The sequence below is a fragment of the uncultured Modestobacter sp. genome, from assembly GCF_947486615.1.
Classification (GTDB): domain Bacteria; phylum Actinomycetota; class Actinomycetes; order Mycobacteriales; family Geodermatophilaceae; genus Modestobacter.
In genome coordinates, this window is the sequence record NZ_CANKUD010000009.1 from 1 (window position 1) to 57,671 (window position 57,671).

The following is a 57,671-nucleotide window of genomic DNA, read 5'->3' on the forward strand; positions in this document are numbered from 1 at the left end:
GTCAGACCACCAGCCCACCCAACGCCATCACCTTCAAGATCACCGCACCAAACTTCAACGCTGCCTGACGCTACCGACCGGTCAGTGCACCGGCTCGGCCGTCGCCTCCCGACTCGCCAGCCGCTCGCGCAGACCGGCCAGTCGGCGTTGCTTCGCGGCGCCCAGGCCCCAGCCCAGCAGCGTGAACTGCGCGTAGACCATCGCCGAGGTCAGGATGGAGTACACCCGCACGTCCAGCCGCCCCAGCGCCGTGGCCAGCACGACCCCACCGAGCAGGACGACGCCGAGCGCGGCGGCACCAGCCGCCAGCAGCACCATCCGCCGCCGGTGCAGGGCCTGCACCCGGGCCAGCAGCGGCAGCCACTCCCCCGCGTCCGCCTCCGCCGGCAGCCGCCCGGTGCGCGTCGCCGTCCAGAACGGCCGCATCCGCTCCCGCTCGGCCTCGCCCGCGACGCGCCGCTGCCACCACCGCACGAGCGCGGGCCCGGCCAGTGCGCCGCCAGTCGCACCCACGGCCGTGCCCACCGTCAGCCCCCAGTCGATCGGCTCGTCACCGGTCAGCCTCTGCCCCAGCGCCACGAGCGCAGCGACCAGCACGAAGGTCAGCGCAGCCTGGACGGCCAGCACGCCCCGTCTGCGCCGACGGGCCGAGCGGTCGTCCGGCGACGCCGGCGAGCCCGCGCGCATCACCAACCGGCACCTCCTCCATGATCCGACCGCTGGTGATCATGGCGGTGGACCGGCCGGTCCGCGACCTCGACCCCGACAGCCAGTGAGCGACCGGGTCCGGCACGGCAGCGGCGCTACTCCTCGAAGAGCTCGACCAGCTCGTCGGCCGTCCCGGCGGCGTGCAGCGGCACGACCGCGATCGTCCAGTCCGGCTGCCGGTCGTCGAGCTCGACCGCGAGGTCCCAGGCGGCGCGGGCGGTGAGCGGGCCGAAGCAGGCGTCGTCGCCGTCCTCGCTCACCGCGATCTCGACCAGCCAGTTGTCCGACAGGTCCGCGGCCAGCTCGGCGAAGTCCGGCTCGGCGTCCTCGTCGGGCTCGGGAGCATCGGCCAGGACCGGGTAGACGAGTGCCATGCCCGCACGCTAGACCCCGCGGGCGCTCAGTACGCGGGGTCGAGGTACAGCAGCGCGTAGGCGGCCAGCCAGTGCTCGACCATGTAGTCGCTGCCGCTGACGTGCGGCATCGCCGCGTCGGCGTGCTCGGCGGCCGAGGCCAGCAGGACGTCGGCGGCGCCGGGCAGCGCCGCGGCCAGCCGGCGCAGGCACCAGGCCCGGCTGAGGTTGAGCCCGTGCAGGTGGGCCGTCTGCCCGTCGCCGGCGTCGCTGACCACCGCGGGGGCGAACAGCGGCCCCTCGGCGAGCCCGGGCAGGAAGCGGGCCAGCCACGGTCCGGGCTCGGGCAGCACCTCGGTCATCAGCACCGCCTCGACCAGGGACGGGGAGAGGAAGTCCGAGCCGGAGGGCTCCCAGCGCACGGGGGCGTCGGCGTCCGCGCTGAAGAACCGGCGGGCTGCGTCGCTCAGCCTCCCGTCCACCCCGGCGCGGCGGGCGGCCGGCAGCGACATGAGCAGCCCGAAGGCACTGCTGGGGTGCAGGCCGGTGCGCACCGGGTAGGTCGCCGCCGGCAGCCACCGGTCGAAGGCCCCGAGGAAGTGGTCGGCCAGCGGCTGCAGGGTCGCGGCCCACCGGCGGACGTCGTCCGGCGCGTCGGGCTCGGCCGCCCAGGACGCCGCCTCCTCGACCAGGGTCAGCGCCCAGGCCCAGCCGTACGGCCGCTCCCAGCCGGGGTTCGCGACCGCGTGCGCCACCTCGGCGGCGATCGAGGGCGCCGTCCAGTGCTCGTCGAACACGGCCCGGACCTCGTCGGCCGGCACGTCGTCGGGAGCCACCCGGAGCAAGCGGAGCAGCACCCAGTGCATCTCCACGGCGGAGTGCCAGTCGTTCTATCGGGTGTTCGGCACTGTTCATGAGGCTGGCTGCTGGTCACCGCGGCACGGGCTTCCGGGGTCCCCGACCGCCTCCTACACCGCGCTTAGTGGCGGCGCATGTTCAGCCGCGCGAGTAGTTCTGGACGAGGATCCGGAACGGCGGAGGCTCGGGGGTGGCAGCCTGACACTCGGTGCGTCGCACCTTCACCTCGACCTGGACCTCGTGGTGAGGCCCCGCGATCGCCGTCCACCCGATCTGTCCGTCCTCGACCTCGAAGGGGCGGCGGAGCGCGTGCGCGACCGACTTCAGGATCGCGACTGGGTCTGGAGCGACGAGCGGGGTGATAGAGACCACCTCGGAGAGTGGGATCGAGAACTCCGAGCCGTCGTCCAACTCGACATCGAACCCCGGCAGTCGTGCCTCACGGTAGAGGTCTGTCTGGCCGTCCCCATCGGCGTCATCTCTGAACCAGACGGGTCCTGCGGGACAGCCCTCAACTCGTTGCCCATCGCGCAGGACCACGAGGATGCGCTCATGCATCCCTAGCCAAGTCGACGTGTGGCTCTCGCCCGTCTCCGACGGCGCTTGCCAGCACGTGCAGCGATCAGGTGCGTGGGGCATGGGTCTCCTCGCGGTCGCAGCGGTGACTCCTGCTGGTGTGCCTACGGCGACGATAGTGGCCGACCGGTTGGTGACCACTACTACAGCGGTCCAGCAGCCACTGCGCTCCGGAGGCCGCCTCTCGCAACCGTTGACTTGCGGGCGCGCGGCCGACCTCGCATGGCCAGCATGAAGGACTGTGAACCCCTCAGACGGGTTCGAGACGGCCGGTCCTCAGCGCAACTGGCCCTGCGCCGTTGCGGGATCAAGTAGGGCTGCCCGCCACTGCGAGGGCGGGGTGCGCCCGTGCGCGCCCAGGAGGACTGGGCCGAGGTCCGCGACTGCGGCGAAGCCTTCGTCGCGGTAGTGCATCCACAGCATGAAGGTGTGTCCGTCAACGTCGATGGTGCTCGGCTGCCAGACCGCCGGGTCTCCGAGCGCTGCGACCACCTTGTCGGCGCCTTCCTGCGCGGCTTCGGTGAGTTGCTGCAACTCGTCGTGCGGCAGCCCGTTGGGCACATGAGCGAGCAGCAACGTGCCGACTGTGGCTGTGGTCGCGCTGTGTATGCCCATGTCGAGTGTCCAGCCGCCGTTCCCGCCGGGGCGGCATCCACGACGGGCGAAGGTTGTAAGCCGCCAGGGCGGGTCCTGATCGCCCGGCGCCGGAGCCACCTCGACTGACTCCCAGTACGCGCCACCGGGGTCGCCACCGGCCCGGCTGCGGCCAGTGCCGGATACCCACAACTCTGGGACGCCGGTCGGGACTGCTACGGGCATGTCTAGACCGGCCAAGGACAAGGTGTCGCTCATCTGCGCTTCCTACCTGATAGCGATCGGGTTGGACAGCGCCCCGCGGATGACGATCTGTCGAGGCCGACCAGGTGGTGCTCCGGTGCCGCGCCGGGCACTGCCCTCCGACACCACACGCGGTCGAGAGCGACGGCGTGGCCCCGCTCCGGCCCGTAGAGCCACGAGGACGGAGCGGGGTGGCTAAGCCCGATCGCGCCACTGGCTCGGACAACTTCTTGAACCGCCTCCTACCCGGTCCACGAGGTCCGTGCGCCCAGGGCGCGACCATTCGCCCTTGGCGCGGGCCGGACGGTAGTTCCGACCTATGACAGTCGACCAGGAGTGCTCCCGATCGTTGACGACCCGGCAGCGGTATCGAAAGGCCGGAGCACGTGCCGACGGGATGTCATCGCGCCCGCAGCCGCCCTCAGGCTGCGGTGCCCCGGCGAAGCCAGCGCGCTACGCCAGCGAAGCGTCGGGCTGACCATCCAGCCCGACAGAGCATGTTCGCGGACCAGGTGGGCCGCCCGACGCAGCGGCTCACTAGGGAACGGATCAACGCGTAGGCGACGCGGGCAACCCCTTCATTCGACGCCAAAGGATCACAGGGACACCGGCTCCCGACGCACCGCCGCCAACCAGGGCCTGCATGTCGGTGGACCAGCCCGTCAACGCGACGACGAGGAGTGCGACGACAACGGCCAAGCCGAGCCCCAGCGCCGCGGTGAAAACAGCCCAGGTAGTCCGCTCGTTCACACCGCCAAGATGACCTCCGCGCCGCCCCCGAGACGCACGGGGCTGCCAGGGTCCCCTGAACGAGTGATTACCGGCGTAGCGACGGATTCATCCCTGAGGCCGCTCTCGCGGACAGGGGTGCCAACACATGAAGGCCGCAGGCCAGCCTCAAGGGCCTCACCGCTGTGCAGGACCATCCCCTCACCCGGCGCACGCGCCCTCTCGAACTCGTGCTGGACCTACCCGAAGAACCCGTTGACGGGTCTAGACAATGAGGTCGTGACCCAGCCCCCCGTCTCGGACGAGATCGCCGGTGCCCTTGGGCACTTCTTCTTCGGAGGCATCGGCCCTAGTCACACCTCTCTGACTGGCGTCTTCTTGCGAGCGGGACTGAGTGATGCGGACCCTTACGTGCCCTCCGAAGGGACGCCCAGCAAGGAAGTACGTGTCCAGCACGTGGTGCGCGCAGCGATGCGCCAGCCTGCATCGGCTCGCAAGTTGATCGACGGGCTCCTGACACAACTGAGGTTGAAGGGCTCGTTCGGACCAGACGGACCGAACTTCGACCCCAAAACCGTGCACACCGCACAGACGGCGTTCCGCCGAAGCGGCTGGGGCCTCTCAGCCGACGGCACGCTAGCCCCTCTCGGACACATCGACTTGGTAACTGGCGGCAGGGAGGCGCTGGACGAGCAACTCGATCGCCTTCGTCGCTCCACCGACGACCCCGGCCAACTCCTCGGCAGTGCGAAAGACCTCTTGGAGGCCATAGCCAAGTTCGTCCTGGAAGAGTGGGGCACGCCTCAGGACGCCGACTTCAACCACCTTTGGTTCTTGGCACGCGATCGTTTGGGGACGCATCCAAAGCAGGTAGTCAAAGACGGCCCGGCCGCAGAACAAATCCGGAAGATTCTCCAGGCGTCGTGGACGATCGCCGAACAGGTGAATGAGTTGCGGAACATTCAGGGCTCTGGCCACGGGCGCACGCTGCCAACTGGCGTGACACCGGAGATGGCGCTTCTGGTCGTTAGAGAGGCGTGCTCGGTCGCCCAGTTCACCCTGTCGACGCTCGACCGGTCACTGGGTCGATGAACGGTCCCCTGGCGGACGATGCATGTCAGGAGGACCTCGTCGAGGGTCTGGTCTTCGCGCTACAGAGCGTCGACGCGATCGGGCTGAGCCCACTGCCGCTCTCCGCACTGGTCGCCGAGATCGAAGAATGGGCTGTATCGGCGCGAGACGATCCGTGGAGACGCGCCCGCGCGTCCCTACGAGAAGAGGTGAACGCCACCCTCCGGGTCGTTGGCTCCACCCTTCGCGCCAGCGTGGCTGAGCCGCTGTCGCGCTACGTAGAAGCCTTCGAAGCAATAGCCTCCGCGAAGCCCCGCGACGCCGAGACCGTGGCGGACATCCGGCGATCCGCCAGCGCCCTCGTCGAGGCGCTTTCGACGCCTGTATCGCTTGAGGCTTCGTGGCGCGACATGGAGAAAGCCGTCGCCTCCGACGACCTGTTCGCTGCTGTCGCCGCCGCCTCTCAACTCAAGGGTCAACTCTCATTAGGCGGCCGGGACAGCAAGGAGGTATTAGCCGATCTGCTGCGCATCCTCCGTCGGGACGCATGGTCGGTTGACCTGGCGATGCGTCGACTCGACGGTGGGACAGCGCGGCCATGGCGAGAGTTGGCCGAGGCGGCAACAGCCGACGTAGCGGCCGAGGACCTCCGCAACCTGGCATGTCGCACTCTTATTGAACCGGGGCGAGAAGGCCACGTGGTTGTGTGGTCGCTCTACGACCACGCGATCACGCTTCAAGGCATTACCTCTCTCGGGCCGCTCACGATCTTGCTACCGCAATGGATTGTCGAAGTAGCCTTCGGTGGCTCTGGGCACGAGTTGCCTCTGGCCGAAGAAGTTCGCAAGTTGTCCGAAGAAGTTCGCAAGTTGTGGCGCGCCGAGTCAGACCGTGACGAAGGCTACGACTACACGCAGCACGTATTGATTCGGGTCGACCTTGGAGTCCGCTCCCCAGTGGGCGGGCTGGATGCTGCGGCCGACCTCATCGAAACCCTCATGGACGCCCTTCTTAGCATTGGCAGCGACAGTCGGTGGGGTAAGGCCGTCTGGTCGACCATGTTGGTAGACGGCGAAGAGCAAGCCTCGCGTTTTGGGCGCGGCAGCAGGCGCTCGGACTTCGCTGACTCTATGGGCATGGAGGCGACATGGGACGCCCTGAATGTAGACGCCGAAGGATTCGCACGCGCCCTAGTTGCACGTCCCGTGCCGTGGCACCTGAGGGAGGCGCTGCGCATCTCCGCCGAGGCGTCGCACGCCACGTCAAGAGCCGTCGCCCTCTACGACGAGTGGCACAACGACGACCGAACAGTGCTTCTGCTGTTGGACTCAGCCTTTGAGCACGTCGCCGCACTTGCCGGAACTGAGGCGAGCCTCCTCAGTAAGAAACTCAGTGACTTATGGCCAGCCGCACGTGGACGTCGCCTAATCCTCTGGGCCATCGATTCCTGCCTACATCGACGACAGACTGGGAAAAGCCGCCCAGAAGACGCGGTCGCACTGGAACGGATGATCAAGGCGAAGACGGGTCATCGCCGAGGAACGTCGTTGCTAGTGGCCTACCGCAGCATCGACCGGCTCACAGCGTTGGCTGGGTCTCGACTTCAGCGGGCGGTCGTGCACCGCGTCGTGGGCCAACTTGGCGACGCCCGCCTTCATGCATTGGAGAGTGACCGCCTCAGCGAAGACGCCCAGCTTGCGATCAGCAGACAACGTCGGGTCCGGAACGCACTCACCCACGGAAACCCAGTGACCCGCTTCGTGCTCGCATCCGTTGTGGACTACTCCCGCTTTCGTACCGGCGTGGCTGTCCGGGCAGCGCTCGACTCGTACGCGGACGGAGTGGCTATGAACGACTATCTTCGAGACAAAGAGCAAGAACGTGCGACGGACACCGAGGAGATGCGTCGTGGCAGGTCGCAGATTGACATCTGGGAGGCGGAGATGCCCGAGGCCATCGGCGAGTAGCAGACTAGGCGCTCGTTTTCGGCCAGTGACGGCACTACCTATCGGCTGCCTCGGGGTCGCCAAGGGGTCACTGTTGCATTCGCCTCTTGCAGCGTCTGATTCTCCTGCTTGAGTTGTTCGATCTGAGCCAACAGTCGCTGCTCTTTCAGGTTGGCGATTCGCACCTTCTCTTCAACATTGGCCCGCTTCACTTGCTCGACCTGCACTACGCGGGCCAGCGCCTCAGCGGCCGACTTCCACTCCGCCCTTTCTTCGCGCATCGTGTCGTACTTTGATTGGAGCGCGTCCCGCTCTTCTCGCACCTTCCAGTTCTTGGCGATGAGCGCCGCTTCCCGAGGATTGGGTGTGTCGTAGTCCCTTTTGAGGCGTTCGAAGAGATCGCGCAGGTCGGCATAGGCACGGTAGAGATCGTTTCTGGTTACTCCTGCTTCTTCCGCGAGCGCACCGACTGATCGATTGCCCGGCTCCACGCGCGACGGAGTTCCGGCGAGCATCCGCCGGATCGCGTCAACAATGTTCCGACGGATCGGGTCAGTCTCCTGAGGCAAGACCGGCTTTGGTAAGTCGTCAACGACTTCACTCACGGCGCATCCCCTGTCTCGCCCGGCAGCATGACGATGCGGCGCGACCGCTCATGTTCGGCGATGGTGGCCCTGGCCTCTGCGGCGTGTTGCTCAAGTCGAATCGCCAGCGGTTCCGGCAGCAAAGGACTTTGCGCTTCGAGCATGTGCCTCCGCTCTTCCTCGCGTAGGCGGCTGATCTGAATGTCTGTTCGCGCGTGGTTGGCGCATGACTTCTTGCAGTCAGCGCGGTCAGGGGTGTCTGTGCCATGGCACATCGCAGTCGAACGGTTGAAGACACAAAGGCTGTATGCGTGTGGGTTGTCGTACACCTGGAACGCCGGGTCTGTGAGGATCCGGCGTTCATCCTTGTCGCTCTGGAACGTCGCCAGTAGTGGACGCACCGCCTGAGCCTTCGCGACCAATCGATCCGCAGCGGGTCCTGAGACGCCCAGACCCGTGGTGAGCGCATCGCTAACCGTTTCAAGCAACTGGAGGAACGCTTCGGCGCGCTCCCGACCCATCATCTTCTGGAGCCCGACGCCAGAGGCCGAGGCGTAGCCGTTCCGACCGAGAGCCGTGGCAGCGTGCTCGTACTGGAACGCCAAGGCAATGTCACCGCCCGGCTGATTCTCGATGTGCCACGCGATCGTGCGCCGGAATGCGCTTACGTCGACACCTCCTGACGCGTTTTCCTGGATCCGGTAAGCGTCGGGCAGCCCGAGATCAGCGACCATCCCGTTCGCGTACTCGATGAACTCAGCGATGCGGTCGCCTGCGACTTGAGTTCCCATGGCTTCGCGTCGCTCACTAGCGAACACGAAACGAGTCTCCTCGTCCAGCGCTTCCAAGACCGCGATGGCATCGGCGGCAGGCTTCACCGTTCCCCAGCGCTTCTCATTGCCTTCAGGCACACGTTCGCCATCAGCGAGGACGCCCTTGTGGACTCGACCTCGAAGGTAGTAGCGGATCGGGCCCTCTGGTTGGTCCGCCGGAGGGGGTACGACCTCGACACAACCCCGCTCCAGCAAGAGCATTTCGTGCGGACGCATGCCTGACAGGTAGCCAACCACCACCAGTGCCGCCGCCTGGAGCAGTTTAACCATGATCGGGGGCCCACCGCCGGATACCTTCGCCACATCATGGAAGTCGATACCGGTAGTCCATTGACGGTCGTGGATTCGCCCCGTGATCGGCACGCTGACCGTCGTATCGGCGTTCACGTTGACCGCGAACTGGCCCTTCCAGTCGGTTGCCGCGCCGCTTATTGCCGCCCTGCTGATCCCGTAGCGCGCAGCCAGGTAGAGGGAGGCAATGCGGGGGCCGCTTGGTCCTTGCCTCGCGGGCAAGTAGCCGTGTTCTGCGAGGTACTGGCGGAGTACGGGACGAGCGCTCGACGGATCGGCGGGAATGTCCCGGATCATCTGCTCGACGTGCGCCTTGGCGGCAAGGATGTCCGCCGCGAAGTCACGGATGAAGGCGAGGGCCCAGATGAGCAGGGGGTCCATAGTGTCCGGGTCGATCACGGAAGTCAGGTTTGGCCCGGCAGTTCCCTTGCGGAACCGGAAGCCGGAGTCCATCCATTCCGGACGCGGCAGTCGGTCAGCGGCGGGGAGTTCGTCTCCGAAGGCGTGCAGGCGCGAGACGCATCCAAGGAGTGCGTCCTTTGCCCGGTCTTTCACCTTGAGAGCGCCGACATGGAGCCTGAAGCGCTCCAACAGGCCGGGCGTCACGTCGCTGAGGACATACACGTCCTCACTCGCCAGCCATCTGAAGAAGCGCTTCCATCGCTCGAACTCCCGGCCAGTGGACGTGGCCGAGAGCCATTCCACAGCGTTGCTTCCTCTGCTGTTGAAGAGAACAGCCGGAGTAGGTCGATTGATGAGGAGGTAGGCAGCCCGGCGCGCGGTTGCGTCGTACTCCGCAGGGACACCCTCCGATCGACGGGGCGAGAAGTGTAGTGACTGCCCCCCGCGCGTATTCGCGAGCACGCCAAGGGCCGCCAGCGGCCATTCGTCGGCGCTCACCGGCGCGATCGTGGCTTTCGGGTCTCGAACACGAGCACTACTGACACTGGGCTCATCCGCCTGAAGTTCAAGGCCAGACGAGCGTGGGCTGTCAGTTGCCGCGCCGGGCCAAGAGCGCCAGGTCGCGCGCTCGCTAAGCGACAACGTCGTACTCCCCCGCGAAGAGCGCTCTTACGTACGTGCGGTCGACCTCGGTGGCCTCGGCCAGAGCCGCTTTGCGCCGCTGGGGGGTCATACGCACACGGTCGTCCAGGAACGCGCTGAGTCGCACGTAGTCATCCGACCACCGAACCCACGCGGAGTCGCTTAGCGCCCCCCTCAGGTCCTCCAGGACTTGGTGGATGAGGCACAGCCGAGGGAGGTGCCTGGGCGTGGCCACAGCATTGGTACATGTGAGGCACATCAGGAAGTTGGCCCGGCACTCTTCCCCAGTGACTGGGTGGCAGTGGATGTCACGACAGGCGACAGTCGCAGTGTCCTTGCTTCCCGAGTTGATGGCGTCCTCCACATCCTTCTCATCGGAAAGGAGAAGCACCAGTCTTGCTTCCGCTCGGGTCTGCGCTTGAGCCAGACCTGCACGCACCACCTCCCACGCCTCTTCGCGCGCTTGATCATCCAAGGCGAGGTACTTCTCGACATGTGTTCGAGGCGTGTTGTGTGTCGGGGCGCGCTCCACTCGGGTCTGGAATGTTCGGTGAAGTTTCTGGTAGTCGACGTTCACCCCGGCAGGCAGCCACGGCGAGTGGTACCGGATTCCGTTGGTGCCCCCGAGCGGAACGCCGCTGAAGACATCAGTGGAGAGGGTCCGAGGACCGCCCTGTCGCCCGCTCCGCGTAGCAGAGATCAGGAGCAGGTCGGTGTGTTGGCCCCGCACGGCCAGGTACGCCCGAGCGGGATCGGTCGCCTCTGCGATCAGTCGGTATGCGTACCCGGAACTGCCCCTACCGCTGTCAACATAGGTGCTCGTAAAATGGCGTCGCCGACCGCGCCGCTTCTTGTCGATGGGGACCGCATAGACGTTGACATCGGTTTCACCAGCGCCTGGGCGGTCGCTGGCGATGAGTTGCCGTTCGAGGGTGGACTTGTTGAACCCTTCGAGGCAGGTGAGGAGCACGGCCGCTGCCGTGACCTCCTCTGGACTCAAGAAGAGGGCATGCTTCTTGTCGGGATGCCGGGAAGGGCTGAAGTCGCGTGGGCTGCCCAAAGCATCGGCGACCTCGCCATCTGCTGGATCGGGTCCGGTCAGCATCCTTGACAAGACGCGGGCCTTGAGTTGCTCTTCCTGACTCAAGTCGTCTTCGCCGTCGCGCAGGGCTAACTCGTAGTTCTGGGTGATCCGTTGATGCGCCGCCTCTAACGCGTCGCGGGCAGTCCGCTGGAGCGCTCGGAACTCCGGTTCGCTGTAGGTGGCCTGACTGCTTGCTGCCTTGACCGACCCAACCCGCCTCGACATGGCCCACTTGGTACGCTTGGAAACTTCTGGCACATCGAGCAGCAGTGCGCGCGTGTAGACCGTTCCCGCGATGTAACCGCTGCGCGGATAGGTTTCTTCAAGATGCTCTTTCCACGCGCCCCAGTCACTGTCCTGCATGTCGGCGAAAGACGTGATGCCGCGCGCCTCGCACCACTGTGTCAGTGCCTTCGCCCAGCGCATCGGATCGTTGACCGTCGAACGGGATGTCCAAGTGCCCAACGTGCCCGTCTTAACGGCGAAGGCTCGTGCGAGTTGCTGACGGAGGCGCTCGCTTCCCGCCCAGCCGGTGAGATCGATGATGCGCGGCTTAGCCCCAGGCTCCTCGGGCGTCCAAGTGACCTTGAGCCCGTTCTCGGACATCGCCTCGGGAAAATCAAACCCGACCGGCAGTTTCGCCCGCTTACGCGGCATTAGGCCATCTCTCCTGTCGACAGGGCGCGAACATCGAGGATCCGCGAGCCGCCCGGACCGCCGGAAGCGATAGACTCGATGATCTCGTTCAGTGACCTATCGACGCTCGCCTCGTCGAACAGCATGGATCGGCGAAGACCCTTCACCGGTTCGAGGTACGTGTCTTTGGTGGTCGTGACGCTTGCGTGTCCCAGCAGGTCCCGAACTGTGTCGTACGCCTGCTCGTATCGCCTCGCGTCGTAGCCGTCGGTGCTTCGGTAGCCCTCCTGCTCGTCGACGCGCCGGTGGAGAGCAGCCAGCAGATACAACGCGAAAGAGAACCGGAGACTGTGGGGCGAGAGTCGGATCGACATCGAGCGCGGCAGCCCCAGCCGGACAAACTCCCGCTCGACCCGGTCGTTGGCCCCGTCGAAGGCATCGTTCCAACTGTTCATACGAAGTGGCAGTCCGGCGTCGCTCAGCCACAGCGCCAGCGGCTCAGCGGCTGAGGGGGTGCCGTCGGCGTTCGTGGTCAGCATCAGGAGACGAAGTCGCTCGTCCTCGTCCAGGTCTCCGACGGACCGGATCTCTCCTCCGTTGAGAACCAAGTCCAAGCCATCTCGCTGATCCTCGACCGCTATGACGTGGATCGGGTTCGCCATCCGTTCATAGCGGCCTTCCCGCTGGGCTCGCCGGACGGCCGCTGCCCTCTGGAAGCGGAGGTACTCGTGAACGTTCTGAAGACCAGCGGCCAAGGGCGTCCACATGCGAGCCCGGTCGTACTTCGCGACCGCACCGCCGAGCGGAATCTCTCGGGGCTCGGTGGGGACTTCGATTGTCAACAGAGAAGCGAGTTCGGTCCGTCGCAGCGCTGACGTGATCATCAAGTCTGTGTATGCCCTGTTGCGGCTCTGCTCACGGCCACCACGCCACAGGGCGTCGTGGCCACCCGGAACAACTCCGCGCCCCTGCCGCTCGGCCTGGTAGCCGAGGAGCCCTACGTCTCTCCACGTAGCGTAGGTGGCCGGGGTGACCCACCTCGAACGATTGGCCCGAACGTTGCTGGCCCCAGGCTCACGCCGACCCCGGAGCGTCCCGACCTTCTCTGGGATCGGCGAGGCGACCACGTACTGTCGCGACTTGGCCTCCGCCCATGCGTACAGGGCGGTCAGCGCTGCGTGCGTCTTTCTGAAGGTTGTTGGGTCGACCACGGGCGCACTCTCGCCCGGCTCGACCTGATGCAGGGACGGGTCCGTGCGCCACCGTTTGAACTGCGAATAGTGGATCTCCGACGCTTCGTCCCAACGCACGTCCTGTTGCCACAGGAAGTCGACCCAGGTTCGGATCTCGCGGGCATAGGTGAGTCGGCCACTCAGTGCCTGGTTCGTGAAGGTGTCCGACCGGGCGAAGAACTCGACCAGTCGCTCGTCGATCAAGAAGTCGGGCGCGACGAGGATCGGAGTGCCGTCCGGTATGTACAGGAGCCGTTCCTGCTCGCTCAGGTCGAGGTAGTCGCCCAGTGCGGGGTGGAGGTGTGCGGGGACCCCGGAGGCCCGTGTCGCGGTGACCAGCAGCCAGTCCTCGCCCGGCCGGTTCTCATCCCTCACGCTGATCAATGTACTGGGTGGAATGATCAGATCACGTTAGAACACCGCTGATGCCGACAGAACATTCGTAGCTGCCGTAGAACGCCGGGTGCCGGTCGCGCGGACGTGCCGGGGCGTCACCGGGGCGCCGGTAGTGCACGTACATGCCGTTCGGGAACTCCTCCCGCACGGTGCGCAGCGCGGTCGCCGCCAGCTCCGGCGCGGCCGCCCGCAGCCCCGGGGTCACAGCCGGGTGGCCGGCACGGTGAGCCGGCCGTTCCCGGCGGCCGGTGCGGCCTCGCCGGCCGACGGCCCAGCCGGCAGCTCGGCCACCGCGGAGGTGTTCTGCGAGGTCGGCAGCCAGCGGCCCCACCAGCGCAGCACGTGCTCCAGCCGGGCCCGCCGGTGCTTCGGGGTGCCGGACCGGGACAGCTCGTGCCCCTCCCCCGGGAACAGCAGCAGCTCGGTCGGCACGCCACGGCGCTTGAGCTCGACGTAGAGCCGGGTGCCCTGCTCGAGCGGACAGCGCCAGTCCTCCTCGGAGTGGATCACCATGGTCGGGGTGGTGATCCGGTGCGCGGAGGCCATCGGCGACTGGGCGGCGACCCGCTCGGGGTCGGTGCCCACGTACTCGTCGGGGAAGAAGAAGCCGATGTCGGAGGAGCCGACGAAGCTGACCGGGTCGTTGAACGCCCGCTCGCTGATGCCGGCGACGAACCGGTCGGTGCGGCTGAGCAGCAGCGTGGTCATGTAGCCGCCGTAGGAGCCGCCCATGATCCCGACCCGGGATCCGTCCAGCGCCGGGTCCTCCAGCGCGTGGTCGAGGAAGGCGAGCACGTCGTCGGCGTCCAGCTCGCCCATGTGCTCCTTGATCACCCGGCCGTGCGCCTGGCCGTAGCCCGACGAGCCGCGCGGGTTGCACTTCACCACCGCGTAGCCGGCCTCGACGTAGGCCTGGGTCTCGTCGAACAGCGTCCAGCCGTACTGGGCGAACGGGCCGCCGTGCACGGTGAGCAGCACCGGGTGCGGCCCCGGGCCGGACGGCGTGGTGACCCAGCCGTGCACCGGGTAGCCGTCGGGCGCGGTCGCGGTGACCTCCCGCATCCGGTGCAGCCGGCCGGTGGCCTGCAGCGGGGCGCCGAATCCGGTGATCAGCCGCCGGCGGCCGGGGGTGATCGCGATCAGCTCGCCGGCCGAGCGGTCGTGGGCCACGGTGGCGACGACCACGCCGCCACCCACGGCGATCCCGCGCACCGTGTACGGCCCGTCGACCAGCGGTTCGGCAGCCCCGCCGGACAGCGGCACGCGCAGCAGCTCGACGGCGCCGCGCCGCTGGACGCCGACGAAGGCCGCCCCACCGGCGACCACCGTCGCCGGGGTCTCGTCGCCGCGATCGTGGTCCTCGGGGTCCAGCATCGGCACGACCGGCCCGCCGGCGGTGCTGACCTTCACCATCGTGGTGTTGCGGCCGACGAAGTCCCGGCCCAGCGGACCCAGGTCCGGGACGGCGGTGAGGTAGATCGTGCTGCCGGCCGGGTCGTCGGGGTCGTAGGCGGGGTGCGCGCAACTCGACCGCGAGTCGGTGACCTTGCGCAGACCGGTGCCGTCGGGCCGGACGACGTACACGTCGGTGACCCGGTCGAGGTCGGCGCCCTCGTGGCGGGCGGAGACGAAGGCCAGCTCGGTGCCGTCCGGGCTCCAGGCCACGTCGGCGTCGTCGGCGTCCCCGTCGGTCACCTGGAACGGCGGGACGAGCTCGACCGCGTCGTCCTCTGCCTCGGCCGGCAGGTCGACGACGAACACGTGCGGACGGCGGTCGTTGGTGAAGCCCACCCCGTCGGCGCGGTACTTCAGCGTGGTGATCAGCCGGGGCGCCTCGGCCGCGGGCGGGACGTCGTCCGCGGTGCCGTAGCGGCCCTCCTCGGGCACCCGCGCGGTGTAGGCGATCCGCCGGGAGTCCGGCGACCAGACCGGCACACCGGCGCCCAGGTGGTGGTCGGTCAGCTTCCGCGCGGTGCCACCGCCGACCGGGAGGACGTGCAGCTGCGGGCTGCCCTTCGGCTCGGCCGCCAGGTAGGCCAGCCAGCGCCCGTCCGGGGAGAACACCGGCGCAGACTCCCGGTGGCCGTGGGTGAGCGGCCGGGCCGGCGCCGACCCGTCGGTCGGCACGGTCCACAGCTGGCTGCGGTACTCGTCCGCCTCCAGGTCCAGCCGGCTGACGGCGACGACGGCGGTCTGCCCGTCCGGGGACACCGTCGGCACACCCGGGACACGCAGCAGGGAGAGGTCGGTGGGCCGCATGACCGGCACGCTAGTCCAGCGGGATCACCGCGAGATGATGAGCACCGCTAACGGGTGAGGTCCTAGGGTGCGCACATGACGCGACGTGTGTTCTCCGGTGGCCAGGTGCTCGACGGGACGGGCGGGCCCGCGGCCCGCGGCGACGTGGCCGTGCAGGACGGCCGGATCGTCGAGGTGGGGGTCGGGCTGGCCGGCGACGAGGTCGTCGACTGCACCGGCGCCACCCTGCTGCCCGGCCTCTTCGACTGCCACGTGCACGTGATGCTCAGCGGCGTCGACATGATGCGACTGCTGCAGACGCCGTTCAGCTACGGCTTCTACGAAGCGGTGCACAACCTGCGCCGCACGCTCGCCCAGGGCATCACCAGCGTGCGGGACGCCGGCGGCGCGGACCTGGGCGTCGCCCAGGCCGTCCGCGACGGGCTGATCGCCGGGCCGCGGATGCAGATCGCGATCAGCATGCTGTCCCAGACCGGTGGGCACGGCGACGGCTGGCACGTCTGCGGCGCCGAGGTGCCGCTGATGGGGCCGCACCCGGGCCGGCCGGACACCGTGGTGGACGGCGCGGACGAGATGCGCCGCACCGTGCGGGAGCTGCTGCGCGCCGGTGCCGACGTGATCAAGGTGGCGACCAGCGGCGGCGTGCTGTCGGCCCGGGACGACCCGCGGCACCCGCACTTCCGCCCGGCCGAGCTGGACGTGCTGGCCGAGGAGGCGGCCGCGGCCGGGGTGTACGTGATGGCGCACGCGCAGGGCGCCGAGGGGATCAAGGCCGCCGTGCGGGCCGGCATCCGCTCCATCGAGCACGGCATCTTCCTCGACGACGAGGCGATCGAGCTGATGCTGGCGCACGGCACCTGGCTGGTGCCCACCCTCGCCGCGCCGCGCGCCGTGCTCGCCGCCGCCGCGGCCGGCGCGTCGCTGCCCGAGGCGGTGGTGGAGAAGGCCCGCGCGGTGCAGGCGGTGCACGACGAGTCGGTGCGCCGGGCGGTGCAGGCGGGGGTCAAGGTGGCGATGGGCACCGACAGCGGGGTCGGCCCGCACGGGGACAACCTGTCGGAACTGGCGCTGATGACCGGTTGCGGGATGACCCCCGAGCAGGCCTGGCACGCCGCCACGCTGTCAGCCGCCGAGCTGCTGGGCGTGGCGGACGAGCTGGGCAGCCTGGAGGTGGGCAAGCGGGCCGACGTCGTCGTCCTGGACGGCGACGCGACCGACCTGACCGGGCTGTCCACCCGGGTGCGGGAGGTCTGGCGGGACGGAGTGCTGGTGGCCGCCGGGGGCGCGACCGTCGAGGCCGGGACGCTGCCGCCCCGCTGAGTGCGTTGCTCCGACGGCCCGGCTCGGGCCGTCGGAGCAGGGGTCAGCTGGAGCGGGTGTCCGACTCCGGCGCCGGCGCCGGGCGGCCGGTCGTCTCGGTGCCGATCGGCGCCTCGCCGCGCTCGACCTCGGCCGCCGGGTGCTCCTCGGTGCTCTCGTCGCGGGTCTTGAGCAGGCTGGCCACGGTGGCCACCAGCAGCACGACCAGGATCACCGTCAGGGACAGCCAGGTCGGGATCGCCGGCACGCTCTCCAGCGGCTCGCGCTCGCCCAGGAACGGGTACTGGTTCTCGTGCACGGCCTCGAGGATGAGCTTCACGCCGATGAACGCGAGGATGACGGCGAGGCCCAGGGACAGGTAGACCAGCCGCTTGAGCAGGCCGCCCAGCAGGAAGTACAGCTGGCGCAGGCCCATCAGCGCGAAGATGTTCGCGGTGAAGACGATGAACGGCTCCCGGGTCAGCCCGAAGATCGCCGGGATGCTGTCGAGTGCGAAGAGCAGGTCGGTGGTGCCCAGGGCCAGGAAGACCACGATCATCGGCGTCCAGAGCTTCTTGCCGTCCTGGACCACCCGGATCTTGCTCTCGTGGAACTCCTGGGTCATCGGCAGCACCTTGCGCATCCGCCGGATGAAGCCGTTCTCCTCGTAGTCCTCGTCCTCGTCGCGGTGCCGGACCAGGTTGATCGCGGTGTACACGAGGAAGGCGCCGAAGAGGTAGAAGACCCAGATGAACTGCTCGATCAGCGCGGCCCCGGCGAGGATGAAGAGCCCGCGCAGCACCAGCGCGATGATGATCCCGACCATCAGGACCTCTTGCTGCAGCTTCCGGGGCACCTGGAAGCGGGCCATGATGATCACGAAGACGAACAGGTTGTCGACCGACAGCGAGTACTCGGTCAGCCAGCCGGCGTAGAACTCGGTGGCGAACGTGCCGTTGGTGACGGCCAGCACGATCAGGCCGAAGAGCAGCGCCAGGCCCACGTAGAACACGACCCAGCCGGTCGCCTCCTTGACGGAGGGCTCATGCGGGCGACGGACGACGAGGGCGAGGTCGGCGAGCAGCAGGACGGTGAGCCCCACGAACGTTGCGATCTCGAACCAGACGGGGAGCTCCACGGGCGGGACTGTACAAGTTGGTTGCCCACACCACGGGTTCGGGCGCAGACGCGCAGGCGCCCGGCGGGTCGGAACCCACCGGGCGCCTGGGGCGGCGTTCAGCCACCCGGGGACAACGGCCCACCTCCCCGGGTCGCCACGGTTCAGTCGGTGCGGGACTCCGGTCGGCTGACGGGCACCTCGCGCGGGTCGGCCGGCGCGTCGGCCGTGTCGGCGTCCGGGTCCCCCGGCGCCCCGATGTGCCGCCCGGAGCTGTCCGCGCCCGGCTCGCCCGCGCCGTGCTGCTGGCGCCGCTGGGCGTCCTTCTTGTTCTTGCGCAGGCTGGCCCAGGTGGTCACCAGCAGGGTGACCAGGATGACCAGCAGCGACAGCCAGGTCGGGATCTCGGGGATCGCGGTGACGTGCTCGCCGCCGTTGATGAACGGCAGCTCGTTCTCGTGCAGGGCATGGATGACCAGCTTGACGCCGATGAAGCCCAGGATGACGGCCAGGCCGTAGGCGAGGTAAACCAGCTTGTCGAGCAGACCGTCCAGCAGGAAGAACAGCTGCCGCAGGCCCAGCAGCGCGAAGGCGTTGGCCGTGAAGACCAGGTAGGTCTCCTGGGTGAGCCCGAAGATCGCCGGGATCGAGTCGACGGCGAAGAGGATGTCCGCGCTGCCGATGGCGATCAGCGCGATGGCCAGCGGGGTGATGTGCCGCTTGCCGTCCAGCTTCGCGGTCAGCCGGTCGGAGTGGTACTCCCCGGTCGTCGGCACCACCTTGCGGGTGAGCCGCAGGACCGAGTTCTCCTTGAACTCTTCGCTGTCGTCGTGCCCGCCGCTCCGGGCCTGGGCCCAGGCGGTGTAGATCAGGAAGCCGCCGAAGACGTAGAAGATCCAGCTGAAGTTCGCGATGAAGGCCGCGCCGACGAAGATGAAGACGGTGCGCAGCACCAGGGCGAAGGCGATGCCGAACAGCAGCACCTTCTGCTGGAGCTCCCGGGGCACCGCGAAGCTGGCCATGATCAGCACGAAGACGAAGAGGTTGTCGACCGACAGGCTCTTCTCGGTGACCCAGCCGGCGAAGTACTCACCGGCGTAGGTGCCGCCCCAGAACACCAGCACCACCAGGCCGAACAGCACGGCGATGCCGACGTAGACCGCCGACCAGGTGGCGGATTCCTTCAGGGTCGGCGCGTGCGGCGTGCGCACGTGGCCGATGAAGTCGAAGACGAGCATCCCGATGATGGCGGCAACGGTGATGCCCCAGACCCACAGGGGGACGTCCATGCACATTCCTCCGGTGCTGGCAGGTGTCAGTACCGGAGGTCTCTCCCACCGGCCCGAATCACGGGCCGGCCAGCAGCGCCGGGGGTCATCGGACCCCGTGTTGACGACGATGCCGTGCCGGGATACTCCCCTCCACGTCGGGCTCGTCACCACGGACGGCCAACAGCCGCCCCGGTGGGAACCCGAAGACCGCAACGCCCGAGCCGACCGCGGAGTTCCCCGGGGCCGGGAACTCTTCCACCCGTCCCGGGTGCCCGGGGGCCGTCACGTCAGGCGTGCGCGGCGTCGAACTGGCGCAGCTCCCGCTTGAGCTCGTTGAGCTCGTCGCGCAGCCGGGCCGCCACCTCGAACTGCAGCTCGCGGGCAGCCGCCAGCATCTGCTCGTTCATCGTGGTGATCATGTCGGCCAGCTCGTTGCGCGGCAGGCCCTGGACGTCGATCGACCCGGCCTTCGCCCGGCTCTTCGACGACAGCCCCGGCACGGGCGACTTGCCCCGCGACTGCTGCCGCCCCGATCCCCCGAGCAGCTCGGTGGCCCCCTCGGCGTCCTCGCTGGCCTGGTAGATGCCGTCCAGGATGTCCACGATCTTCTTCCGCAACGGCTGCGGGTCGATGCCGTGCTCGGTGTTGTAGGCGATCTGCTTCTCGCGCCGGCGGCCGGTCTCGTCGATCGCCTGGGCCATCGACGGGGTGATCTTGTCGGCGTACATGTGCACCTCGCCGGAGACGTTGCGCGCCGCCCGGCCGATGGTCTGGATCAGTGAGGTGCCCGAGCGCAGGAAGCCCTCCTTGTCCGCGTCGAGGATGGCCACCAGGGAGACCTCGGGCAGGTCGAGCCCCTCGCGCAGCAGGTTGATGCCGACCAGCACGTCGTACTCGCCCTGGCGCAGCTCCCGGAGCAGCTCCACCCGGCGCAGGGTGTCGACCTCGGAGTGCAGGTAGCGCACCTTGATGCCGAGCTCGAGCAGGTAGTCGGTGAGGTCCTCGGACATCTTCTTGGTCAGCGTGGTGACCAGGACCCGCTCGTCCTTCTCGGTGCGCAGCCGGATCTCGTGCACCAGGTCGTCGATCTGGCCCTTGGTCGGCTTCACCACGACCTGCGGGTCGACCAGCCCGGTCGGGCGGATGACCTGCTCGACGACGTCACCCTGGACCTTGCCGAGCTCGTAGTTCCCCGGCGTCGCCGAGAGGTAGACGCTCTGGTGGATGCGGTCGGTGAACTCCTCCCACTTCAGCGGGCGGTTGTCCATCGCCGAGGGCAACCGGAAGCCGTGCTCCACCAGGGTGCGCTTGCGGCTCATGTCGCCCTCGTACATGCCGCCGATCTGCGGCACCGTCACGTGCGACTCGTCGATGACCAGCAGGAAGTCGTCGGGGAAGTAGTCGATGAGACAGGCGCCGGCACTGCCGGGTGCCCGGCCGTCGATGTGCCGGGAGTAGTTCTCGATCCCGGAGCAGAAACCGACCTGCCGCATCATCTCGATGTCGTAGGTGGTGCGCATGCGCAGCCGCTGGGACTCCAGCAGCTTGCCCTGCTTGTCCAGCTCGGCCAGCCGCTGCTCCAGCTCGGCCTCGATGCCGCCGATCGCCCGCTCCATCCGCTCGGGGCCGGCGACGTAGTGGGTGGCCGGGAAGACGAACAGCTCGTCGACCTCGCGGACCACCTCACCGGTCAGCGGGTGCAGGTAGTACAGCCGCTCGATCTCGTCGCCGAACATCTCGATCCGGCAGGCGAGCTCCTCGTAGACCGGGAAGACCTCGATGGTGTCGCCGCGCACCCGGAACGTGCCGCGGGTGAAGGAGAGGTCGTTGCGGGTGTACTGCTCGGTGACCAGGGTGCGGAGCAGCTCCTCCTGGGAGCGCTGCTCCCCCACCTTGACCTTGAGGGCGCGCTCGACGTACTCCTGCGGCGTGCCCAGCCCGTAGATGCAGGACACCGTCGAGACCACGATCACGTCGCGTCGGGTGAGCAGGCTGTTCGTCGCGGAGTGCCGCAGCCGCTCGACCTCCTCGTTGATCGAGGAGTCCTTCTCGATGTAGGTGTCGGTCTGCGGGACGTAGGCCTCGGGCTGGTAGTAGTCGTAGTAGGAGACGAAGTACTCGACCGCGGCGTCGGGCATCAGCTCGCGGAACTCGTTGGCCAGCTGGGCGGCGAGGGTCTTGTTCGGCGCCATGACCAGGGTCGGTCGCTGCACCTGCTCGATCAGCCAGGCCGTCGTCGCCGACTTGCCGGTGCCGGTGGCGCCCAGCAGGACGGTGTCCTGGTCGCCGGCGTTCACCCGCTCGGCGAGGGCCTTGATGGCGGCGGGCTGGTCACCGGAGGGCTCGAACTCGCTGACGACACGGAACCGCCCCTGGCTGGGCCGGATGTCGGTGGAGGTGGGCACGGGGACGACGGTACGACGGGGGTGCGACAGGACGGGCCGTCCGCCGTCCCGCTGCTGGTCCGTGGCTCACCCACGCACTCCTGCCCACTCCTGGGACAGGTGGTGCAGCCGGCGCGTCGGACACGGCCGGGGGCCTTGCCGTCGACCACCGCGACCCCCTAGCGTCGGCGCCCGCAGGAGCGAGCAGCACCGGTCACCACCAGCGCCACCCGGCCCCCGGGCGAGGTCGGTGGTGACCGGGCTGCCCGCCCTCCCCTGCCTCTCCGGCGGGCGCCGCCAGGGCCCCGCGGACGCACCCGGTGACCGGCCCCGCCGCACGGGCCCGCCGCTCCCCGCGGACCGGAGCCGCCCATCGCCCGCCGTCCGTACGACGCCACCGGCGGCGTCCGGGGAGGTCAGGACGCTGCGCCCGGGCCGCGGGCTTGGCAGACTCCTCCCGGACACCCCGCCGTCCCCGCGCACGTGTCCTGCCTCTCGGCAGGTGTGCGGTGGCCGCGACGCGGGCATCCACCGTCGAACCCCCCGGTTCAGCCGTTACGACCCGCGCCCTGCGCCCCGAGCCCAGGGGCGATCAGCTTCAGGAGGACGACCCCTTCATGACCACCCAGGTGTGGCCCGGTTCCGCCTATCCGCTCGGAGCTACCTACGACGGCACCGGCACCAACTTCGCCATCTACAGCGAGGTGGCCGAGAAGATCGAGCTGTGCCTGTTCGACGAGGCCGGCAACGAGGAGCGCATCCGGCTCCCCGAGATGGACGCCTACGTGTGGCACGCCTTCCTGCCCGGCATCCAGGCCGGGCAGCGCTACGGCTTCCGGGTGTACGGCCCGCACGACCCCGCGCAGGGGCACCGCTGCAACCCGAACAAGCTGCTGCTGGACCCCTACGCCAAGGCGATCGACGGCCAGATCGACTGGGACGAGTCGGTGTTCGGCTACCACTTCGAGACCGGCGACAAGAACGACGACGACTCGGCTGCGCACATGCCGAAGTCGGTCGTGGTCAGCCCGTTCTTCGACTGGGGCATGGACCGCCCGCCGCGCACCCCGTACAACAAGACGGTCATCTACGAGGCGCACGTCAAGGGCCTGACGATGACCCACCCGCGCATCCCCGAGGAGCTGCGCGGCACCTACGCCGGCGTCGCCCACCCGGCCGTCATCGAGCACCTGACCGACCTCGGCATCACCGCGATCGAGCTCATGCCGGTGCACCAGTTCGTGCAGGACGACACCCTGCAGCAGAAGGGCCTGCGCAACTACTGGGGCTACAACACGATCGGCTTCTTCGCCCCGCACAACGAGTACGCCCAGGCCACCGACGGCCAGCAGGTGCAGGAGTTCAAGGGCATGGTCCGGGCCCTGCACGAGGCGGGCATCGAGGTCATCCTCGACGTGGTCTACAACCACACCGCCGAGGGCAACCACATGGGCCCGACGCTGTCGTTCAAGGGCATCGACAACTCGGCGTACTACCGGCTCGTCGAGGACGACAAGCAGTACTACATGGACACCACGGGCACCGGGAACTCGCTCAACGTCCGCACCCCGCAGTCGCTGCAGCTGATCATGGACTCGCTGCGGTACTGGGTCACCGAGATGCACGTCGACGGCTTCCGCTTCGACCTGGCGTCGACCCTGGCCCGTCAGTTCCACGAGGTCGACCGGCTGTCGGCCTTCTTCGACCTGGTGCACCAGGACCCGATCGTCAGCCAGGTGAAGCTGATCGCCGAGCCCTGGGACATCGGCGACGGCGGCTACCAGGTCGGCAACTTCCCGGCGCTGTGGACCGAGTGGAACGGCAAGTACCGCGACACCGTCCGCGACTTCTGGCGCGGCGAGGACGCGTCGATCGGTGAGTTCGCCAGCCGGATCACCGGCTCGGCCGACCTGTACCAGCACTCCGGCCGGCGCCCGGTGGCCAGCATCAACTTCGTCACCGCGCACGACGGGTTCACGATCAACGACCTGGTCTCGTACAACGAGAAGCACAACGAGGCCAACGGCGAGGGCAACAACGACGGCGAGAGCCACAACCGCAGCTGGAACTGCGGCGTCGAGGGCGAGACCGACGACCCGGAGATCCTCGCGTTGCGGGCGCAGCAGCGGCGCAACTTCATCGCCACGCTGATGCTCTCCCAGGGCGTGCCGATGCTGCTGCACGGCGACGAGCTGGGCCGCACCCAGCGCGGCAACAACAACGGCTACTGCCAGGACTCCGAGCTCACCTGGATCGACTGGGAGGACGTCGACGAGGGCCTGCTGGAGTTCACCAAGCTGGTCACCAAGCTGCGCACCGACCACCCGACGTTCCGCCGCCGGCGGTTCTTCCACGGCCGTCCGGTGCGCCGCGCCGAGGGCGACCCGGTGCAGGACATCGCCTGGCTCACCGCCGCCGGCGAGCTGATGGACGACGACGACTGGGACGCCGGTGCCAAGGCGTTGGCCGTGTACCTGAACGGGCACGGCATCCGGGAGACCGACGAGCGCGGTGAGGACGTGGTGGACGACTGCTTCTACCTGGCGTTCAACGCCCACCACGAGCCGATCGACTTCGTCCTGCCGCCGAGTGAGTACGCCGAGGGCTGGACCGTCGTCGTGGACACCGCGGAGCTGGACGAGGTGGAGCCGGTCGTGGTCAAGGCCGGCGACACGCTGACCATCGCGCCCCGCGCGACCGTCGTCCTGCAGGCCGCCCCGTGACCTCGGGCACCGACCCGAACCGGCGCCGGGAGGTGCCGGCCAGCACCTACCGGCTGCAGGTGACCGCCGACTTCACCCTGGATGACGCCGCGGGCGTGGCCGGCTACCTGGCCGACCTCGGCGTCACCCACGCGTACTCCTCGCCGCTGCTGCGCTCGGCGGCCGGGAGCACGCACGGGTACGACACCGTCGACCACGCGCACATCGACGAGCCGCGCGGTGGCCGGGCCGGCTTCGACCGGCTGGTCGCCGCACTGCACGAGCACGGTCTCGGCCTGGTGCTGGACCTGGTGCCCAACCACATGGGCGTCAGCGACCCGCACGAGTCCGGCTGGTGGTGGGACCTGCTGCAGCACGGGCGCGGCTCGGCGCACGCCGACGCCTTCGACGTGGACTGGGACTTCGGCGGCGGCCGGATCCGCATCCCGGTGCTCGGCAGCGCCGAGGACGTGTCGGAGCTGCAGGTCGTCGACGGCGAGCTCCGCTACTACGACAACCGGTTCCCGATCGCCCCGGGCACGATGGAGTCCGGGGAAGGCGTGGCGCCTACGCCGCAGGAGGTGCACGACCGGCAGCACTACGAGCTGGTCGACTGGCGCCGCGCCGACGACCAGCTCAACTACCGGCGCTTCTTCGCGATCAACACCCTCGCCGGACTGCGGGTGGAGGACCCGGAGGTCTTCCGGGCCACCCACGCGCTGATCGTGGAGCTGGTCGGGAACGGCTCGGTCGACGCCCTGCGGATCGACCACCCGGACGGCCTCGCCGACCCCAAGGGCTACCTGGACGCCCTCGCCGACGCCACCGGGAACCGGTGGACCGTGGTGGAGAAGATCCTGGAGCCCGGTGAGGAGCTGCCGGAGTCCTGGAAGACCGCCGGGACGACGGGCTACGACGCGCTGTCCGAGGTCGACGAGGTGCTGATCGACCCGGCCGGCGAGGCCGCGGTCACCGCGCTGGACACCGAGCTGGCCGGGGGGCCGGTGGACTACGCGCAGCTGGTGCGGAGGTGCAAGCGCGAGGTCACCGACGGCATGCTCGGCTCGGAGGTGGCCCGGCTGCAGCGGATCGTCGGCGACCTGCCGGGCGTCCCGGCGGAGCAGGTGACCGAGGGCCTGGCCGAGCTGCTGGCGTCCTTCCCGGTCTACCGCAGCTACCTGCCCGACGGCCGCGAGCACCTGGACGAGACGGTGGCGGCGGTCAAGCAGCGCCGTCCCGATCTGGCCGACGCCGTCGACGGGCTGCACCCGCTGCTCGGCTCGGCCGGCACCGAGCTGGCCACCCGCTTCGAGCAGACGTCGGGCCCGGTGATGGCCAAGGGCGTGGAGGACAGCGCCTACTACCGGTGGGCGCGGTTCGTCGCGCTGAACGAGGTCGGTGGTGACCCGGCGCGGTTCGGCACGACGGTCGCCGAGTTCCACGAGGCGCAGCAGCGGCGGGCCGAGCGCCGGCCGGCGTCGATGACCACGCTGTCCACGCACGACACCAAGCGCAGCGAGGACGTCCGGGCGCGGCTGGCCGTGCTCGCCGAGGTGCCCAGCGAGTGGGCCGGCCTCGTGCGCGGCTGGCTCGGCCGGCACCCGCTTGCCGACCGGCAGCTGGCCCACCTGGTGTGGCAGAACCTGGTCGGCGCATGGCCGCTGTCCCGGGAGCGGGCGCACGCCTACGTGGAGAAGGCCGCCCGGGAGGCCGGCACCTCGACCACCTGGACCAACCCGGTGCAGGAGTTCGAGGACCAGCTGCACGCACTGGTCGACGCGGCCTTCGACGACACGACCACGCATGCCGAGATCGAGGCGTTCGTGCAGCGGATCGCGCCGTTCGGGTACCGCAACTCGCTGAGCCAGAAGCTGCTGCAGCTGACCATCGCCGGCGTCCCGGACGTCTACCAGGGCACCGAGCTCTGGGACTTCTCGCTGGTCGACCCGGACAACCGCCGTCCGGTCGACTACGACCTGCGGCGCAGCCTGCTGGCGAAGCTCGACGAGGGGTGGGTGCCGCCGGTCGACGAGACCGGTGCGGCCAAGCTGCTCGTGGTCTCCCGGACCCTGCGGCACCGCCGGGACTCCCCGGAGGCCTACGCCGGCTACACGCCGGTCGAGGCCACCGGGCCGGCCGCCGACTCGGTGATCGCCTTCGACCGCGGCGGGGTGGTGACCGTGGCGACCCGCCGGCCGGTGCACCTGGCCGAGACCGGCTGGGGCGACACCACCGTCGGCTCGCGCACCGGGGCCTGGCGGGACCTGCTCACCGGCACCCGGGTGGTCTCGGACCGCGCCGGGGTCCGGCTGGCCGACCTGTTCACCCAGCTGCCGGTCGCCCTGCTGGTCCGCGACTGAGGAAGGTGGAAGGACCCCGTCCTCCCCACCCTTCGCACGCTCAGGGCGGGCCCCTGGACGGGGCCGGAGCCCCACCACTCGCGAGCTCGCGGCGGGGCCCTGCAGCGGGGCCGAACCACACGGGACGGCGGTCGGGCCTGCGGGCCCGGCCGCCGTTTCGGCGTCCAGGGGTGGTCACGGTGAGTGGGTGGCGGCCCACGCGCAGCGGCGGAGGCGTCGGCCTGTCGCGACCGCTCCTGGGCGGATGCCCACGCGGCACGGGAGAGCACGAGCGGAACCGGACGGTCTCGCACAACATGGGTCGCGTGCCCGGGCCGGAATGGCCGGGCACGAGGCGCCGGACCGCCCAACCCCGTCCGCCGGTCGCCTGACTCCGAGCACTCCAGGACGGGGGCGGGGGAACCACTCTCCACCGACGCGTCCGCGCGTCTCGGGGTGAAGCCGTGCCGTGCGCGCTGCACGACCGGCCGGGCATCGATCAGCCCGAACCCGACAGCTCACCTCGCAGGCGGTGATCGGAGGATCACTTGTCCCACACGAACACGTCCCGTACCCGTCGCCTGACCCGGGGCGGCGCCGTCCTGGCCGGCGCGACCGCGATCGGGATCGGCGTCCTCGCCGCTCCCGCCTCGGCCGCCGGCGAGCACGACTGGAGCGGCGTCGCCGACTGCGAGTCCAGCGGCAACTGGCAGATCAACACCGGCAACGGCTACTACGGCGGGCTGCAGTTCTACCAGCCCACCTGGGAGGGCTACGGCGGCCTGCAGTTCGCCCCGCGCGCGGACCTCGCGACCCCCGCCCAGCAGATCGCCGTCGCCGAGCGGGTGCTCGACGGCCAGGGCATCGGCGCCTGGCCGGTCTGCGGCCAGTACCTGACCGGTGGCACCACGGCGGTCGCCGATCCGGCACCCGCGCCCGCCCCGGCCCCGGCGCCCTCCGCGGGCAGCTACACGGTGCAGCCGGGCGACACCCTGGGCAGCATCGCCTCCGCGCAGGGCGTCGCCGGTGGCTGGCGGGCGCTGTACGCCGCCAACCAGGGCGTCCTCAGCAACCCGAACCTGATCTACGTCGGGCAGCAGCTGGCGCTCTGAGCAGTCCCCTGCCCTCCCCACCGTGTGCGGCGGGGAGGGCAGGGCCCCACGTCAGAACCTGATCGCGTCGATGACCTTCACCCGGACAGCGATCAGCGCCGGCACCAGCCCGGCCAGCGCCCCGACGGCCGTCGCCGCGAGCAGCCCCTCCACCGCGGCCGACACCGGGAAGCCGGGGGCGTCGACCAGCGGGACGCCCCCGGCCAGCCACTGCTCCAGCGGCAGGTTGCGCACGATCGCCACCGACAGGGCGACCGCGGCCAGCCCGGCCAGGGCGGTCGCCACCACGCTCTCCAGGACGACCGCGGAGAAGACCCGCGCCGACGTCGCCCCGAAGCTGCGCCGCACGCCGATCTCCCGGATCCGCTGCCGCACGGTGACCAGCCCGATGTTCAGCACACCCAGCCCGCCCAGGAACAGCACCACGAGCCCGGCGGCCCGCACCGCGAGCCGGAGCTTGGCGATGGTGTCCTCCAGGTTCTCCGGGTCCTGCCGGTTGGCCTGCACCTCCGCACCGGGCAGCAGCCGGCCCAGGTCGGTCTGCACCGCGGCCACCACCGCGTCGGCCTGGTCGGAGGGCACCCACAGCTCCAGGCTCGGCGGCGACCAGAAGCCGGCCCCGCCGGCCGTGGCCACGGCGTCCCCGGCCGAGGAGTCGATCCGGTAGGTGCTCGGGTAACCGTCGTTCCAGGCGACCACCCCGACGATCGTGGCGAGCACCGGCTGCGGGCCGCCGATCACCACGGTCGGCCGGGTGCTGAGGTCTGTGACGCCCAGCAGCCCGAGGAAGTCACGGTTCACCACCAGCGCCGGCGACAGGCTCTGCCGGTCACCGGTGCGGAACCAGCGGCCCTCCACCGGCTGGATCCGGTGCAGCGGGCCGTAGGACGGCGACACCCGCCGGGTCTCCACCGCCTGGGTGCCGCCGGGGAAGCGGTAGAGCCCGTTCTCGTAGGCGAGGGTGGCCACCGCCTGCTCCGGCAGCCCGTACCGGCTGACCAGGGCGGCCACCCCGGCGTCCCACTCGTCCCGCGGCACGCTGCCGGTCATCGGGTCGTAGGCCGAGACGCCGATGGTCGCCGTCCGCCCGCCGCTGGCCTCGGCCTGTTCCTGCTGCACCTGGGCGGCGATCTGGCCCAGCGCCGTCACGGTGGTCATCGCCAGCACGGCCAGGAAGACCCCGACCAGCGACAGCAGCACGCGTGCCTTGTGCACCCGGACCTCGCCCCAGGCCTCGCTGAGGGTGCCCAACAGCCCGGTCACGCGTCGCTCCGGTCGCTCGTCGCCGCGGCGAGGGCGTCCCCGGCGGCGACCGGGGTGAGCCGGCCGTGGTCGAGCCGGTAGCGGCGACCGGCCAGCGCGGCCACCGACAGGTCGTGGGTGATCGTCACCAGCGCGGCCCCGTTCTCCGCGGTCACCTCGGCCAGCAGCGCCATCACCGCGGCCCCGGTCTCCACGTCGAGGGCGCCGGTCGGCTCGTCGGCGAGCACCACGCGGGGGCCGCGGACCAGGGCGCGGGCGATCGCCACCCGCTGCTGTTCGCCGCCGGAGAGCTTCTCCGGCACCGACAGCGCGCGGGGCCCCAGCCCCACCCGGTCCAGCATCGCCCGCGCGGCCCGGGTGCGGGTCAGGAACTCCCGGCCGCGGGCGTAGAGCAGCGGTGCGGCGACGTTCTCCTCCGCGGTGCGCCGGGGCAGCAGGTTGAACTGCTGGAAGACGAAGCCGAACGTCTCTCCCCGCAGCCGGGACCGTCGCCGTCCGCCGAGGGAGTCGGTCGGCTGCCCGTCGAGGAGGTAGCTGCCGGCGGTGGGGCTGTCCAGCAGGCCCAGCACGTTGAGCAGGGTGGACTTGCCGGAGCCGGAGCGGCCGACGATCGAGACGTGCTCGCCGGGCGCGATGCTGAGGTCCACCCCGGCCAGCACCGGCAGGAGGCTGCCGTCCGGGAGGCGCACGTCGCGGCCGATGCCGGAGAGCTCGAGCAGGCTCACCCGTACGGCCCGCCCATGCCGTAGGGGTCGGCGGCCGCGTCGTCGGGCACCGGCACGAACTCCAGCACGTGCTCGCCCTCGGTGAGGCCGCCGGTGATCTCCACCTGCTGGCCGTCGGTGAGGCCCAGGGTGACCGGCCGTTCCTCGGGCGTGCCGTCGGCACCGGGCACCCACACCGTGCCGTTCTGCACCGAGCCCTGCACCGCGGTCACCGGCACCACGAGCGCGTCGGCGATCTCGCCGGCCTGGATGGCCACCGTCGCCGCCATCCCGGAGAAGACGGTCACCCCGGCCGGGACGGCGCACCGGGCGGTGGTGGTCGCGGTGATCGGCATGCCGGTCATCGGGTCGACCCCGGCGGTGGCCTGGTCGTCCTCGCCCTGCGGGGCGCCCAGCGTGAGCCCGGTGCAGGTGAACGGCGCGGGCCCGCCGGTGACGGTGACCTCGGCGGTGCCGGGCGGGCTGAGCAGCCGGAACTGGTCGGCCTGGCTGAGCGAGGCGGTCACCGAGAGGGTGCCCGGGGAGATCGTGCCGACGGCATCGCCGACCGCCACCACCTGGTCCTTGAGCACGTCGAGGGTGGCCAGCCGGCCGGCGGCGGTCGCGGTGACGGTCACGACGGTGACCAGCGGGTCGCGCGGGGTCGACGTCGGGTTCCCCTCGGCGTCGGTGCCCTCGATCGGGTCGCGCTCCTCCTCGTACCGGACGTCCAGCAGCTTGTCACCGACCGCGACCGTGGCCCCGGGCTCGACGCGCAGCCGGCTCACCGTGCCGGCGGCGGTGGCCTTGACCGGGACGGCCGGGTCGGCGGCGATGGCGCCGTCCACGGTGACGGTGTTGGTCACCGTGCCGCGGCCGACCGGGATCGACGAGGAGCCGAGGTCGACGCCGGGCGCACCGGTGGCCCCGGTCGGCTCGGTGCCGCCGCTGCCGCGGAAGGCCAGGACGACGAGCGCGACGGCGATCACCGCCCAGATCAGGATTCTCAGCACGGGCAGGACCCAGGTCCGGACCACCGTCATGTCGGCTCTCTTCGTCGCGCGGAACGGAAGCGTCAGGAAGGTAGCGGCGCGGAGGCCCCGTTGTGGTCATCCCGGCGACGGAAACGCCGTCCCTACCTGGTCATCCCCCGGGTGGACGCCGCCCGTGCCCGCGGTCACGGTTGAGCGCCGGGCACCCGGGCATGATCGTCCTGCCCCGTCCCCCCGCTCGCGCCCTGGAGGCCCCCGCATGTCCGAGCCCGTCGAGTTCGCCGTCTGGGCGCCGCTGCCCGAGCGGGTCCGCCTGCAGGTCGGCGGCGAGGTGCAGGACATGCAGCGGGACGACGCCGGCTGGTGGCGCGCCGCGGTCGCCGCCGATCCCGAGGCCGACTACGGCTACCTGCTCGACGACAACGCGACCCCGCGACCGGACCCGCGCTCGCGCCGGCAGCCCGAGGGCGTGCACGGGCTCTCCCGCCGGTTCGACCCGTCCGGGTACCGCTGGGGCGACGGTGCCTGGACCGGGCGCCCGCTCGCCGGCGGGGTGGTCTACGAGCTGCACATCGGCACCTTCAGCCGCGAGGGCACCCTGGACGCGGCGATCCGGAACCTGGACCACCTGGTCGACCTGGGCGTCGACTTCGTCGAGCTGCTGCCGGTCAACGCCTTCAACGGCACGCACAACTGGGGCTACGACGGCGTCGCCTGGTTCGCGGTGCAGGAGACCTACGGCGGCCCGGCCGCCTACCAGCGGTTCGTCGACGCCTGCCACCAGCGCGGCCTCGGGGTGATCCAGGACGTCGTCTACAACCACCTGGGCCCGTCGGGGAACTACCTGCCCGAGTTCTTCCCGATCTTCGCCGAGGGCGGGGCGAACACCTGGGGCAACTCGATCAACCTGTCCGGCCCGGACTCCGACGAGGTGCGCCGCTACGTCATCGACAACGCGCTGATGTGGCTGCGGGACATGCACGTCGACGGGCTGCGACTGGACGCCGTCCACGCCCTGGTCGACGAGCGGGCCACCCACGTGCTGGAGGAGATGGCCGCCGAGGTGGCCAAGCTGTCGGTCACCGAGGGCCGCCCGCTGACGCTGATCGCGGAGAGCGACCTCAACGACCCGCGGATGGTGACCCCGCGGGTGGCCGGTGGCACCGGGCTGGACGCGCAGTGGAGCGACGACTTCCACCACTCGCTGCACACCCAGCTGACCGGCGAGGGCCAGGGCTACTACGCCGACTTCGCCGCCGCCGGGCTCGGCGGGCTGGCCAAGGTGCTCACCGGCGCCTACTTCCACGCCGGTGACTGGTCGAGCTTCCGCCGTCGGCACCACGGCCGCCCGGTCGACACCGCCGCCCTGCCGGGGTGGAAGTTCCTCGGCTACCTGCAGGACCACGACCAGATCGGCAACCGGGCGGTCGGCGACCGGATCTCCGCCTCCCTCTCCCCCGGCCTGCTCGGCGTCGGCGCCACGCTGGTGCTCACCGCCCCCTTCACCCCGATGCTGTTCATGGGCGAGGAGTGGGGCGCCTCGACCCCGTGGCAGTTCTTCACCAGCCACCCCGAGCCGGAGCTGGGCCGGGCCACCGCGGAGGGCCGGATCGGGGAGTTCGCCGCGCACGGCTGGGACGCCGCGGTGGTGCCCGACCCGCAGGACCCGGAGACCTTCAACCGCTCCAAGCTGGACTGGTCGGAGGTGTCGCAGGAGCCGCATGCGCACGTGCTCGCCGTGCACAAGGCGTTGCTGGCGCTGCGCCGCCGGCACCCGGAGCTGGTCGACCCCGACCTGTCCGCCGTCCAGGTGCACTGGGACGACGCCGACCGGTGGCTGGTCGTGCACCGCGGCTCGCTGCGGGTCGTCGCGAACCTGTCCGACCAGCCGCGGGAGATCGACCTGGACGCGCCTGCCACCCACGTGCTGTTCGCCAGCGGCGAGCTGCCCGAGCTGGACGGCACGCAGGTGACGGTGCCGGCGGAGAGCGCCGTCGTGCTGGCCACGCACTGAGCGTGCTACCCCTCCCCCGGGACCCCGCCGGCCTGGCCGATGCCTACCGCGTCGCGCCGGGCCGGCACCTGCGGGTCAACTTCATCGCCTCGCTGGACGGCGCGATCAGCGTCGAGGGCCGCAGTGGTGGGCTGGGTTCCGACGGCGACCGTCGGGTGTTCCGGACCCTGCGCGCGCTGGCCGACGTCGTGCTGGTCGGCGCCGGGACGGCGGCCGCCGAGGGCTACCGCCCGGTGGTGGCCGACTCGGCGGTGGGCCGGCTGCGCGGCGAGCTCGGCCGGCCGGGAACGATGCCGGTCGCGGTGGTCTCCCGGCGGGCGTCGCTGGAACCCGGCGACCAGCTGGTCACCGACGCGGTGACCCCGACCCTGCTGGTGACCTGCGCGGCCGCCGACCCCGGACGGCGTGCGGCGCTGGCGGCCGCCGGGGTGCAGGTGCTGGTGTGCGGGGACGACGACGTCGACCTGGCCGCCGCGCTGGCCGCCCTCGCCGACCGCGGTCTCGACCAGGTGCTCTGCGAGGGCGGCCCGGCGCTGTTCTCCGCGGCGCTGGCGGCGGGGGTGGTCGACGAGCTCGACCTCTCGATCGCGCCGCAGCTGGTCGGCGGCGGCCCGGGCCTGCTGCCCGCCGCCCTGCCCTCGCTGCGGCAGGCCGAGCTGCGGCAGGTGCTGGCCGAGGACGGTGTGCTGTTCACCCGGTACGACCTCCGCGCGGGCGGGTAGCCCGCGGGTCGGCGAGGATCTGTCCGTGCCGGACCAGGTGGAGCGCGTCGTCCTCGGCCTGCCGGACCTCCGTGCCGTGACGCGGTTCGCCGCGAAGAGCGCCGACGAGGTCCTGGAGGTCTTCGAGGCGGCCTGCCCCGCAGATCCGCGACCCCGCGAGGCGATCGCCGCCGCGTGGACGTTCGCGCGTGGCGGCGCACGCAGCAAGCTCCTGCGGGACGCCGGCTGGGACGCACACCGGGCAGCCCGCGCGATCGGTGCCGGAGCCGGAGGTGAGGCGGCACGAGCAGCGATGCACGCAGTGTCCGCCGCGTACCTGCACCCGCTCGCCGACGCCCACCAGGTCAAGCACGTCCTGGGCTCGGCAGCCCATGCGGCGCGGGCTGCCGAGCTCACCGCCGGCGACGACCGCGCCGTGGGTGACGAGCACATCGACCAGGCCCGTCGCCGCGCAACCCCGGCCGTCGTGGACGTCCTGCTGCGCTACCCCGTCGCACCACCCGGAGGTGGCCGTGTCGGGGAGCTCCTCCGCTCCCTCGACCGGGCACTTCGCACCCGTTCCTGAACCGGCCCCGGAGGTGCCCGTTCGATCGACAGAACTGTCGTACCTCGATCATATGTTCGATGCGTGGAGACGATGGCGATGCGATCCGGTCCGATCGGCGCGGTCGTCGACGTCTTCTTCACCGCCCGATGGCACGGTGCCCGGGTCCCAGCTGCGTCGGCTGAGCAGGTCGCTGCGGAGCTGCAACGCCTGCAGGCCCGCCGGGCGATGGACGCCGCCTTCGAGGCGCAGCTGATCCTGCAGCTGGCCGCTGCCCGACCGGCCTCGCTGGACCCCGATGGCCCCGGCGCGAACTCCCCGGGTTGGACTGGCGACGCTGAGGGCGACGAGATCAGTGAGTTCTTCCCCGCCGAGCTGTCCACCGTGCTCAACCTGGGCCGCGGTACGGCCTCCCACCGGCTGGCAAGAGCACTGACCTGGTCCCGCAAACTCCCCGCCACCCTGGCCGCGCTGGAGTTCGGTGACCTGGACGAACGCCGCGCCGATGCCCTGGCCGACGTGCTCGCCCACACCAGCCCCGAGGTCGCCGGCCAGGTCGAGAGAGCGCTGCTGCCCGAAGCCACCAGCCTGTCGGTGTACCGGCTGCGCGAGCGGGCCACCGCCCTGATGCTCGAGCTGGACGCCGCGGCGGCGGAGGAACGCCGGGCCGAAGCCGAGAAGACCGCCGACGTCCGGGTGTACCCCTCCCCGGTCGATGGCCGGTCCACGCTGGCCGCGGACCTGCCCACCGACGAGGCCGTGGAGTGCCACGACCTGCTCGACCAACTCGCCCGCATGCTCAAGTCCGACGGCGACCCCCGCCCCATCGGCGCACTGCGGGCGCACGTGCTGTCGGCGCTGATCCGCCGCCCCGCCGACTCCGGCCTGCCGGCGGTGGCCGCGAACCTGACCATCAGCGCCGACCTGACCGCCCTGCAAGGCACTGCCACCGTCACCGGTGAGGTCAACGGCCTACCCATCACCGCCGCACACCTGCGCGAACTCCTCACCCGCGTCGGCACCCTGGGCCTCACCAGCCCCGAGGGCGGCACTCTCAGCTACGCCCTCACCGGCCCCGACGGGCACCTCCTCGCGACCCTCACCCCTGCTGAGCTCGCCCGCCTGGCCCGCCGCGGCTGCCCGACCCACCCCGCCGGCCAGACAAGCCCGGACGCGGGCACCGGCAGCGGCAGCGGCAGCGGCAGCGGCAGCGGCGATTCCGGGGCTGCGACCGCTACCCGGGACGCCTGCCACTGCCCGGTGCTGGGCCCGCCACCAGCGACCAGCGCCTACACCCCCACTGCCCGACAACGCGCCTTCGTCACCACCCGCGACCAACGCTGCCGGTTCCCCAACTGCGGCCAACGCACCGGCTGGACCGACCTCGACCACGTCACCGCCCACGCCCACGGCGGCTCCACCGACTGCACCAACCTCTGCTGCCTGTGCCGCTCCCACCACCGGCTCAAGACCTTCGCCCCCGGCTGGCGCTTCCACCTCGACGACGACGGCACGCTGCACGTCACCACCCCCTCCGGCGTCACCCGCACCACCCGACCACCCGGGCTCCGACGACCACCCGGGCTCCGACCACGGCCGGCCGAACCACCGCCGCCCAGACCAGCCGGCGGACCCGAGCCATCACGTTCGGAACCAGACGACCCACCGCCGTTCTGACGGGCCGGGTTCCGACCATCGCCTCGAGAGTCGACATGCCGCCATGTCCCACCCAGCGACCAGCCGTGACCAGTCTCGCCCGCGTGCACAGACGCCACTTCCTCGCCATCGGCGTCACGCTCGCGCTCGCTGGCTGCTGCGTGCCGGCGGCGCGAGAGCTGCTCGAGGGCGACGAGCGATCCGACGACGTCGTCCCGGGGTGCCGCGCATGCCGCCGTTCCTGCTGCGCGGGCTCCAGCAGGTCCGGTGGAGTGCCACCTGTGCGCCGGCGGAACCGCGCTGCCGCAGGCGGCCGGGGCGCTCGGTCGCTGACCGTCGTCCGGTGCAGCGCGGTCACCGTGCGGGCCGCCGCCGGGCTGCTTGACTACCGCCATGGACCTGCCCGTGAACCCACCGGTCAAGCCGATGCTCGCCAAGCCCGCCGCCGCGCTGCCCACCGGCGAGGGCTGGTTCTACGAGCCGAAGTGGGACGGGTTCCGCTGCATCGTCTTCCGGGACGGCGACGAGGTGGAGCTGGGCAGCCGCAACGAGCGCCCGCTGACCCGCTACTTCCCCGACGTCGCCGAGGCAGTCAAGGCGCAGCTGCCGGAGCGCTGCGTGGTCGACGGGGAGATCGTCGTCCCGCGCGGGGACCGGTTGGACTTCGAGTCCCTGCTGCAGCGGATCCACCCCGCGGCCTCCCGTGTCGCCAAGCTGGCCGCGGAGACCCCCGCCTCGTTCGTCGCCTTCGACCTGCTGGCCCTCGGCGACGAGTCACTGCTGCAGACCCCCTACGCCGAACGGCAGGCCCGGTTGCGGGAGGCGCTGGCCGGCGTGCAGGCGCCGGTCTACGTCTCCACGGTCACCTCCGACGCCGAGGTGGGCCGGCGCTGGTTCGACGAGTTCGAGGGCGCCGGCCTGGACGGCGTGATCGCCAAGCGCGGCGACCAGCCCTACGCCCCCGACCAGCGGCTGATGACCAAGGTCAAGCACGTCCGGACGGCGGACTGCGTGGTCGCCGGGTTCCGCTGGCACAAGAGCGGCCCGGTCGTCGGCTCACTGCTGCTGGGCCTCTACGACGACGCCGGCAGCCTGCAGCACATCGGGGTGGCGGCCTCCTTCACCATGAAGCGCCGCGCCGAGCTGGTCGAGGAGCTGGCCCCCTACCGGGCCGAGGCGCTGGACGGCCACCCGTGGCAGGACTGGGCCAACGCCTCGACATCGACGGCAGGGCCCGACGGCGAGGGCGAGCACCGGATGCCCGGCGCGACCAGCCGCTGGAACGCCGGCAAGGACCTGTCCTGGGTGCCACTGCGCCCGGAGCTGGTGGTCGAGATCAAGTACGACCAGCTGGAGGGCAGCCGGCTGCGGCACACCGGCCACTTCCTGCGCTGGCGCACCGACCGGGACGCGCGGTCGTGCACCTACGACCAGCTCGAGGTGCCGGTGCGGTACGACCTGGCCGAGGTCCTGGGCGGGTGAGTTCCCGCCGCGCTGAGCACTTCGTCACGCCCGCTCCGGCTGACGCGCACAGCTACGCCTCCTACCCTTGCTGATCATGACCGCGCACCGCCGCCTGGCCACCACCGCAGGGTCCCTGCTCGCCCTCACCCTCGCCGTGAGCGGCTGCACCTCCTCCGGCGACGCGGACGACGCGGCCAGCAGCTCGGCCCCGGAGACCACGGCGGCGCCCGAGGCCCAGCCGATCGACTGGACCGACTGCGACGCCGACATCGACCAGATCATCGCCGGCCGCCCCGGCTCCGAGCGCGACCTCGCCTTCTCCTGCGGGACGACGACCGTGCCGGTCAGCTACGACGACCCGGACGGCGGCACCCTGCAGCTGTTCCTGGTGCGGGCCACGCTCGCCGGTCAGACCGGCCGGGTCGGCTCGCTGCTGGTCAACCCCGGCGGCCCGGGCCAGTCGGCCACCGACGCCGCCATCCAGTCGGCGCTGACGCTGCCTCCCGACGTGGTGAACCGGTTCGACATCGTCGGGGTCGACCCGCGCGGCGTCGGGCTCTCCACGCCGGTCGAGTGCATCTCCGACGACGACAAGGACGAGCTGTTCGCCGCCGACCCGCGGGCCACCGACGCGGCCGCGCTGGACGCCGCGTTCGCCCGGGTCGACGACATCGCCGCCGGCTGCGCCGAGGAGTACGACGAGGCGCTGGGCGCCTTCAGCACCGTCGACAGCGCCCGGGACATGGACCTGGTGCGGCAGTCGCTCGGGGACGAGCAGCTGAACTACCTGGGGTACTCCTACGGCACCACGCTGGGCTCGACCTACGCCGAGCTGTTCCCCGAGCAGGTGCGGGCCATGGTGCTCGACGGCGCCGTCGACCCCACCGCCACCCGGCAGGAGTTCGCGGAGGCCCAGGCCCAGGGCTTCGAGGCCGCCTTCGACGCCTTCGCCGCCAACTGCACCGGCCTCATCGGTGGCTGCCCGGTCGGCGCGGACCCGCGGGCCTTCGTCAACGAGCTGCTCGCCCAGGCCGCCGCGGCACCGATCGCCAGCTCCCGGGCCGGCGAGACCCGGCAGGCGACGCCGGGGCTGATCCTCAACGGCATCCGCTCGGCGCTGTACCAGCCCAGCGCCTGGCCGCAGCTGGCGCAGTCGCTGGCCGCGGCACGCAACGGCGACGCCGCCGGCATCCTGACCCTCGCCGACACCTACACCGGTCGCAACGAGGACGGCAGCTACAGCAACGTGGTGGACGCCAACGTGACGATCACCTGCGCCGACACCGAGGAGGACGTCAGCGCCGACCAGGTGCGCGAGCTGGTCACCAGCTGGGGCGCCACCTACCCGCTGTTCGGCGCCGACGCCGCGCTCGGCCTCTACACCTGCTCGGCCTGGGACGCCCCGCGCACCCCGCTGCCCGAGCGGGACGCCGCCGGCAGCGCACCGATCCTGGTCGTCGGCACCCAGGGCGACCCGGTCACCCCGCTGCCCGGCGCGGTGGACATGGCCACGGACCTGGAGAACGCGGTCCTGCTGACCTGGCAGGGCAGCGGGCACACCGCCTACCCGAAGAACGACTGCGTCACCGCGGCCGTGAACGCCTACCTGATCGACCTCGTCGTCCCCCAGGACGGGGTGACCTGCCCGGCCTGACCTTGCGCCGCCGACCGGCTGGCCCGACGCTGACCCGCCAGAGCGCGCACCCGCGCGTCCCGACCCGGACGGAGCCCGATGGCCAGCAGCAAGGACGCCGTCGTCCTGGAGCTCGACGGTCACGAGGTGCGGGTCAGCAACCCGGAGAAGCCGTACTTCGGCGACCTCGGCGTCCGCAAGATCGACGTCGTCGAGTACTTCGTCGCCGTCGGCGAGGGCGTCCTGTTCGCGCTGCGGGACCGCCCCACCACGCTGGAGCGCTGGCCTGGCGGGGTGTTCGAGGGCGCCCGGCTCTCCACCCGGGTGGACAACACCGGCGACGCGTTCTACCAGAAGCGGGTGCCCAAGAACGCCCCCGAGTGGGTGCCGACCGCGCACATCACCTTCCCCAGCGGCCGGACGGCGGACGAGATCGCCCCGGACTCGGTCGCCGTCGTCGCGTGGTGCGCCAACCTGGGCACGCTGACCTTCCACCCGTGGCCGGTGAGCAAGGCCGACGTCGAGTCCCCCGACCAGATCCGGATCGACCTGGACCCCCAGCCGGGCACCGACTTCTCCGACGCGGTCCGGGTGGCCCCGCACGTGCGGGAGCTGCTGCACGAGTTCGGCATGGAGGGCTGGCCGAAGACCTCCGGCGGCCGGGGCGTGCACGTCTACGTGCCGATCCAGCCGCGGTGGACGTTCCCCGAGGTGCGCCGCGCGGTGATCGCCTTCGGCCGGGAGCTGGAACGGCGCATCCCCGACCGGGTCACGATGAACTGGTGGAAGGAGGAGCGCGGCGAGAAGATCTTCATCGACTACAACCAGATGGCCCGGGACCGCACGATCGCGAGCGCCTACTCGATCCGGCCCAAGCCGCACGCGCCGGTCAGCGCCCCGGTCGACTGGGACGAGCTGCCCGACGTGTCGCCGTTCGACTTCGACGTCCGGACCATGCCCGCGCGCTTCCGCGAGGTGGGCGACAAGCACGCCGGACTCGCCGACCACGCCTTCGGCATCGAGCCGCTGATCGAGCTGGCCGACCGGCAGGAACGCGACCTCGGGCTGGGCGAGATGCCCTATCCCCCGGACTACCCGAAGATGCCCGGCGAGCCGATGCGGGTGCAGCCCAGCCGCGCGAAGAAGCCGGCGACCAGCCAGGACAGGTGAGGGAGCCGGTGACGAGGGGTCAGCACATCGCTCGTTCACCGGCCGGGCGAGTCGCGGCAGGTGCACGCGCATCGGCGCGGCGGGCCCGCTCAACCACATCGAGACGGCCTTCTGGATCGGTCTAGCGCTCAGACCTCACGCGCCCACGCCGGGCCGGCTCGGTGGCGACCCTCCCCCCAGCCGGGCGCGCCCACCGCTCGGCCGCGGCGATGCGGGCGGTCACGGCTCGGTCGCGAGTTCGGTGCTCATCGCCGTCCGTAGGCGTCGACTCGGCCTCGGTCTGGGTCACGCTCCCTCCGCCAGGGACACGCCCGCCGACCTCGACGGAGTGCCTGTCGCCGATCCCTAGTGGAAAGCAGGCTTGACGACAAGCCTGCTTGACACGAATCGAGTGTGGAAAGCAGGATTGTCGCTGTGAGGAGCCGGGTCCGTGAACTGCGGCAGGCCAGCGGCCTGTCCCAGGAGGCGCTGGCCAGGGTCCTCGGGGTTTCCCGGCAGACGATCAATGCGATCGAGACGGGTCGATACGACCCGTCGCTCCGGCTCGCCGTGCATCTGGCGCGGCACTTCGGCCGCACAGTTGAGGAGATGTTCGATGTCGACACCGACTGAGGGGCGACTGCCGGTCTCGACCGCGAACGCCGTCCTGCTGACCGTCTTCCTGGCGGGAGCTGTTGTCACGGCTGTCGCCGGGAGCTGGTTCGAGGCCGGCTTGCTCGCGGCGGTGGGCCTCGCCGTGCTCGCCATGGCGGTCTACGCGCGCCGCCCGAACTCTCGCGACATCACCCGGGTCAACGCGATCGAGTACCGGGACGAACGAGACAAGCGCATCGCGCAGGTCGGCTTCTCCGTCGTCGGAGTCGTCGCCCTGGCGGTCTCCGCGATCGAGCTCGTCGCGGTCGCCGTCCTGGTGGCCGCCCGCGACTGGCCCCAGCCGGTACAGCTGCTCCCCGTCGGCCAGCTGCTCCTGCTCTCCACCGTCTGGGGAATCGCGAACTCGATCGCCGCACGGCGCGGCTGACCCCACGACAGGGGTTGGCTGGGAAGACGCGGGTCCATCGCGCTCGGTGGAGGGACTGCCCCGGGCCGGGTCGGCTCGAGACCTCCCCCGATCGGGTGACGACCCACCACACAGGTGGCTCCCAGCCTCGCGTGGCGGGCACTGCCTGTCGTTGAGGAACCGTCCGGTCGGGTCCACGGCAGCAGGCGGAGGAACAGGGTCATGCGGGTCGCGCTCTTGGTGTACGGCGTGCTGTACGTCGTCGTCGAGATCGTCGGGTACCAGCTGGGGCAGGTCAGCTGGCCGGAGATCACGCCCCTGGACGTCGCCACCGCGCTGGCCGACGCGTTCCTGACCGTGGCCGTGCTGGTCGCGGTGCTGGTGGCGATCGACGTGCTGGGCCACCGCTGGCGCCGGCACCTGCAGGCCGTCCGGCTGGAGGAGGCGCGGCTGGCCACCGAGCAGTGGGCCGCCCCCGCACCGATCAGCGTCTCGTCCTGGCGCACGGAGTCATGGCGCACGGAGTCATGGCGCACGGACTCCCGGCGCCGGGAGCCGCTCGCACTGCCTGCCGCGCGGTTCGCCGGGCTCCCCGCCGGTCACCCCTACGCGGCCGACGCCCACGCCGGGCGCGCCTGGCCCGGGGACCACGAGGACCCACCCGGACGACTGCTCTGAGCCGCTCGCACGCCTGTGCCGACGCTCCGGGACGACTGTCCCGACCCTCCGACATGGAGCCGATCGGGCGCGCCCGGCGATCTTCTGGGGCCCGAGTGCCCCACGAACGCCTCCGAGCCGCTAGGGTTCACCACGTCGGGAAGGCCCTGCGCTCTGGCAGGACCCCGACGCACGACCTCAGCTAGGAGCGAGCAATGCCCGAAGGAACAGTGAAGTGGTTCAACGCAGAGAAGGGGTTTGGCTTCGCCACCCCGGACGGCGGCGGCCCGGACGTCTTCGTCCACTACTCGGCCATCCAGACCAGCGGGTACCGCTCGCTCGATGAGGGCCAGCGCATCTCGTTCGACATCGAGCAGGGCCAGAAGGGCCCGCAGGCTGCGAACGTCAACCCGGTCTGATCTCATCAGACTGAGGAGCTGATCGCAGCCCTCGTGAACCACCGACAGTGCCCTCGCCCGGGAAACCGGGCGGGGGCACTGTCGCGTTGTACCGCGGCTCTCAGCGAGCGCGGGGCACGTCTCAGCGAGCGCGGGGCACGTAGCCACCGATCAGCGCGGACATGAGCAGCGCCCCGTCGTCGGGGCCCAGGGCGACCGCCGCCTCGGCGAAGGCCTCCCAGCGCGCCCGCTCCACCTCGGTCATCGCACCCGTCGCCCGGGCCTGCGCCTGCTCCACCAGCCGCGCCCACTCGCTCTGCGGGGTGGGCCACAGCCCGGTGAGCCGGCGGGCCTCCCCGGACACGGCGGTGAACCGGACGATCTCGCCGGCGTGGTTGGTGAGCGCCTCGGCGTAGCCGGCGGTGACCAGGGCGTTGGCCGCCGACACGACCTGCGGCTTTGGCAGGCCGCTGGCCGGCACCACCGCCCCCAGGTAGGGCGCGCTGCCGTGCGGTGGTTCGTCGATCAGCCGGACGATGGCCCGCAGGACGGGGAGGTCGCGGGTGAACCAGGTGTCGGCCAGGGGCTGCGGGGTGCTCATGGGTCCTCTCGGCGGACGGCGGCGCCACCGGACGCGGCGCCGCGACCACGGTACGAGCCCGCGCCGGGCCCCGGGCACGCGCACGCCGTGCGCCCGATGTGCGGGGTCTCCGCAGAGTTCTTAGCAGCGCGTAGTTCGTTACCGGATGTTCATCGGCGGTCGCTCAGGGCACTGACAGGATCGGTGCGTCCGACCGCCCCTGACCGGTCAGCGCTCGACCGTCCGAGGAGTTCCGTGTCCCTCTCCAGATCCTCTCGCTCCGCCGTCCTCGGCCTGACCGTCGGGGCCCTGGCCGCCGGCGGGCTGGTCGTGGCGGCGCCCGCGCTGGCCGCCCCCGGCGACGCGCGGATCACCGAGATCCACTACGACAACGACGGCACCGACAGCGGTGAGGCGATCGAGGTCGCCGCGCCGGCCGGCACCGACCTCGTGGGCATGCAGGTCGTGCTCTACAACGGCAGCAACAGCACTGCCTACAACACCCGGACGATCACCGCGGCCGAGGTCACCACCCAGGCCGACGGCACCCCTGTCGCAGTGCTGGCCTACCCGGCCAACGGCATCCAGAACGGTGCACCGGACGGCGTCGCGCTGGTCGCGAGCGACGGCACCGTGGTCGAGTTCCTCAGCTACGAGGGCACCCTCACCGCCGCCGGCGGCCCCGCGGCCGGCGCCACCTCCACCGACATCGGTGTCGCCGAGACCGGCACCGAGCCGGCCGGCCAGTCGCTCCAGCGGGTGGACGAGGGCTCCTGGACCGGACCGGCCGCCAGCACCTTCGGCGCCACCGACCTCTTCGGCGCCGGCGGCCAGCCCGAGCCCGACCCCGAGCCCGACCCGGATCCCTCCCCCGACCCGGACCCCACGCCGGCCGGCACCGCCGAGCTCACCGAGATCCACTACGACAACGGCGGCACCGACAGCGGCGAGGCGATCGAGGTGACCGCCGACGGGCCCATCGCCGCCGGCGCCTACACCGTCGTGCTCTACAACGGCAGCAACGGCGCCACGTACGACACCGACCCGGTGCCGGCCAGCGAGTCCGGCGTCTCCGTGGTCACCTACCCGTCCAACGGCGTGCAGAACGGCTCGCCCGACGCCTTCGCGCTGGTGGACGCCGACGGCGCGGTCGTGGAGTTCTGGAGCTACGAGGGCACGCTGACGGCCACGAACGGTCCGGCGGCCGGCACCACGAGCACCGACATCGGGGTGGCCGAGGCCGGCACCGAGGACGCCGGGCTGTCCCTGCAGCGCACCCCGGGCGAGGACACCTGGTTCGGCCCGGCACCCAGCACCTTCGGCGCAGCCAACACCCCCGGCGGCGGGGAGACCCCCGGCGGCGGCGAGCTGCCGGTCGGGGAGTCCTGCGACGCCACCGTGGTGCCCATCGGCTCGGTGCAGGGCCCCGGCGACGCCAGCCCGGTCCAGGGCCGGACGGTGACCGTGCGCGGCACCGTCGTCGGCGACCTGCAGGAGGGCGGCCTGGACGGCGTGCACGTGCAGGACGCCGGGGACGGCGACCCGGCCACCTCCGACGGCGTCTTCGTCTACGGCGAGCAGCTGCCGGCGCTCGACCTGGGCGACACGGTGACCGTCACCGGCACCGTCTCGGAGTTCTACGAGGCCACCCAGGTGACCGCCACCGCGGTGACCGACTGCGGCCCCGGTGAGCTGCCGGCGGCGACCCCACTGCCGCTGCCCTCGACCGATGCCCAGCGCGAGGCGCTGGAGAGCATGCTGGTCGAGCCCGCCGACGACCTGACCGTCACCGAGGTCTACAACCTGAACCGGTACGGCGAGGTCGTGCTGGCCGCCGGTGGCCGGCTGATCTCCCCCACCGAGGCGGCCGAGCCCGGCCCGGCCTCGACCGCGGTGGCGGAGAGCAACGAGGCCCGGTCGGTGATCATCGACGACGGCCGCTCGACCAGCTTCGGCTCGACCGGTGAGGCCCCGCCGTACCTGACCGCCGACGACCCGGTGCGGGTCGGCGACGGTGCGCTCATCGACCAGCCGGTGGTGCTCAGCTACGGCTTCGACGAGTGGCGGCTGCAGCCCTCAGACGGCACCGCCGAGGGGACGAGCTTCCCCGAGCGCAACCCGCGGACGGCGGCTCCCGAGGACGTGCTGGGTGACCTGCGCATCGCCGACTTCAACGTGCTGAACTACTTCATCCGCACCCCCGCCGAGGTCGGCAGCGGCGTCCTCGAGCCCCGCGGGGCCACCAGCGAGGCGGAGTTCCAGCAGCAGGAGGCCAAGATCGTCGCCGCCATGGCGGCGATGGACGCGGACGTCTTCACGCTGCACGAGATCGAGAACTCGGCGCTGTACTCCACCAACGAGTACGAGGCGGTGGAGACGCTGATCGCCGCGCTCGAGGAGGTCGACGGCCACGACTGGGACCACGTGCGGGCCCGGGAGGACACCGACGCCATCACCAACGCGATCATCTTCCGCACCGACCGGGTCACCCCGGTCGGCGCCCCGATGACCCCGACCGGCGACGAGGCTGCCGCCGTCTTCGCCAACGCACGGACGCCCATCGCGCAGACCTTCGACTTCCAGGGCGAGGTCTTCTCGGTCATCGCCAACCACTTCAAGTCCAAGGGCAGCGGCTGCGGCGCCGACAGCGACGACAGCTCGGTGGGCGGACAGGGCAACTGCAACGGCGACCGGGTGGCCCAGGCCGACGTGCTGGTGGACTTCGCCGGCCAGGTGGCCACGGAGAGCGGCGACACCGACGTGCTGCTGACCGGCGACTTCAACTCCTACCGCAACGAGGACCCGCTCGACGTCCTCCGGGCGGCCGGCTACCAGGAGGTCCGCGAGGACGGCGAGTACAGCTACGTCTTCGACGGTGCCGCGGGGTCGCTCGACCACGTCTTCGCGACCCCGTCGCTGTTCCCGAAGGTCACCGGACACGACATCTGGGAGATCAACGCCGAGGAGTCCTTCGCCTACCAGTACGCCGGGTACGAGCCGTTCTTCTCCCCCGACCCGTACCGGTCCAGCGACCACAACCCGACCCTGATCGGCATCACCCCCGCCGAGACGGACGTGCCGGCCGAGGCGACGGTCAGCGACCCGCGGCCCTACCGCGGCGAGCGGGTCACCGTGACCGGCACCGGGTTCGAGCCGGGTGAGCGGGTGACGGCCTCGCTGCCCTCCCGCAACCGCGGGCAGCTGGGCAGCGCGGTGGCCGACTCCGAGGGCACCGTCACCATCCGGTTCACCGTGCCGGTGCTGCTGCCGGCCGGTGACCAGGAGGTGCTGCTGCGCGGCACGTCGGGCGAGACCGCCAGCACCGGGTTCGAGCTCCGCTCGGTGCTGCAGGAGCTGCTGGACCGGCTGATCGGCTGGTGGCACCGCGGCTGACCCCGCCCCGGGAAGTCCGGCGGTGACACCCCGCTGACCAGGTACGACGGCCCCGTCGCCCACTCGGGCGACGGGGCCGTCGCCGTCCTCGGCACGGGTGGCGGAGCCGCCGTACGGTGGGGTCATGACCACATCCGCCCACCAGCCCCAGGTCGTCAAGAGCGACGAGGAGTGGCGCGCCCAGCTGTCCCCGGAGGAGTACGCCGTGCTCCGCCAGGCGGGCACCGAGCGGCCGTGGACCGGCGAGTACGTCGACACCAAGGCGGTCGGCACCTACTCCTGCCGGGCCTGCGGTGCCGAGCTCTTCCGCTCCGAGACCAAGTTCGACTCGCACTGCGGGTGGCCGTCGTTCTACGAGCCCTCGACCAAGGACAACGTCGTCCTCCGCGACGACACCACGCACGGCATGCTGCGCACCGAGGTGCTCTGCGGCAGCTGCCACAGCCACTTGGGCCACGTCTTCGCCGACGCCCCCCAGACCCCCACCGGCGACCGCTACTGCATCAACTCCGTCAGCATCACGCTGGACTCCCCCGAGAGCTGAGCCGGTCCCGCACGACAACGGCGCGTCCCCTTCTCGGGGGACGCGCCGTTGTGGTTTCGGGGACGAGTGCGGCCCCGCCGCTCTGTCGCCTCAGCGACCCCGCGGTCTCCGGCGGCCCTCCTGCATGGCAGGGCACGAGTACGGACCCGCCGCTGTGTCGCGCCAGCGACCCCGTCGGCTCCGTCGCGGGCCCGGAGGGTCCCGACGGAGACGGCGGTCAGCGGCTCCGCGATCCCGGCGCGGGCCCGCAGGGTCCCGCCGGGATCGCGGCCAACGGCTCAACGCCGGTCGGGCACGGCCCCTGGCCGCGGTGCGATCCGGAGGATCGCCATCATCACGGCAGCCCGGCGACGAGCTCGGCGACCTGCTTGCGGGCGCCGGTGTAGAACGGCACCTCCTCGCGCACGTGCCGGCGGGCGCGGCTGGCGCGCAGGTCGCGCATCAGGTCGACGATGCGGTGCAGCTCGTCGGCCTCGAAGGCGAGCATCCACTCGTAGTCGCCCAGGCCGAAGGAGGAGACGGTGTTGGCCCGCACGTCGGGGTAGGGCCGGGCCTGCATGCCGTGCTCCTTGAGCATGTCCCGCCGCTCGTCCTCGGGCAGCAGGTACCACTCGTAGGAGCGGACGAAGGGGTAGACGCAGACGTAGCGGCGCGGCTCCTCCTCGGCGAGGAACGCCGGGATGTGGCTGCGGTTGAACTCGGCGGGGCGGTGCAGGGCCATCTGCGACCACACCGGCTCGAGCTGCCGGCCCAGCGTGGTGCGGCGGAACCGGCCGTAGGCCTCCTGCAGCGCGTCCGGGGTCTCGGCGTGCCACCAGATCATCAGATCGGCGTCGGCGCGCAGGCCGGCGACGTCGTAGACACCGCGGACAACGACGTCCTTGTCGGCCAGCTCGTCGAACAGCGCGGAGACCTCGTCGGCGGCCGTGGCCCGCTGGTCGTCGCCGAGCGGGCGGACCAGCTTGAACACCGACCACATCGTGTAGCGGATCTGGGCGTTCAGCTCGTTCGCCCGCTTGCCGATGCTGCGCTCTTCGGTCTGCTCGCTCATGCCCCCATTGTGGACCGCCGGCCGACGGCCCGATCCGGGACGTCGGTCCATCGAGTGGGTGAACCGCGCCACCCTCGCGCGCGGGCGGCGGCGCGATGGCCCACGCCGCGGTGGGGACGGGGATCCGGTGGCGCCCGGCGACCTCGGGCACCGGGCGCCACCGGGTCGGCTCAGCCGCGCGGGTGCACCGGCAGCAGCGCCTCGTCGAGCACCCGCCCCTGGCTGGCGTCCGGCGCCGGGACGCCGAGCAGGTGCGCGATCGTCGGCGCGATGTCCACGTGCCTCGGGTCCTGCGGCACGGTCCCGGGGCGCACGTGCCGTCCGCTAAGCAGGAAGGCGACCTCCAGCTCCTGGGTGGTGCCGTGCCGGCCGCGGGTGATCTCGGCGTCCGCGGCGAACATGGCCCAGCCCGGTGCGGGCTCCACCACCAGGTCGCCGTAGACCGGGGCCATCCGCATGGCCGCCTGCTCCCGCTCGTCGTAAATGCCCCCGATGCCCTCCACCCCGGCCAGCGCCTGCTCGATGCGGGCGAGCGCCGTGGCGTCCCCGGTGAGGTCACCGATCAGGTGTACGGAGGTCAGCCCACCGCCGGCGAGCACGACGTCGGTGCCGGGCGAGGGCGCCTGGTTGGTGCTCACCCACTCGGCCTGGTAACCCAGCGCGTCGATCGCGGCCTCGGTCTGCGGGCCGTTGACGTCGTCGTAGGACGTGATGCCGTGGTCGCCCACCAGGACGAACGTCGTCCGGTTGTAGGTGCCGGCGCGCCGGGTGGCCTCCACCACCCGGCCGATCTGCTCGTCCACCAGCGCGAGCGCGGCCAGGGTCTCCGGGCTCTGCTCGCCCGTGGCGTGCCCGGCACCGTCGACGTCGGAGCAGTACACCGCGAGGAGGTCGGGCACCTCGGGGACGGTGACCGCCGTCCCTCCGGAGTCGACGGGGCGCCCCTCGAGGATGGCCACGGCGTCATCAGCGCGGTCCGCGCAGGTGCCCCCGGGCTGGGTGTACAGGGCGTCCGGGTCGCCGTAGGCGGTCCCCCGGTTCTGCAGCGTGAACCACTGCACCGACGCCATGGACCGGTCCGCCTGTGCCAGGGCCTCACCGAGGGTCTCGACCGCGAGGGCACGCGACTGGCCGCGGACGGTCCCGGAGACCGGGTCCAGGTAGTAGGAGGCGTTGAGCGTGGTGTCGGGGTAGGCGCCGGTCGCGACCGAGCCCCACGACTGGTTGGTCATCGACGACATCACCCCGGTGCCGGTGGTCAGGCTGCCGCGGCGGGCCAGCCGGTCGAGGTTGGGCAGCGGCACCCGCCCGTCGAGGTAGTCGGCGTCGAAACCGTCGATGGCGAAGAACACCACCTTGTTCTCGGTGCGGGCGTCCACCCGGTCGAGCACGCGCTCCCGGATGTCGGCGCCGGGGTCGCGTGCTGCGTCGTCCGCGTTCGCGGGCGTCGCGGCCAGGCTGACGGCGGCCGTCGCGGTGAGGACCGCGACGGCGACCGCCCGCCGGGTGTGGGTCGATGACATGGCGCTCCCTCGGACGAGACCCGGCGGCCCAGCGGCCGCCGACGGTCCGAAACTAGGAAGCGGACATGGCCGTCATCGGGCTGCCCGGTGACCTCGGGGGCAAGGCTCGGGGCCCCGCCGGAACCGGATCAGTCCAGCGACTGCGTGGCGCGACGAGCGTCCCGGATGCAGGCGGGCAGGCCGACGCCCTGGTAGGCGGCACCGGCCACGGCCAGGCCGGGGACCTCGGCCACCGCCGACCGGATCGCGGCGACCCGCTGCGGGTGGCCGACCAGGTACTGCGGCAGCCCGTCGGTCCAGCGCACCAGCTCGGTCTGCACCGGCTCGGCGCGCTCCAGCTGGAGCAGGTCGGCGACGTCGGCGACCACCGCGGCGGTGAGCTCGTCGTCCGGGCGGTGCAGGGCGGCGTCGTCGCCGAACCGGCCGACCGAGGAGCGCACCCGCAGCGCGCCGTCGAGGTGCGGCCACTTGGACGAGGAGACGGTGACGCCCTTGACCAGCCGCCCGGTGACCGGGGGCACCAGCAGCCCGGAGCCCGCCGCGACCGGCTGCTCGGGGAAGGCCATCGCGACCACGGCCATCGAGGCGTACGGGATCCCGTGCAGGGGCTCGACCGCGTCCGGGGCCAGGTCGGCGAGCAGCTCGGCGGTGGGCCCGGCGGGGGTGGCCAGCACGACGGCGTCCGCGGTGAGCGTCGCCCCGCCGGCGACGTCCAGCTCGAAGCCGCCGGCGGTGCGGCGCAGCGCGGTGACCCGGGTGCACAGCCGGACGTCGGCGCCGGAGGCCTGCACGAGGGCGGCCGGCAGCGAGCCGATGCCCTCGCGCACCGTGACGAAGACCGGGCCGTCGGCGTCACCGCGGCTGCGGGCACCGGCGTCCCGGGCGGCGAGGGCGGCGCCCAGCAGCGACGTGGCGGCCGGCAGCTGGGCGGCGAGCGCGGGCATGGTGGCGGCCAGCGACAGGTCGTCGGGGCGGCCGGCGTACACCCCACCGAGCAGCGGCTCGACGAGCCGGTCGACCACCTCGTCGCCGAGCCGCTCGCGCAGCAGGCCACCCACCGAGACGTCGCCGTCCAGCTGCAGCGGCGGCAGGTCGGCCTCGGCGCGCACCCGCGCGACGCCTGCGGGGGTGAGCACGCCGTCCAGCCCGTCGGCGGACGTCGGCACCCCCTGCAGCGTGCCGGCCGGCAGCGGGAACCGGCCCTCGGGCAGCTCGATCGACGCCTGGGTGGTGCGCGCGGGCACCAGCTGGTCGGCCAGGCCGAGGGCCTCGATCAGCTCGACGGCCTCCGGCACGCGGGCCAGCACCGCCTCCGGGCCGGTGTCGTACCAGCGGCCGGCCAGCTCGACCCGGTTCAGCTTGCCGCCGATCCGGTCGCCGGCCTCGAGCACCACGACCGCACCGTCGGGGTGCGTGCGACGCCACTCCCAGGCGGCGGTCAGGCCGGTGATCCCGGCGCCGACGACGACCAGCCGGCAGGTGCTCACGACGCCGTCAGCTCGTGGACCAGCTCGACGACGTGCGTCAGGGCGCCGGGGTCGGTGTCGGGCAGCACGCCGTGGCCGAGGTTGAACACGTGCCCGCGGGCGGCGCGGCCCTGCTCGACGACCCGGCGCACCTCGCGGTCGACGGTCTCCCGGTCGGCGAGCAGCACCGCGGGGTCCAGGTTGCCCTGCAGCGAGTACCCCGGGCCCACCCGGCGGGCCGCCTCGTCCAGCGGCACCCGCCAGTCGACGCCGACGACGTCCACGCCGGCGTCCCCGATCAGCGGCAGCAGTTCACCGGTGCCGACGCCGAAATGGATCTTCGGGACCTCCGGCGCGGCCAGGCCGTCGAAGACCGCGCGGGAGTGCGGCAGGACCCGGGTCGCGTAGTCGACCGGGGAGAGCACCCCGGCCCAGCTGTCGAAGAGCTGGACGGCGCTGACGCCGGCGTCGACCTGGGTGCGCAGGAAGGTCGCCGCCGAGACCGCGAGGCGCTCCAGCAGGCGCTGCCAGGCGGCCGGTTCGGCGTACATGAACGCCTTGGTGCGCGCGTGCTCCTTGGAGGGGCCGCCCTCGATCAGGTAGGTGGCCAGGGTGAACGGCGCCCCGGCGAAGCCGATCAGCGGCGTCGCGCCCAGCTCGGCCACCAGCCGGCGGACGGCGGTGCCGAGGAACTCCAGCCGGTCGGGCTCCAGGGCGGGCAGCGCGTCGACGTCGGCGACGCTGCGGATCGGCGAGGCGATCACCGGGCCGATGCCGGGCTTGATCTCGATGTCGACCCCGGCGACCACCAGGGGCAGCACGATGTCGGAGAACAGGATCGCGGCGTCCACCCCGTGCCGGCGGACCGGCTGCAGGGTGATCTCGGTGACCAGGTCCGGGTCCTGGCAGGCCTGCAGCATCGCGGTGCCGGCCCGCAGCGCGCGGTACTCCGGCAGCGAGCGGCCGGCCTGGCGCATGAACCACACCGGCGTGCGCGAGACCGGCAGGCCACGGGCCGCCCGGACGAGATCGGAGTCGGCCGGTCCTGCTGCTGTTCCCACGGACGCCGATCCTCCCAGACGGTGCCGGCCGGCGTCGCCGGCGGACCGGCCACGGGCCGGGAGCGGTTCGCTCCGCAGGTCACGGCTGCGCGTCGGCCGGGTGGGGCGGCGCGTCGGGGGGTCCCATCCGGTGGCGGGCGACCTACCCTGCGCTCGTGGCCCAGCAGCGCACTCGCCTGGACGGCGGCACCGCTGTGCCCCCGGGGCCGCAGCCCGCCGTCTTCCAGGCCGCTCTCGAGGCGCTGGCGACCGTACACCCGCGCCCGGAGATCGCCGTCGAGCACATCCCGGCCCCGCAGCGGCTCGCGCCGTGGTCGCACGCCATCGGCCTGGAGGTCGGCTCGCCCGACGACGAGGACGAGGAGCTGGCCAGCGGCCGGTTCATCGTGCTGTTCGACCCGGACGGGCACGAGGCGTGGCAGGGCACGACCCGCTGCGTCGGCTTCGTCTCGGCCAGCACCGACTCCGACATGGTCGACGACAGCATGTTCTCCGAGGTGGCCTGGAGCTGGCTGACCGACGCGCTGACCGACTCCGGGGCGCAGCACCACTCGGTCGGCGGCACGGTCACCCGCACCGCCTCGACCCGGTTCGGCTCCATCGCCGCCCCGGAGCACTCGGTGGACGTGGAGATCCGCGCCTCCTGGACGGCGGAGGGCACCGACCTCGACCGGCACCTGAACGCGTTCCTCGAGGTGCTGTCCAACGCGGCGGGGCTGCCCCCGGCCGGCTTCCGGTTGCTCGGCTCGGACGGGCAGACCGTCGGCACCGACGCCTAGACTCCCTCCGTACTCCACTCGGCGTAACGCCACCAGGGCCGAGTGCGCGGACACGCCGGGCCCGCACGCGGGTGATCAGCCCCGATCACCGCCGTGCCGGGTCCGGTCCGACGACAGGAGGGCCGATGCCTCTGGGCCAGTTGTGGTCCGACGGCGTCCTGTTCGGGCCGAACGCCAGCGCGCTGGTCGTCGACCCCTCCCCGCTGCTCCGGGAGGCGCTGGCCGGCCGGCTGCGCGCCCTCGGCGCCCGGGACGTCGAGGAGGCCGCCTCGCTCGAGGAGGCGCGGGTCCGGGCGCACGTCTCCGGCCCGCGGGCGCTGTGCGTGCTCGAGGTCGACCTGCCCGAGGTCGGCCCGGACAGCGGCGGCCGCGGTGGCGACCCCGGGCGCGGCCTGGAGCTGCTGCCCACGCTGCGCACCGAGGGCTGGCCGGTCACCGTCGTCCTCAGCTCGGTCACCGACCCGGGCGTCGTCCGGGCCGCGTTCCTGGCCGGCGTGCAGGGGTACGTGCTCAAGACCAGCCCGCTGGCCACCCTCACCGAGGGGCTGCGGGCCGCGCTGTCCGGCGAGGTGTTCGGTGACCCGGGCATCGCCAGCAGCCTGGCCCAGGGGCTGACCCAGACCGGTGTGGAGGAAGCTGTCGGTGAGCTGTCCGCCCGCGAGCGGGACATCCTGCGGCTGGTCGCCGACGGGCACACGAACAAGGAGATCGGCGAGAAGGTGGACCTGTCCGCACTGACCGTGAAGAGCCACCTGGCGCGCATCGCGCGCAAGCTGGGCACCGGCGACCGGGCGCACATGGTGGCGCTCGGCATCCGTTCGGGGGTCATCAACTGAGCACCGACCCGGGCACCGAGCTGTCCCCCGACCCCGCGACGCAGGCACCCGTCGAGGAAGGGCCACCGGCGACGCCGCTGCTGACCCCGCGCGACGGCCTGCCGCCGGTGATCGAGACCTCGACGGCGCTGGTCGCCTACGCCGACGCGCTGGCCGCCGGCTCCGGACCCGTGGCGGTCGACGCCGAGCGGGCCTCGGGCTACCGCTACGGCCAGAGCGCCTACCTGGTGCAGATCCGGCGCGCCGGTTCCGGCACCGGGCTCATCGACCCGGTCCCGCTGCCGGACCTGTCACCGGTGCAGCGGGCGATCGGGGACGTCGAGTGGGTGCTCCACGCGGCCAACCAGGACCTCCCCTGCCTGGCCGAGCTGGGCCTGGTGCCCACGAAGCTGTTCGACACCGAGCTCGCCGCGCGCCTGGCCGGGCTGCCCCGGGTGGGTCTGGGTGCCGTGGTCGAGTCGCTGCTGGGCCTGTCGCTGCAGAAGGGCCACTCGGCCGCGGACTGGAGCACCCGGCCGCTGCCGGAGGACTGGCTGGTCTACGCGGCGCTGGACGTCGAGGTGCTGGTCGAGGTGCGCGACGAGCTGGCCCGGATCCTGGACGAGCAGGGCAAGACCGAGTGGGCGCGGCAGGAGTTCGAGGCGATCCTGGCCGCCGGTCCCCCGGCCGCCCGGGTCGACCCGTGGCGGCGGACGTCGGGGATGCACGGCCTGCGCAGCCGCCGGCAGCTGGGCATGCTCCGGTCGCTGTGGCAGGCCCGCGACGACCTGGCCCGGCGCCGGGACATCGCCCCGGGCCGGGTGCTGCCCGACTCCGCGATGGTCTCCGCCGTGCAGGCCGACCCGCAGACCGAGGGCGCGCTGCTGGAGCTGCCGGTCTTCCGCGGCCGGGCGAACCGCAAGCTGGTCGGCACGTGGTTCGGTGCCCTGACCCGGGCCCGGGCGCTGCCGGAGGAGGAGCTCCCGCTGCACAGCCGCGCCGGCGACGGCCCGCCGCCGGTGAACCGCTGGGCCGATCGGGACCCGGCCGCGGCTGCCCGGCTCAAGGCCGCCCGGGCCGGGCTCGCGCAGGTCTCCGAGCAGTGGTCGGTGCCGGTGGAGAACCTGCTCTCCCCCGACCTCGTCCGCCGGCTGATGTGGGCACCTCCGGCTCCCGCCGACGCCGACTCGGTGGCTGACGCGCTGCGTGCCGGCGGTGCCCGCGAGTGGCAGGTCGGGCTGACCCGCGACCTGCTCACCGAGGCCGCCGCGCAGGGCTGATCCCGCCCGGCCGCCCCCGGCTCAGTTCCGCACGGGGTCCGCCAGCCTGGTCCGCAGCTCGCGGACCAGGCGGCGGGCGTCGTCGGCGAACAGCGCGACGGCCTCCGCCGGCACGGCCTGCCCGTCCAGGTCGACGGTCGAGCCGAGGCGCAGGGTCAGCCGGACGCTGGTCTCGCCCATGACGCTGAGCGCGACCTGGTCGTCGGTGACCTCCAGGTTCCGCTTCGCCCCGTCGGTGGCGGCCACCCGGGCCGCGACGACGTCGGCGAGCCGGACGCGCACGGTCCGTAGCTGCCCGAACCGCAGGGTGAGCGCGTCGGCGTCGAGGGTGTGCGGGTTCTGCCGCAGCGACAGCGAGAAGCCGATCAGCCAGAGCAGCCCGTACACGGCCAGCGCGAAGACCACCCAGCGCACGGTCGGCCAGGGCAGCAGCAGGTGGACGACGCCGATCTCCACCGGGGTCAGCCCGATGACCGTGCCGAGCACGACCCCGATCCGGGACGTGTAGGAGAACGCCTCCTCCCCCGGACGGACCACGGTGCGCCGGCGGAGCGCCCGGCCCAGTGCCCGGAGCACGCCAAGCTCGGAGCGGACCACCCAGTACACCGGGCGCGGCAGCGCCGCCTCGGCGCCGGCCAGCACCGCGCTCCCCCGGGTGCCCCCGGCCTGCCGGGTGCGGCGGTAGGCGCCGCGGAACAGCGTGGCCTCGGCGAGGAACACCCAGGCGAGGAGCACCTCCAGGGCGACGGCGACGGCGAGCGCGGTGCCCACGGGGAGCACGTCGGCGAGCACGAGCCCGACCTCGACCAGCGGGACGCCCACGGCGAGCCAGGGCACCACGCTCCGCAGCACCTGCCTGATCCGCATCGCCACCCCCTGCGCCGGTGCCGACACCGTAGCGAACGTTCCCGTCCGCTGGGGTGCACGACAGCGGGGCGGCCACCGGGATGTCCGGTGACCGCCCCGCTGCCGTGGCGCGCTGGAGCGCTGGAGCGGTGGCGCGCTGGAGCGCTAACTCCGCCCGGCGGCCGCGCGGCGGCGGGCCAGGGCGTCCACGGAGGCGGCGAGCAGCAGCACGCCACCGGTGATGATGTAGTTCAGGTACGCCGAGACGCCCAGCAGCCCGAGGCCGTTGTCGATGATGGCGATCACCAGGCCACCGAGCACCGCGTCGCGCACCCGGCCCCGGCCACCGAAGAGGCTGGTGCCACCGATGACCGCCGCACCTACCGCGTACAGCAGGGTGTTCCCGCCACCGGAGCCGGGCGTCACCGAGCTGAGCCGGGCCGCGGCGACCAGACCGCTGACCGCGGCCATGGACGAGGACAGCACGAACACCATGATCCGGATCCGGACGACGTTGATGCCGGCGCGGCGGGCGGCCTCCTTGTTGCCGCCGACCGCGTAGACGTGCCGGCCGAACGTGGTCCGCCCGAGCAGGAACGTCAGCGCCAGCAGCAGGAGCACGACCACCGGGATCGCGTACGGGATGCCCTTGAGGTCGATCGCGGCCGACAGCGCGCGGTCGGCGTTGAGGATCGCGGTGAGCACCACGACGACGACCGTGATCATCGCGATCCGCAGCAGCACGATGCCCAGCGGCTGGGTGATCAGGCCCTTGCTGCGCTGCCCCCGCCAGCGGTTCAGCGTGAGCGCCGCGTAGAGCAGGACCACCGCGGCCGCGAGCAGCCAGCCGATGCCCACCGGGATGTAGCTGTTGGTCAGCGCCCGGATCACGTCGTCCCGGATCGGCACCGTGCCGCCCTGGCCGATGATGCGCAGCGTCACGCCCTGGAAGGCGAGGAACAGCGCGAGGGTCACGACGAACGACGGGATGCCGATCATCGCCACCAGCGTGCCGGTGAACAGACCGATCACCGCACCGGTGACCAGCGCCCCGAGCACGGCGATGTACCAGGGGACGCCGACCTCGGCGAGCAGCTGGGCCAGCACCGCGGCGCACACGCCGCTGACCACGCCGGCGGACAGGTCGATGTCGCCGAGCAGCAGCACCCAGACCAGGCCCATCGCCAGCAGGGTGATCGGCGCCGCCTGGATCAGCAGGTTGGTGATGTTCAGCGGGGTCAGGAAGGTCTCCGGCCGCAGCGCGAAGAACAGCGCGGTGAGCACGACGATGCCCAGCACCGCCGGGAGGGCGCCGAGGTCACCGCCGCGGATCCGGTCGACGTACCCCCGCACGACGCCGCCGACGGTGTCCGCCCGGCGGTCGCCCTCGAAGCCGGACGGCGCGGACTCCCCCGGCTCGAGGTCGCTGGTGGGGACGGTGTTGCTCGCCATGTCAGGCCCCCTCGAAGACGGACTGGTCCAGGCCGAGGTCGCCCGAGCGCCCGGACGTGATGAGCTCGATGACCTGGGTGCGGTCGACCTGGGAGATCGGGACGTCGGCGGCCATCCGGCCGAGGTAGAGCGCGGCCACGCGGTCGGCGACCTCGAAGACGTCGACCATGTTGTGGGTGATGAACAGGACGGCGTGACCGGTGTCGGCCAGCCGCCGCACGAGGTCGAGCACCTGCCGGGTCTGCGCCACGCCGAGGGCGGCGGTGGGCTCATCGAGGATGACGACCTTGGACTCCCACAGCACGGCCTTGGCGATCGCCACGGTCTGCCGTTGACCGCCGGACAGGCTGGCGACGAGCTGGCGCACCGACTTCAGGGTGCGCACCGAGAGCGTGGTCAGGGTGTCCTTGGCCGCCTGCTCCATCGAGGCCTCGTCGAGGACGGCGCCCTTGGTCCGCTCGCGGCCCAGGAACATGTTCTGCACGACGTCGAGATTGTCGGCCAGCGCGAGGTCCTGGTAGACGACCTCGATGCCCAGGTGCGCGGCGTCCCGGGGGCCGGTGACCTGCACCCGCTCGCCGTCGAACCAGAACTCACCGCTATCGATGGGGTGGATGCCGGCGATGGACTTGATCAGCGTGCTCTTGCCGGCGCCGTTGTCGCCGACGAGCGCGGTCACCGAGCCCGGGTAGACCTTCAGGTCGACCCCGTGCAGCACCTGGTTGGCGCCGAAGCTCTTGGTCACCCCGCGCAGTTCGAGGATCGGCGACCCGTCCTCGGACTTCGGAACGGACATGCGTGGTCCTTCCTGGGAACACGACTGCGGGGCGCCCTCCGCGAACGGAGGGCGCCCCGAGACGGATGGGGTTACTGGATGCCGAGCTCGGTGCAGGCGGCCGCGTACTCGCCGGTGCACAGCTCAGCGGCGGTGACCTGCCCGTCCTCGACGACCCGGCTCACGTTGTCGCGGGTGATGGTGACCGGGTCCAGCAGCACCGACGGC

Annotated in this window: 47 protein-coding genes, 1 pseudogene and 1 riboswitch (1 of these 49 running past the window's edge); of the genes and pseudogenes, 22 read left to right on the plus strand and 26 right to left on the minus strand. The window is 71.6% G+C overall.

Translation table 11 applies throughout. The features are described from left to right. Positions 1-81: 81 nt before the first annotated feature. The 5 genes and pseudogenes from Q1A09_RS16120 to Q1A09_RS16140 all read right to left on the minus strand — a co-directional run bounded on the left by Q1A09_RS16120 (position 82) and on the right by Q1A09_RS16140 (position 3,071). On the minus strand, positions 82-627 hold the full coding sequence (locus Q1A09_RS16120) for a hypothetical protein (protein ID WP_299956963.1): 546 nt from the start codon (positions 625-627) through the stop codon (positions 82-84). Positions 628-803: 176 nt separating this feature from the next. Then, complete coding sequence (locus tag Q1A09_RS16125; RefSeq protein ID WP_299956965.1) at positions 804-1,082, minus strand: hypothetical protein; 279 nt, start codon at positions 1,080-1,082, stop codon at positions 804-806. A gap of 26 nt (positions 1,083-1,108) precedes the next feature. Further along, a pseudogene (locus Q1A09_RS16130) lies at positions 1,109-1,936 on the minus strand (DUF2891 family protein); the annotation flags it as partial. 121 nt (positions 1,937-2,057) lie between these two features. Then, positions 2,058-2,477 (minus strand): hypothetical protein, encoded by a 420-nt coding sequence (locus Q1A09_RS16135; protein ID WP_299956968.1) that lies wholly within the window; start codon positions 2,475-2,477, stop codon positions 2,058-2,060. Between the two features lie 294 nt (positions 2,478-2,771). Continuing rightward, entirely contained in the window at positions 2,772-3,071 is a 300-nt protein-coding gene (locus Q1A09_RS16140) for a hypothetical protein (RefSeq protein WP_299956969.1), read from the minus strand. Between the two features lie 1,269 nt (positions 3,072-4,340). Here Q1A09_RS16140 and Q1A09_RS16145 point away from each other — a divergent pair. Both Q1A09_RS16145 and Q1A09_RS16150 read left to right on the plus strand, forming a co-directional pair. After that, positions 4,341-5,153, plus strand: coding sequence for an abortive infection family protein (locus Q1A09_RS16145; protein WP_299956972.1), 813 nt, complete (start codon positions 4,341-4,343; stop codon positions 5,151-5,153). Continuing rightward, positions 5,150-7,099: a hypothetical protein gene (locus Q1A09_RS16150; protein ID WP_299956975.1), complete on the plus strand. Its 1,950-nt coding sequence runs from the start codon at positions 5,150-5,152 to the stop codon at positions 7,097-7,099. Before Q1A09_RS16145 ends, Q1A09_RS16150 begins: the two co-directional genes overlap by 4 nt. A gap of 38 nt (positions 7,100-7,137) precedes the next feature. Here the strand turns inward: Q1A09_RS16150 and Q1A09_RS16155 are convergent, their stop codons facing one another. The 6 genes from Q1A09_RS16155 to Q1A09_RS16180 form a co-directional block, all read right to left on the minus strand. Further along, entirely contained in the window at positions 7,138-7,683 is a 546-nt protein-coding gene (locus tag Q1A09_RS16155) for a hypothetical protein (protein ID WP_299956978.1), read from the minus strand. Continuing rightward, positions 7,680-9,686 carry a hypothetical protein gene (locus Q1A09_RS16160; RefSeq protein ID WP_299956979.1) on the minus strand — a complete coding sequence of 669 codons (2,007 nt, stop codon included), beginning with the start codon at positions 9,684-9,686 and terminating at the stop codon, positions 7,680-7,682. Before Q1A09_RS16160 ends, Q1A09_RS16155 begins: the two co-directional genes overlap by 4 nt. 133 nt (positions 9,687-9,819) lie before the next feature. After that, entirely contained in the window at positions 9,820-11,571 is a 1,752-nt protein-coding gene (locus Q1A09_RS16165; RefSeq protein ID WP_299956982.1) for a hypothetical protein, read from the minus strand. Beyond that, positions 11,571-13,157, minus strand: a complete 1,587-nt coding sequence (locus Q1A09_RS16170; protein WP_299956984.1) for a hypothetical protein — start codon at positions 13,155-13,157, stop codon at positions 11,571-11,573. The genes Q1A09_RS16165 and Q1A09_RS16170 overlap by 1 nt, the downstream gene beginning before the upstream one ends. A 31-nt stretch (positions 13,158-13,188) precedes the next feature. Continuing rightward, positions 13,189-13,383, minus strand: coding sequence for a DUF2891 family protein (locus tag Q1A09_RS16175; protein WP_299956986.1), 195 nt, complete (start codon positions 13,381-13,383; stop codon positions 13,189-13,191). After that, a complete protein-coding gene (locus Q1A09_RS16180) occupies positions 13,380-15,437 on the minus strand; it encodes a S9 family peptidase (RefSeq protein WP_299956989.1) in 2,058 nt (685 codons plus the stop codon). Before Q1A09_RS16180 ends, Q1A09_RS16175 begins: the two co-directional genes overlap by 4 nt. Before the next feature lie 75 nt (positions 15,438-15,512). Here Q1A09_RS16180 and Q1A09_RS16185 point away from each other — a divergent pair, with 75 nt between their 5' ends. Further along, positions 15,513-16,757 (plus strand): amidohydrolase family protein, encoded by a 1,245-nt coding sequence (locus Q1A09_RS16185; RefSeq protein ID WP_299956992.1) that lies wholly within the window; start codon positions 15,513-15,515, stop codon positions 16,755-16,757. Between the two features lie 43 nt (positions 16,758-16,800). Here Q1A09_RS16185 and Q1A09_RS16190 read toward each other — a convergent pair whose 3' ends face one another. The 3 genes from Q1A09_RS16190 to uvrB form a co-directional block, all read right to left on the minus strand. Further along, positions 16,801-17,874, minus strand: a complete 1,074-nt coding sequence (locus tag Q1A09_RS16190; RefSeq protein WP_299956994.1) for a TerC family protein — start codon at positions 17,872-17,874, stop codon at positions 16,801-16,803. A 143-nt stretch (positions 17,875-18,017) separates the two neighbouring features. Beyond that, positions 18,018-19,142: a TerC family protein gene (locus Q1A09_RS16195; protein WP_299956997.1), complete on the minus strand. Its 1,125-nt coding sequence runs from the start codon at positions 19,140-19,142 to the stop codon at positions 18,018-18,020. 269 nt (positions 19,143-19,411) lie between these two features. Then, entirely contained in the window at positions 19,412-21,529 is a 2,118-nt protein-coding gene (gene uvrB / locus Q1A09_RS16200; protein WP_299957001.1) for an excinuclease ABC subunit UvrB, read from the minus strand. Positions 21,530-22,125: 596 nt separating this feature from the next. Between uvrB and glgX the strand changes: the two genes are divergently transcribed. The 3 genes from glgX (at position 22,126) to Q1A09_RS16215 (ending at position 27,661) form a co-directional block, all read left to right on the plus strand. Then, entirely contained in the window at positions 22,126-24,231 is a 2,106-nt protein-coding gene (gene glgX / locus Q1A09_RS16205) for a glycogen debranching protein GlgX (protein WP_299957004.1), read from the plus strand. Next, positions 24,228-26,570, plus strand: a complete 2,343-nt coding sequence (treY, locus tag Q1A09_RS16210; RefSeq protein WP_299957007.1) for a malto-oligosyltrehalose synthase — start codon at positions 24,228-24,230, stop codon at positions 26,568-26,570. The genes glgX and treY overlap by 4 nt, the downstream gene beginning before the upstream one ends. 354 nt (positions 26,571-26,924) lie before the next feature. Continuing rightward, positions 26,925-27,096, plus strand: a riboswitch (cyclic di-AMP (ydaO/yuaA leader). 1 nt (position 27,097) lies between these two features. Next, the gene (locus Q1A09_RS16215; RefSeq protein WP_299957009.1) at positions 27,098-27,661 is read left to right on the plus strand and encodes a transglycosylase family protein; all 564 of its coding nucleotides are present in this window, start codon (positions 27,098-27,100) and stop codon (positions 27,659-27,661) included. 51 nt (positions 27,662-27,712) lie between these two features. Here Q1A09_RS16215 and Q1A09_RS16220 read toward each other — a convergent pair whose 3' ends face one another. Genes Q1A09_RS16220 through Q1A09_RS16230 form a run of 3 tightly spaced genes read right to left on the minus strand, consistent with a single transcriptional unit; the run spans position 27,713 to position 30,641 of the window. Further along, a complete protein-coding gene (locus Q1A09_RS16220; protein WP_299957012.1) occupies positions 27,713-28,924 on the minus strand; it encodes an ABC transporter permease in 1,212 nt (403 codons plus the stop codon). Continuing rightward, positions 28,921-29,649, minus strand: coding sequence for an ABC transporter ATP-binding protein (locus Q1A09_RS16225; protein WP_299957015.1), 729 nt, complete (start codon positions 29,647-29,649; stop codon positions 28,921-28,923). The genes Q1A09_RS16220 and Q1A09_RS16225 overlap by 4 nt, the downstream gene beginning before the upstream one ends. Then, positions 29,646-30,641, minus strand: a complete 996-nt coding sequence (locus Q1A09_RS16230; protein ID WP_299957018.1) for an efflux RND transporter periplasmic adaptor subunit — start codon at positions 30,639-30,641, stop codon at positions 29,646-29,648. Before Q1A09_RS16230 ends, Q1A09_RS16225 begins: the two co-directional genes overlap by 4 nt. A gap of 238 nt (positions 30,642-30,879) precedes the next feature. Between Q1A09_RS16230 and treZ the strand changes: the two genes are divergently transcribed. From treZ to Q1A09_RS16285, 11 genes are all read left to right on the plus strand, one after another. Then, positions 30,880-32,634 carry a malto-oligosyltrehalose trehalohydrolase gene (treZ, locus tag Q1A09_RS16235; RefSeq protein WP_299957022.1) on the plus strand — a complete coding sequence of 585 codons (1,755 nt, stop codon included), beginning with the start codon at positions 30,880-30,882 and terminating at the stop codon, positions 32,632-32,634. Between the two features lie 2 nt (positions 32,635-32,636). Next, on the plus strand, positions 32,637-33,356 hold the full coding sequence (locus Q1A09_RS16240; RefSeq protein ID WP_299957024.1) for a dihydrofolate reductase family protein: 720 nt from the start codon (positions 32,637-32,639) through the stop codon (positions 33,354-33,356). Positions 33,357-33,381: 25 nt separating this feature from the next. After that, a complete protein-coding gene (locus tag Q1A09_RS16245; protein ID WP_299957026.1) occupies positions 33,382-33,921 on the plus strand; it encodes a putative immunity protein in 540 nt (179 codons plus the stop codon). 78 nt (positions 33,922-33,999) lie between these two features. Further along, entirely contained in the window at positions 34,000-35,577 is a 1,578-nt protein-coding gene (locus Q1A09_RS16250; RefSeq protein WP_299957029.1) for an HNH endonuclease signature motif containing protein, read from the plus strand. A gap of 372 nt (positions 35,578-35,949) precedes the next feature. Further along, positions 35,950-37,038 (plus strand): ATP-dependent DNA ligase, encoded by a 1,089-nt coding sequence (locus Q1A09_RS16255; protein ID WP_299957033.1) that lies wholly within the window; start codon positions 35,950-35,952, stop codon positions 37,036-37,038. A gap of 76 nt (positions 37,039-37,114) precedes the next feature. Then, complete coding sequence (locus Q1A09_RS16260) at positions 37,115-38,674, plus strand: alpha/beta hydrolase (protein WP_299957036.1); 1,560 nt, start codon at positions 37,115-37,117, stop codon at positions 38,672-38,674. Positions 38,675-38,752: 78 nt separating this feature from the next. Further along, a complete protein-coding gene (locus Q1A09_RS16265; RefSeq protein WP_299957039.1) occupies positions 38,753-39,823 on the plus strand; it encodes a DNA polymerase domain-containing protein in 1,071 nt (356 codons plus the stop codon). Positions 39,824-40,237: 414 nt separating this feature from the next. Next, the gene (locus tag Q1A09_RS16270; RefSeq protein WP_299957042.1) at positions 40,238-40,435 is read left to right on the plus strand and encodes a helix-turn-helix transcriptional regulator; all 198 of its coding nucleotides are present in this window, start codon (positions 40,238-40,240) and stop codon (positions 40,433-40,435) included. Beyond that, positions 40,419-40,844 (plus strand): hypothetical protein, encoded by a 426-nt coding sequence (locus tag Q1A09_RS16275; RefSeq protein WP_299957045.1) that lies wholly within the window; start codon positions 40,419-40,421, stop codon positions 40,842-40,844. The genes Q1A09_RS16270 and Q1A09_RS16275 overlap by 17 nt, the downstream gene beginning before the upstream one ends. A 201-nt stretch (positions 40,845-41,045) precedes the next feature. Further along, positions 41,046-41,501 (plus strand): hypothetical protein, encoded by a 456-nt coding sequence (locus Q1A09_RS16280; protein ID WP_299957047.1) that lies wholly within the window; start codon positions 41,046-41,048, stop codon positions 41,499-41,501. A gap of 194 nt (positions 41,502-41,695) precedes the next feature. Continuing rightward, positions 41,696-41,899, plus strand: coding sequence for a cold-shock protein (locus Q1A09_RS16285; protein WP_014741881.1), 204 nt, complete (start codon positions 41,696-41,698; stop codon positions 41,897-41,899). Between the two features lie 121 nt (positions 41,900-42,020). On the opposite strand, the gene Q1A09_RS16290 is transcribed toward Q1A09_RS16285, so the two are convergent. Continuing rightward, positions 42,021-42,479, minus strand: coding sequence for a hypothetical protein (locus tag Q1A09_RS16290; RefSeq protein WP_299957065.1), 459 nt, complete (start codon positions 42,477-42,479; stop codon positions 42,021-42,023). A gap of 234 nt (positions 42,480-42,713) precedes the next feature. Here Q1A09_RS16290 and Q1A09_RS16295 point away from each other — a divergent pair, with 234 nt between their 5' ends. Both Q1A09_RS16295 and msrB read left to right on the plus strand, forming a co-directional pair. Further along, complete coding sequence (locus tag Q1A09_RS16295) at positions 42,714-45,851, plus strand: ExeM/NucH family extracellular endonuclease (RefSeq protein ID WP_299957068.1); 3,138 nt, start codon at positions 42,714-42,716, stop codon at positions 45,849-45,851. Positions 45,852-45,975: 124 nt separating this feature from the next. Continuing rightward, positions 45,976-46,395, plus strand: a complete 420-nt coding sequence (gene msrB, locus Q1A09_RS16300; RefSeq protein WP_299957071.1) for a peptide-methionine (R)-S-oxide reductase MsrB — start codon at positions 45,976-45,978, stop codon at positions 46,393-46,395. Positions 46,396-46,729: 334 nt separating this feature from the next. On the opposite strand, the gene hemQ is transcribed toward msrB, so the two are convergent. From hemQ to hemE, 4 genes are all read right to left on the minus strand, one after another. Further along, the gene (gene hemQ, locus Q1A09_RS16305) at positions 46,730-47,446 is read right to left on the minus strand and encodes a hydrogen peroxide-dependent heme synthase (RefSeq protein ID WP_299957074.1); all 717 of its coding nucleotides are present in this window, start codon (positions 47,444-47,446) and stop codon (positions 46,730-46,732) included. A gap of 170 nt (positions 47,447-47,616) precedes the next feature. Further along, positions 47,617-48,969: an alkaline phosphatase family protein gene (locus Q1A09_RS16310; RefSeq protein WP_299957077.1), complete on the minus strand. Its 1,353-nt coding sequence runs from the start codon at positions 48,967-48,969 to the stop codon at positions 47,617-47,619. A 128-nt stretch (positions 48,970-49,097) separates the two neighbouring features. Continuing rightward, a complete protein-coding gene (gene hemG, locus Q1A09_RS16315; RefSeq protein ID WP_299957080.1) occupies positions 49,098-50,456 on the minus strand; it encodes a protoporphyrinogen oxidase in 1,359 nt (452 codons plus the stop codon). After that, positions 50,453-51,496 carry a uroporphyrinogen decarboxylase gene (hemE, locus tag Q1A09_RS16320; RefSeq protein ID WP_299957083.1) on the minus strand — a complete coding sequence of 348 codons (1,044 nt, stop codon included), beginning with the start codon at positions 51,494-51,496 and terminating at the stop codon, positions 50,453-50,455. Before hemE ends, hemG begins: the two co-directional genes overlap by 4 nt. 155 nt (positions 51,497-51,651) lie before the next feature. Between hemE and Q1A09_RS16325 the strand changes: the two genes are divergently transcribed. The 3 genes from Q1A09_RS16325 to Q1A09_RS16335 all read left to right on the plus strand — a co-directional run bounded on the left by Q1A09_RS16325 (position 51,652) and on the right by Q1A09_RS16335 (position 54,370). After that, complete coding sequence (locus Q1A09_RS16325) at positions 51,652-52,275, plus strand: DUF3000 domain-containing protein (protein ID WP_299957086.1); 624 nt, start codon at positions 51,652-51,654, stop codon at positions 52,273-52,275. 125 nt (positions 52,276-52,400) lie between these two features. Next, positions 52,401-53,111 (plus strand): response regulator transcription factor, encoded by a 711-nt coding sequence (locus Q1A09_RS16330; protein WP_299957089.1) that lies wholly within the window; start codon positions 52,401-52,403, stop codon positions 53,109-53,111. 107 nt (positions 53,112-53,218) lie between these two features. Continuing rightward, entirely contained in the window at positions 53,219-54,370 is a 1,152-nt protein-coding gene (locus Q1A09_RS16335) for an HRDC domain-containing protein (RefSeq protein ID WP_299957092.1), read from the plus strand. Positions 54,371-54,391: 21 nt separating this feature from the next. Here Q1A09_RS16335 and Q1A09_RS16340 read toward each other — a convergent pair whose 3' ends face one another. The 4 genes from Q1A09_RS16340 to Q1A09_RS16355 all read right to left on the minus strand — a co-directional run. Next, entirely contained in the window at positions 54,392-55,237 is an 846-nt protein-coding gene (locus Q1A09_RS16340) for a hypothetical protein (RefSeq protein ID WP_299957094.1), read from the minus strand. 144 nt (positions 55,238-55,381) lie between these two features. Further along, complete coding sequence (locus tag Q1A09_RS16345) at positions 55,382-56,668, minus strand: sugar ABC transporter permease (RefSeq protein ID WP_299957097.1); 1,287 nt, start codon at positions 56,666-56,668, stop codon at positions 55,382-55,384. A 1-nt stretch (position 56,669) separates the two neighbouring features. After that, on the minus strand, positions 56,670-57,464 hold the full coding sequence (locus tag Q1A09_RS16350) for an ATP-binding cassette domain-containing protein (RefSeq protein ID WP_299957100.1): 795 nt from the start codon (positions 57,462-57,464) through the stop codon (positions 56,670-56,672). 71 nt (positions 57,465-57,535) lie between these two features. Then, positions 57,536-57,671 carry the end of a sugar ABC transporter substrate-binding protein gene (locus tag Q1A09_RS16355; protein ID WP_299957103.1) on the minus strand. Its footprint extends 950 nt past the window's final position, so the window shows 136 of its 1,086 coding nt (coding positions 951-1,086); its start codon lies off the right edge, out of view; the stop codon is at positions 57,536-57,538.

Bases quoted from the DNA above. Each gene is read 5' to 3' on its own strand.
- Q1A09_RS16195 (WP_299956997.1), bottom strand. From the start codon at position 19,142: ATGGACGTCCCCCTGTGGGTCTGGGGCATCACCGTTGCCGCCATCATC.
- Q1A09_RS16260 (WP_299957036.1), top strand. From the start codon at position 37,115: ATGACCGCGCACCGCCGCCTGGCCACCACCGCAGGGTCCCTGCTCGCC.
- Q1A09_RS16310 (WP_299957077.1), bottom strand. From the start codon at position 48,969: ATGTCATCGACCCACACCCGGCGGGCGGTCGCCGTCGCGGTCCTCACC.
- Q1A09_RS16290 (WP_299957065.1), bottom strand. From the start codon at position 42,479: ATGAGCACCCCGCAGCCCCTGGCCGACACCTGGTTCACCCGCGACCTC.
- Q1A09_RS16150 (WP_299956975.1), top strand. From the start codon at position 5,150: ATGAACGGTCCCCTGGCGGACGATGCATGTCAGGAGGACCTCGTCGAG.
- Q1A09_RS16135 (WP_299956968.1), bottom strand. From the start codon at position 2,477: ATGCATGAGCGCATCCTCGTGGTCCTGCGCGATGGGCAACGAGTTGAG.
- msrB (WP_299957071.1), top strand. From the start codon at position 45,976: ATGACCACATCCGCCCACCAGCCCCAGGTCGTCAAGAGCGACGAGGAG.
- Q1A09_RS16330 (WP_299957089.1), top strand. From the start codon at position 52,401: ATGCCTCTGGGCCAGTTGTGGTCCGACGGCGTCCTGTTCGGGCCGAAC.
- Q1A09_RS16165 (WP_299956982.1), bottom strand. From the start codon at position 11,571: ATGCCGCGTAAGCGGGCGAAACTGCCGGTCGGGTTTGATTTTCCCGAG.
- Q1A09_RS16265 (WP_299957039.1), top strand. From the start codon at position 38,753: ATGGCCAGCAGCAAGGACGCCGTCGTCCTGGAGCTCGACGGTCACGAG.
- Q1A09_RS16255 (WP_299957033.1), top strand. From the start codon at position 35,950: ATGGACCTGCCCGTGAACCCACCGGTCAAGCCGATGCTCGCCAAGCCC.
- treZ (WP_299957022.1), top strand. From the start codon at position 30,880: ATGTCCGAGCCCGTCGAGTTCGCCGTCTGGGCGCCGCTGCCCGAGCGG.
- Q1A09_RS16275 (WP_299957045.1), top strand. From the start codon at position 40,419: ATGTCGACACCGACTGAGGGGCGACTGCCGGTCTCGACCGCGAACGCC.
- Q1A09_RS16350 (WP_299957100.1), bottom strand. From the start codon at position 57,464: ATGTCCGTTCCGAAGTCCGAGGACGGGTCGCCGATCCTCGAACTGCGC.
- Q1A09_RS16285 (WP_014741881.1), top strand. From the start codon at position 41,696: ATGCCCGAAGGAACAGTGAAGTGGTTCAACGCAGAGAAGGGGTTTGGC.
- Q1A09_RS16250 (WP_299957029.1), top strand. From the start codon at position 34,000: ATGCGATCCGGTCCGATCGGCGCGGTCGTCGACGTCTTCTTCACCGCC.
- glgX (WP_299957004.1), top strand. From the start codon at position 22,126: ATGACCACCCAGGTGTGGCCCGGTTCCGCCTATCCGCTCGGAGCTACC.
- Q1A09_RS16125 (WP_299956965.1), bottom strand. From the start codon at position 1,082: ATGGCACTCGTCTACCCGGTCCTGGCCGATGCTCCCGAGCCCGACGAG.
- hemQ (WP_299957074.1), bottom strand. From the start codon at position 47,446: ATGAGCGAGCAGACCGAAGAGCGCAGCATCGGCAAGCGGGCGAACGAG.
- Q1A09_RS16345 (WP_299957097.1), bottom strand. From the start codon at position 56,668: ATGGCGAGCAACACCGTCCCCACCAGCGACCTCGAGCCGGGGGAGTCC.
- Q1A09_RS16280 (WP_299957047.1), top strand. From the start codon at position 41,046: ATGCGGGTCGCGCTCTTGGTGTACGGCGTGCTGTACGTCGTCGTCGAG.
- Q1A09_RS16185 (WP_299956992.1), top strand. From the start codon at position 15,513: ATGACGCGACGTGTGTTCTCCGGTGGCCAGGTGCTCGACGGGACGGGC.
- Q1A09_RS16180 (WP_299956989.1), bottom strand. From the start codon at position 15,437: ATGCGGCCCACCGACCTCTCCCTGCTGCGTGTCCCGGGTGTGCCGACG.
- Q1A09_RS16340 (WP_299957094.1), bottom strand. From the start codon at position 55,237: ATGCGGATCAGGCAGGTGCTGCGGAGCGTGGTGCCCTGGCTCGCCGTG.